Origin of the sequence: Tamlana sedimenti (assembly GCF_038148895.1) — a bacterium.
In the GTDB taxonomy this organism is placed as follows: domain Bacteria; phylum Bacteroidota; class Bacteroidia; order Flavobacteriales; family Flavobacteriaceae; genus Tamlana.
The window spans coordinates 1-57,671 of record NZ_JBBVGQ010000005.1; the positions used below are offsets into that span (position 1 = coordinate 1).

At 35.4% G+C, this 57,671-nt stretch carries 56 protein-coding genes and 2 tRNA genes (1 of these 58 running past the window's edge); 36 read left to right on the forward strand and 22 right to left on the reverse strand.

Features of this window, described 5'->3' with window-relative positions:
- Positions 1 to 427 precede the first annotated feature (427 nt).
- From thrS to WJN01_RS12430, 5 genes are all read left to right on the forward strand, one after another.
- Entirely contained in the window at positions 428 to 2,362 is a 1,935-nt protein-coding gene (thrS, locus tag WJN01_RS12410) for a threonine--tRNA ligase (RefSeq protein ID WP_445197484.1), read from the forward strand.
- Between the two features lie 45 nt (positions 2,363 to 2,407).
- Complete coding sequence (gene infC / locus WJN01_RS12415) at positions 2,408 to 2,947, forward strand: translation initiation factor IF-3 (protein WP_445197720.1); 540 nt, start codon at positions 2,408 to 2,410, stop codon at positions 2,945 to 2,947.
- Positions 2,948 to 3,020: 73 nt separating this feature from the next.
- Complete coding sequence (gene rpmI / locus WJN01_RS12420; RefSeq protein ID WP_370478086.1) at positions 3,021 to 3,218, forward strand: 50S ribosomal protein L35; 198 nt, start codon at positions 3,021 to 3,023, stop codon at positions 3,216 to 3,218.
- Between the two features lie 97 nt (positions 3,219 to 3,315).
- On the forward strand, positions 3,316 to 3,660 hold the full coding sequence (gene rplT / locus WJN01_RS12425) for a 50S ribosomal protein L20 (RefSeq protein WP_109308747.1): 345 nt from the start codon (positions 3,316 to 3,318) through the stop codon (positions 3,658 to 3,660).
- 272 nt (positions 3,661 to 3,932) lie between these two features.
- The gene (locus WJN01_RS12430) at positions 3,933 to 5,069 is read left to right on the forward strand and encodes a hypothetical protein (RefSeq protein ID WP_445197485.1); all 1,137 of its coding nucleotides are present in this window, start codon (positions 3,933 to 3,935) and stop codon (positions 5,067 to 5,069) included.
- Positions 5,070 to 5,121: 52 nt separating this feature from the next.
- Here the strand turns inward: WJN01_RS12430 and WJN01_RS12435 are convergent, their stop codons facing one another.
- Complete coding sequence (locus WJN01_RS12435; RefSeq protein WP_445197486.1) at positions 5,122 to 5,544, reverse strand: secondary thiamine-phosphate synthase enzyme YjbQ; 423 nt, start codon at positions 5,542 to 5,544, stop codon at positions 5,122 to 5,124.
- A gap of 97 nt (positions 5,545 to 5,641) precedes the next feature.
- On the opposite strand from WJN01_RS12435, the gene WJN01_RS12440 reads away from it, so the two are divergent.
- Positions 5,642 to 6,085 (forward strand): hypothetical protein, encoded by a 444-nt coding sequence (locus WJN01_RS12440; RefSeq protein WP_445197487.1) that lies wholly within the window; start codon positions 5,642 to 5,644, stop codon positions 6,083 to 6,085.
- Here the strand turns inward: WJN01_RS12440 and WJN01_RS12445 are convergent.
- The 6 genes from WJN01_RS12445 to tgt form a co-directional block, all read right to left on the reverse strand.
- A complete protein-coding gene (locus WJN01_RS12445) occupies positions 6,082 to 7,266 on the reverse strand; it encodes an asparagine synthetase B (RefSeq protein ID WP_445197721.1) in 1,185 nt (394 codons plus the stop codon). The genes WJN01_RS12440 and WJN01_RS12445 overlap by 4 nt on opposite strands.
- Before the next feature lie 194 nt (positions 7,267 to 7,460).
- On the reverse strand, positions 7,461 to 9,002 hold the full coding sequence (dnaB, locus tag WJN01_RS12450; protein ID WP_445197488.1) for a replicative DNA helicase: 1,542 nt from the start codon (positions 9,000 to 9,002) through the stop codon (positions 7,461 to 7,463).
- A 168-nt stretch (positions 9,003 to 9,170) separates the two neighbouring features.
- Positions 9,171 to 10,124, reverse strand: a complete 954-nt coding sequence (locus tag WJN01_RS12455) for an acetyl-CoA carboxylase carboxyltransferase subunit alpha (protein WP_445197489.1) — start codon at positions 10,122 to 10,124, stop codon at positions 9,171 to 9,173.
- Positions 10,125 to 10,262: 138 nt separating this feature from the next.
- Positions 10,263 to 11,159: a DMT family transporter gene (locus tag WJN01_RS12460; protein ID WP_445197490.1), complete on the reverse strand. Its 897-nt coding sequence runs from the start codon at positions 11,157 to 11,159 to the stop codon at positions 10,263 to 10,265.
- Positions 11,146 to 12,222: an LptF/LptG family permease gene (locus WJN01_RS12465; protein WP_445197491.1), complete on the reverse strand. Its 1,077-nt coding sequence runs from the start codon at positions 12,220 to 12,222 to the stop codon at positions 11,146 to 11,148. Before WJN01_RS12465 ends, WJN01_RS12460 begins: the two co-directional genes overlap by 14 nt.
- Positions 12,222 to 13,352, reverse strand: coding sequence for a tRNA guanosine(34) transglycosylase Tgt (tgt, locus tag WJN01_RS12470; protein WP_445197492.1), 1,131 nt, complete (start codon positions 13,350 to 13,352; stop codon positions 12,222 to 12,224). Before tgt ends, WJN01_RS12465 begins: the two co-directional genes overlap by 1 nt.
- Positions 13,353 to 13,475: 123 nt before the next feature.
- Between tgt and WJN01_RS12475 the strand changes: the two genes are divergently transcribed.
- A complete protein-coding gene (locus tag WJN01_RS12475) occupies positions 13,476 to 14,111 on the forward strand; it encodes an outer membrane beta-barrel protein (RefSeq protein WP_445197493.1) in 636 nt (211 codons plus the stop codon).
- A gap of 64 nt (positions 14,112 to 14,175) precedes the next feature.
- On the opposite strand, the gene WJN01_RS12480 is transcribed toward WJN01_RS12475, so the two are convergent.
- Positions 14,176 to 15,126 (reverse strand): FKBP-type peptidyl-prolyl cis-trans isomerase, encoded by a 951-nt coding sequence (locus tag WJN01_RS12480; protein WP_445197494.1) that lies wholly within the window; start codon positions 15,124 to 15,126, stop codon positions 14,176 to 14,178.
- 169 nt (positions 15,127 to 15,295) lie between these two features.
- On the opposite strand from WJN01_RS12480, the gene WJN01_RS12485 reads away from it, so the two are divergent.
- Positions 15,296 to 15,667 carry an RNA-binding S4 domain-containing protein gene (locus WJN01_RS12485; protein WP_445197495.1) on the forward strand — a complete coding sequence of 124 codons (372 nt, stop codon included), beginning with the start codon at positions 15,296 to 15,298 and terminating at the stop codon, positions 15,665 to 15,667.
- Between the two features lie 29 nt (positions 15,668 to 15,696).
- Positions 15,697 to 16,200 (forward strand): phosphoribosyltransferase domain-containing protein, encoded by a 504-nt coding sequence (locus tag WJN01_RS12490; protein WP_445197496.1) that lies wholly within the window; start codon positions 15,697 to 15,699, stop codon positions 16,198 to 16,200.
- On the opposite strand, the gene WJN01_RS12495 is transcribed toward WJN01_RS12490, so the two are convergent.
- Positions 16,192 to 16,713, reverse strand: a complete 522-nt coding sequence (locus WJN01_RS12495; RefSeq protein WP_445197497.1) for a shikimate kinase — start codon at positions 16,711 to 16,713, stop codon at positions 16,192 to 16,194. The genes WJN01_RS12490 and WJN01_RS12495 overlap by 9 nt on opposite strands.
- A gap of 141 nt (positions 16,714 to 16,854) precedes the next feature.
- On the opposite strand from WJN01_RS12495, the gene WJN01_RS12500 reads away from it, so the two are divergent.
- The 7 genes from WJN01_RS12500 (at position 16,855) to WJN01_RS12530 (ending at position 22,068) form a co-directional block, all read left to right on the forward strand.
- Positions 16,855 to 16,927: transfer RNA gene (locus WJN01_RS12500), tRNA-Lys, on the forward strand.
- A 54-nt stretch (positions 16,928 to 16,981) separates the two neighbouring features.
- Positions 16,982 to 17,066: transfer RNA gene (locus WJN01_RS12505), tRNA-Leu, on the forward strand.
- A gap of 136 nt (positions 17,067 to 17,202) precedes the next feature.
- Positions 17,203 to 18,102 (forward strand): MerR family transcriptional regulator, encoded by a 900-nt coding sequence (locus tag WJN01_RS12510; RefSeq protein WP_445197498.1) that lies wholly within the window; start codon positions 17,203 to 17,205, stop codon positions 18,100 to 18,102.
- A gap of 43 nt (positions 18,103 to 18,145) precedes the next feature.
- Positions 18,146 to 19,618, forward strand: coding sequence for a bifunctional phytoene desaturase/3,4-desaturase (gene crtID, locus WJN01_RS12515; protein ID WP_445197499.1), 1,473 nt, complete (start codon positions 18,146 to 18,148; stop codon positions 19,616 to 19,618).
- Positions 19,615 to 20,454 carry a phytoene/squalene synthase family protein gene (locus WJN01_RS12520; RefSeq protein WP_445197500.1) on the forward strand — a complete coding sequence of 280 codons (840 nt, stop codon included), beginning with the start codon at positions 19,615 to 19,617 and terminating at the stop codon, positions 20,452 to 20,454. The genes crtID and WJN01_RS12520 overlap by 4 nt, the downstream gene beginning before the upstream one ends.
- A 9-nt stretch (positions 20,455 to 20,463) precedes the next feature.
- Positions 20,464 to 20,916 (forward strand): sterol desaturase family protein, encoded by a 453-nt coding sequence (locus tag WJN01_RS12525; protein ID WP_445197501.1) that lies wholly within the window; start codon positions 20,464 to 20,466, stop codon positions 20,914 to 20,916.
- 6 nt (positions 20,917 to 20,922) lie between these two features.
- Positions 20,923 to 22,068: a lycopene cyclase family protein gene (locus tag WJN01_RS12530; RefSeq protein ID WP_445197502.1), complete on the forward strand. Its 1,146-nt coding sequence runs from the start codon at positions 20,923 to 20,925 to the stop codon at positions 22,066 to 22,068.
- Between the two features lie 48 nt (positions 22,069 to 22,116).
- Here the strand turns inward: WJN01_RS12530 and WJN01_RS12535 are convergent, their stop codons facing one another.
- The 4 genes from WJN01_RS12535 to WJN01_RS12550 form a co-directional block, all read right to left on the reverse strand.
- On the reverse strand, positions 22,117 to 22,542 hold the full coding sequence (locus WJN01_RS12535) for a DUF5606 family protein (protein WP_445197503.1): 426 nt from the start codon (positions 22,540 to 22,542) through the stop codon (positions 22,117 to 22,119).
- A gap of 56 nt (positions 22,543 to 22,598) precedes the next feature.
- Positions 22,599 to 23,189 (reverse strand): peptide deformylase, encoded by a 591-nt coding sequence (gene def / locus WJN01_RS12540; protein ID WP_445197504.1) that lies wholly within the window; start codon positions 23,187 to 23,189, stop codon positions 22,599 to 22,601.
- Positions 23,190 to 23,275: 86 nt separating this feature from the next.
- Positions 23,276 to 23,686 (reverse strand): Holliday junction resolvase RuvX, encoded by a 411-nt coding sequence (gene ruvX, locus WJN01_RS12545; protein ID WP_445197505.1) that lies wholly within the window; start codon positions 23,684 to 23,686, stop codon positions 23,276 to 23,278.
- Between the two features lie 120 nt (positions 23,687 to 23,806).
- Positions 23,807 to 24,109, reverse strand: coding sequence for a hypothetical protein (locus tag WJN01_RS12550; protein ID WP_445197506.1), 303 nt, complete (start codon positions 24,107 to 24,109; stop codon positions 23,807 to 23,809).
- Positions 24,110 to 24,414: 305 nt separating this feature from the next.
- Here WJN01_RS12550 and WJN01_RS12555 point away from each other — a divergent pair, with 305 nt between their 5' ends.
- Together WJN01_RS12555 and WJN01_RS12560 are read left to right on the forward strand one after the other, a co-directional pair.
- Complete coding sequence (locus WJN01_RS12555; RefSeq protein WP_445197507.1) at positions 24,415 to 25,230, forward strand: 2,3,4,5-tetrahydropyridine-2,6-dicarboxylate N-succinyltransferase; 816 nt, start codon at positions 24,415 to 24,417, stop codon at positions 25,228 to 25,230.
- Positions 25,231 to 25,321: 91 nt separating this feature from the next.
- Complete coding sequence (locus WJN01_RS12560) at positions 25,322 to 26,377, forward strand: glycosyltransferase family 9 protein (protein WP_445197508.1); 1,056 nt, start codon at positions 25,322 to 25,324, stop codon at positions 26,375 to 26,377.
- Here WJN01_RS12560 and WJN01_RS12565 read toward each other — a convergent pair.
- Positions 26,367 to 27,197, reverse strand: a complete 831-nt coding sequence (locus tag WJN01_RS12565) for a glycosyltransferase family 2 protein (protein WP_445197509.1) — start codon at positions 27,195 to 27,197, stop codon at positions 26,367 to 26,369. The genes WJN01_RS12560 and WJN01_RS12565 overlap by 11 nt on opposite strands.
- Positions 27,198 to 27,239: 42 nt before the next feature.
- On the opposite strand from WJN01_RS12565, the gene WJN01_RS12570 reads away from it, so the two are divergent.
- On the forward strand, positions 27,240 to 27,998 hold the full coding sequence (locus WJN01_RS12570; RefSeq protein WP_445197510.1) for a glycosyltransferase family 2 protein: 759 nt from the start codon (positions 27,240 to 27,242) through the stop codon (positions 27,996 to 27,998).
- On the opposite strand, the gene WJN01_RS12575 is transcribed toward WJN01_RS12570, so the two are convergent.
- From WJN01_RS12575 to WJN01_RS12585, 3 genes are read right to left on the reverse strand one after another with little or no spacing between them, the layout of a single operon-like run.
- Entirely contained in the window at positions 27,995 to 29,008 is a 1,014-nt protein-coding gene (locus tag WJN01_RS12575) for a glycosyltransferase family 4 protein (protein WP_445197511.1), read from the reverse strand. The two genes, WJN01_RS12570 and WJN01_RS12575, sit on opposite strands and share 4 nt — an antisense overlap.
- A gap of 13 nt (positions 29,009 to 29,021) precedes the next feature.
- Positions 29,022 to 29,822 (reverse strand): lipopolysaccharide kinase InaA family protein, encoded by an 801-nt coding sequence (locus tag WJN01_RS12580; protein ID WP_445197512.1) that lies wholly within the window; start codon positions 29,820 to 29,822, stop codon positions 29,022 to 29,024.
- Between the two features lie 5 nt (positions 29,823 to 29,827).
- A complete protein-coding gene (locus WJN01_RS12585) occupies positions 29,828 to 30,481 on the reverse strand; it encodes a class I SAM-dependent methyltransferase (RefSeq protein WP_445197513.1) in 654 nt (217 codons plus the stop codon).
- A gap of 125 nt (positions 30,482 to 30,606) precedes the next feature.
- Here WJN01_RS12585 and WJN01_RS12590 point away from each other — a divergent pair, with 125 nt between their 5' ends.
- From WJN01_RS12590 to WJN01_RS12620, 7 genes are all read left to right on the forward strand, one after another.
- Complete coding sequence (locus WJN01_RS12590) at positions 30,607 to 31,533, forward strand: glycosyltransferase family 2 protein (RefSeq protein ID WP_445197514.1); 927 nt, start codon at positions 30,607 to 30,609, stop codon at positions 31,531 to 31,533.
- A 4-nt stretch (positions 31,534 to 31,537) separates the two neighbouring features.
- Positions 31,538 to 32,647, forward strand: a complete 1,110-nt coding sequence (locus WJN01_RS12595) for a glycosyltransferase family 4 protein (RefSeq protein ID WP_445197515.1) — start codon at positions 31,538 to 31,540, stop codon at positions 32,645 to 32,647.
- Positions 32,640 to 33,209 carry an L-threonylcarbamoyladenylate synthase gene (locus tag WJN01_RS12600; protein ID WP_445197516.1) on the forward strand — a complete coding sequence of 190 codons (570 nt, stop codon included), beginning with the start codon at positions 32,640 to 32,642 and terminating at the stop codon, positions 33,207 to 33,209. The genes WJN01_RS12595 and WJN01_RS12600 overlap by 8 nt, the downstream gene beginning before the upstream one ends.
- 65 nt (positions 33,210 to 33,274) lie before the next feature.
- Positions 33,275 to 34,714: a CCA tRNA nucleotidyltransferase gene (locus tag WJN01_RS12605; RefSeq protein ID WP_445197517.1), complete on the forward strand. Its 1,440-nt coding sequence runs from the start codon at positions 33,275 to 33,277 to the stop codon at positions 34,712 to 34,714.
- A gap of 5 nt (positions 34,715 to 34,719) precedes the next feature.
- Positions 34,720 to 35,082 (forward strand): four helix bundle protein, encoded by a 363-nt coding sequence (locus WJN01_RS12610; protein ID WP_445197518.1) that lies wholly within the window; start codon positions 34,720 to 34,722, stop codon positions 35,080 to 35,082.
- A gap of 50 nt (positions 35,083 to 35,132) precedes the next feature.
- On the forward strand, positions 35,133 to 36,149 hold the full coding sequence (locus WJN01_RS12615; protein ID WP_445197519.1) for a COX15/CtaA family protein: 1,017 nt from the start codon (positions 35,133 to 35,135) through the stop codon (positions 36,147 to 36,149).
- Between the two features lie 39 nt (positions 36,150 to 36,188).
- Entirely contained in the window at positions 36,189 to 36,701 is a 513-nt protein-coding gene (locus WJN01_RS12620) for an IS1096 element passenger TnpR family protein (protein ID WP_445197520.1), read from the forward strand.
- Between the two features lie 3 nt (positions 36,702 to 36,704).
- On the opposite strand, the gene WJN01_RS12625 is transcribed toward WJN01_RS12620, so the two are convergent.
- Positions 36,705 to 37,772: a hypothetical protein gene (locus tag WJN01_RS12625; protein WP_445197521.1), complete on the reverse strand. Its 1,068-nt coding sequence runs from the start codon at positions 37,770 to 37,772 to the stop codon at positions 36,705 to 36,707.
- Positions 37,773 to 37,895: 123 nt separating this feature from the next.
- Here WJN01_RS12625 and WJN01_RS12630 point away from each other — a divergent pair, with 123 nt between their 5' ends.
- From WJN01_RS12630 to uvrB, 5 genes are all read left to right on the forward strand, one after another.
- On the forward strand, positions 37,896 to 38,792 hold the full coding sequence (locus WJN01_RS12630) for an ABC transporter ATP-binding protein (protein WP_445197522.1): 897 nt from the start codon (positions 37,896 to 37,898) through the stop codon (positions 38,790 to 38,792).
- A 20-nt stretch (positions 38,793 to 38,812) separates the two neighbouring features.
- Positions 38,813 to 39,637 carry an ABC transporter permease subunit gene (locus WJN01_RS12635; protein WP_445197523.1) on the forward strand — a complete coding sequence of 275 codons (825 nt, stop codon included), beginning with the start codon at positions 38,813 to 38,815 and terminating at the stop codon, positions 39,635 to 39,637.
- Between the two features lie 29 nt (positions 39,638 to 39,666).
- The gene (locus tag WJN01_RS12640; protein WP_445197524.1) at positions 39,667 to 42,426 is read left to right on the forward strand and encodes a T9SS type B sorting domain-containing protein; all 2,760 of its coding nucleotides are present in this window, start codon (positions 39,667 to 39,669) and stop codon (positions 42,424 to 42,426) included.
- A gap of 149 nt (positions 42,427 to 42,575) precedes the next feature.
- On the forward strand, positions 42,576 to 47,477 hold the full coding sequence (locus WJN01_RS12645; protein ID WP_445197525.1) for an FIDD domain-containing protein: 4,902 nt from the start codon (positions 42,576 to 42,578) through the stop codon (positions 47,475 to 47,477).
- A 27-nt stretch (positions 47,478 to 47,504) separates the two neighbouring features.
- Complete coding sequence (uvrB, locus tag WJN01_RS12650) at positions 47,505 to 49,508, forward strand: excinuclease ABC subunit UvrB (RefSeq protein ID WP_445197526.1); 2,004 nt, start codon at positions 47,505 to 47,507, stop codon at positions 49,506 to 49,508.
- Between the two features lie 92 nt (positions 49,509 to 49,600).
- Here the strand turns inward: uvrB and WJN01_RS12655 are convergent, their stop codons facing one another.
- On the reverse strand, positions 49,601 to 50,020 hold the full coding sequence (locus tag WJN01_RS12655; RefSeq protein WP_445197527.1) for a TerB family tellurite resistance protein: 420 nt from the start codon (positions 50,018 to 50,020) through the stop codon (positions 49,601 to 49,603).
- Between the two features lie 368 nt (positions 50,021 to 50,388).
- Here WJN01_RS12655 and WJN01_RS12660 point away from each other — a divergent pair, with 368 nt between their 5' ends.
- Positions 50,389 to 50,643, forward strand: a complete 255-nt coding sequence (locus tag WJN01_RS12660; protein ID WP_445197528.1) for a DUF1456 family protein — start codon at positions 50,389 to 50,391, stop codon at positions 50,641 to 50,643.
- A 38-nt stretch (positions 50,644 to 50,681) separates the two neighbouring features.
- Here the strand turns inward: WJN01_RS12660 and sucC are convergent, their stop codons facing one another.
- Complete coding sequence (gene sucC, locus WJN01_RS12665) at positions 50,682 to 51,872, reverse strand: ADP-forming succinate--CoA ligase subunit beta (protein ID WP_445197529.1); 1,191 nt, start codon at positions 51,870 to 51,872, stop codon at positions 50,682 to 50,684.
- 199 nt (positions 51,873 to 52,071) lie between these two features.
- On the opposite strand from sucC, the gene lysA reads away from it, so the two are divergent.
- The 4 genes from lysA (at position 52,072) to WJN01_RS12685 (ending at position 56,890) form a co-directional block, all read left to right on the forward strand.
- Positions 52,072 to 53,307 carry a diaminopimelate decarboxylase gene (gene lysA, locus WJN01_RS12670; RefSeq protein ID WP_445197530.1) on the forward strand — a complete coding sequence of 412 codons (1,236 nt, stop codon included), beginning with the start codon at positions 52,072 to 52,074 and terminating at the stop codon, positions 53,305 to 53,307.
- 393 nt (positions 53,308 to 53,700) lie between these two features.
- Positions 53,701 to 54,648: a nuclear transport factor 2 family protein gene (locus WJN01_RS12675; RefSeq protein WP_445197531.1), complete on the forward strand. Its 948-nt coding sequence runs from the start codon at positions 53,701 to 53,703 to the stop codon at positions 54,646 to 54,648.
- A 79-nt stretch (positions 54,649 to 54,727) separates the two neighbouring features.
- Complete coding sequence (locus tag WJN01_RS12680) at positions 54,728 to 55,609, forward strand: ester cyclase (RefSeq protein ID WP_445197532.1); 882 nt, start codon at positions 54,728 to 54,730, stop codon at positions 55,607 to 55,609.
- Positions 55,610 to 55,711: 102 nt separating this feature from the next.
- A complete protein-coding gene (locus WJN01_RS12685) occupies positions 55,712 to 56,890 on the forward strand; it encodes an acetyltransferase domain-containing protein (protein ID WP_445197533.1) in 1,179 nt (392 codons plus the stop codon).
- On the opposite strand, the gene WJN01_RS12690 is transcribed toward WJN01_RS12685, so the two are convergent.
- Entirely contained in the window at positions 56,891 to 57,445 is a 555-nt protein-coding gene (locus tag WJN01_RS12690; protein WP_445197534.1) for a DinB family protein, read from the reverse strand. It lies immediately after the preceding gene.
- A 15-nt stretch (positions 57,446 to 57,460) separates the two neighbouring features.
- Positions 57,461 to 57,671, reverse strand: partial view of a M20/M25/M40 family metallo-hydrolase gene (locus tag WJN01_RS12695; protein WP_445197535.1) — the 3' end only. The gene runs 1,196 nt beyond the window's last position; the window shows 211 of its 1,407 coding nt (coding positions 1,197–1,407); the start codon falls outside the window, past its right edge; its stop codon occupies positions 57,461 to 57,463.

The window sequence follows — 57,671 nt, forward strand, 5'->3', positions numbered from 1 at the left end:
TTTTTTGCGGGTGCAAACATACCACCCTTTTTTAGTTCCGCAATACTTTTTTTGAACTTTTTTTGAACGTTTTTTTTGGGACTATGTAACAAATTGGTTACCAATGTTTTTTGTTTTAAAAAGACACCAACATCAACCAAATCACCCTTCCGCTTTTCATTGCAGAGGGAACGTGTAAGATACAAAAAACTGACAAATATCCAATCCTTAATGCTTAAAAAATTTAACTTGGCCAACATTGCGTTAGGGATTGAAGTGGATAGCCCACAGCGAGGTACGAGCGAGGACTTGCAACGGAAAGCCCGCCCCGTGTGGGAATGCCAAAAAGAAAATTATACTTATTGTATACAAAGAAAATTATACCTATATATATATTGTATGTGTTTGCATATACTATTATCTTTGCAGCCGAATTTCAATTTATAAAATGATACATATAACTTTACCAGATGGGAGTGTTAAAACGTTTGACAACGGCGTTACACCAATGGATGTTGCTAAAAGCATTAGTGAGGGGTTTGCCAGAAATGTGATTTCGGCAAATTATAATGGTACAACTGTGGAAACCGTAACCCCATTGACCACCGATGGTAAATTGATATTATATACATGGCAGGACGATGCAGGCAAAACGGCCTTTTGGCACAGTTCTGCACATGTTTTGGCACAAGCTTTAGAGGAATTGTACCCTGGAGTGAAACTTACTATTGGCCCAGCTATTGAAAATGGTTTTTATTATGATGTAGATTTTGGGGAACATTCTGTTTCTGAAAAGGATTTTAAGACGATTGAAAACAAAATGCTGGAAATTGCCAGAGGAAAGCATGACTTTAAAATGCGCTCAGCAAGTAAAGCTGAAGCTTTGGCGCTTTATGAAAACAATCCTTTTAAAACTGAATTGATTGAAAATTTGGAGGATGGCACCATTACATTTTGCGACCACGCAACTTTTACAGACTTATGCCGTGGGGGACACATTCCCAATACAGGCATAATAAAGGCGGTTAAAATACTTAGTGTAGCTGGCGCCTATTGGCGTGGAGACGAAAACAAACCTCAACTTACTCGCGTTTATGGCATATCGTTCCCAAAGCAAAAAGAGCTTACTGAATATTTAGAATTACTGGAGGAAGCAAAAAAACGCGACCACAGAAAACTAGGTAAAGAGCTTGAACTTTTTACGTTTTCGCAAAAAGTGGGACAAGGTTTACCCCTTTGGTTGCCTAAAGGTGCAGCACTGCGCGAGCGTTTGGAGAACTTTTTAAAAGCAGCCCAAAAAAAAGCAGGATATGAAATGGTGGTTACACCTCATATTGGGCAAAAAGAACTTTATGTTACTTCTGGCCATTATGCCAAATATGGTGAGGATAGTTTTCAACCTATTTGCACACCAAAAGAGGATGAAGAATTTTTGCTGAAACCAATGAACTGCCCACACCATTGCGAAATATACAAAACCAGCCAATGGAGCTATAAAGATTTACCAAAGCGTTTTGCTGAATTCGGTACTGTATATAGATATGAGCAAAGTGGAGAATTACATGGCTTAACACGTGTTAGAGGGTTCACTCAAGATGATGCCCATTTATTTTGTACACCAGAGCAGTTGGACAAAGAGTTTAAAGATGTTATTGATTTGGTTCTATACGTTTTTGGATCGCTTGGTTTTGAAAACTTTACCGCACAGGTCTCTGTAAGGGACCCTGAGAATCCCGACAAATATATTGGTGACCTAAGTAATTGGGAAAAAGCAGAACAAGCTATTATTAATGCGGCTAACGACAAAGGTCTTGATTATGTTATTGAAACTGGTGAAGCGGCATTTTATGGCCCTAAATTGGATTTTATGGTTAAAGATGCTTTGGGCAGACGTTGGCAATTGGGAACAATTCAAGTAGATTACAATTTACCCGAACGTTTCGACCTCACCTATAAAGGCAGTGACAATGAATCGCACAGACCCGTAATGATACACCGCGCGCCGTTTGGAAGCATGGAGCGTTTTGTAGCTTTGTTGCTTGAACACACTGGAGGCAACTTCCCTTTATGGTTAATGCCAACCCAAGCTATTATCCTGTCAATTAGCGAGAAATATGAAAAATACTCACAAAAAGTTTTAAATTTGCTAGAAAATGACGAAATTCGCGCCCTTGTTGACCACAGGAATGAGACTATAGGGAAGAAAATTCGGGAAGCCGAAATGCAAAAATACCCTTATATGATTATTATTGGTGAGCAGGAAGAGCAGGAAAGCAAAATCACTGTGCGTCAGCATGGTGGAGGAGATTTAGGCATGATTTCAATAGAAGAATTCAGCCAAATAATTAACGATGACATTAAAAAAACGTTGAAATCGTTTTAAAAAAAATATAAATTAAGTTTAATTTAAAACAATAACGCCATAGCAATTAGAAGAAGACAAGACCCTAGAAGGGTTTCACAAGAGGATAAGCATAAGATTAACTCTAAAATTACAGCACAAAAACTGCGCCTTGTTGGAGACAATGTTGAAGTTGGTATTTATACCAAAGGAGACGCTATGAGAATAGCCAACGAGTTGGAATTAGATTTAGTAGAGATTTCTCCAAATGCAGACCCTCCTGTTTGTAAAGTTATGGATTATAAAAAGTTTCTTTATGAGCAAAAGAAACGCGATAAAGCTTTAAAGGCAAAAGCCAGTAAAGTAACTATCAAAGAAATTCGTTTTGGACCTCAAACAGATGATCATGATTACGAATTTAAAAAGAAACATGCGGAAAAGTTCTTAAAAGAAGGTGCAAAATTAAAAGCTTTTGTATTCTTTAAAGGGCGTTCCATCATTTTCAAAGAGCAAGGGCAAATCTTGTTATTGAGATTGGCACAAGATCTTGAAGAATTTGGAAAAGTTGAGCAGATGCCTCAATTAGAAGGCAAACGCATGACCATGTTTATTGCTCCGAAAAAATAAAATTATAAGATGCTGAAATAAGTTCAGCACTATAACAATAATTAAGCGATAATTAATAAACTAGGAGAAGAAAATGCCTAAAATGAAAACAAAATCTAGTGCCAAAAAACGTTTTAAGTTAACGGGCACTGGTAAGATTAAAAGAAAGCACGCTTTTAAAAGCCACATCTTGACAAAGAAGTCTAAAAAGCGTAAACTTTCTTTGACTCATGACACCTTAGTGGATAAGTCAGATGAGGACAATGTTAAAACCATGTTACGTTTAAAGTAACAACGTTTTAACCGGTTAAATCAATTTATAAACCCTGGAGTTAGGCTCAATTAAAGTGTCAATTATTGGCCGCCTACTACAAAAAACAATTAAAATTATGCCAAGATCAGTAAATTCTGTAGCAAAAAGAGCCAGAAGAAAAAAGGTTCTTAAACAAGCAAAAGGTTACTTTGGACGTCGTAAAAACGTTTGGACAGTAGCTAAAAATGCGGTTGACAAAGCGATGCAATACTCGTACAGAGACCGCAGAAACAAAAAGAGAACATTCCGTGCTTTATGGATTACGCGTATTAACGCAGGAGCCAGAGAACATGGATTATCTTATTCTCAATTCATGGGAAAACTAAAAGCTAATGACATTGAACTAAACCGTAAGGTTTTAGCAGATTTAGCGATGAACAACCCTGAGGCCTTTAAAGCCGTAATAGAGAAAGTAAAATAAGGCGTATCGCCTATTGTAAAACATATTATTCGCTTAATAAAGAATCCGATTCGAAAGAGTCGGATTTTTTATTTCAATAAATCCCATTTCATTTTCCAATCATCGTTAAAAATAGCATTACATTGACAACCCTATTGTTTAAGTATGAAATGAACGAATATTTTTGCTTCACACCTAACTTTCTAATAGTCAATATTTAAAATAGATAAATTTACCATAGCTATTATCCCTCTAAAATAGATATTAATTTAAAATTTTAAATTCAAATGATTATGGAAAACAAAATTACAAATTATTGCATTCGAATATTTTTCGTTGCAATGCTTTTTGGAAGTGTTGCTTGTGAAACAGAACCATTACTTGATGCTGACCAAAACGGTTTGAACCTTAGTACCTCAGCAATAGACGGCAAAAAAGACAGAAGTTCTGTTGCTTTTGACTTGACACAAGAATGTAATGTATTTGACAAAACAGATTTATATGCTGGACAGCATATACTCGTTGGAGATGTTACCGTGGTGGTCAATGGAGAGAACTACGAAATTACATACAATATAACAAATAATGGGTATTGCATTACCGAAACCCATTTATCCGTTGTAGAATCACCAGATAAATTCCCTATGAGTGGTGGAGGAAATCCAAAAAATGGCCATTTTGAGTATGGTGATGACAACCTTGATTGTGTTTCAAGTATAACTTATGTTGTACCGAGAGATAAAGGCACCTATATTGCTGCCCATGCTGTAGTTAATTGTAAGTCTACTCAAGATTCAGAAAGTTTGGCCAATGTTAAATTACCTGAAGAATTAGTAACAGTATGTATTGCTCCAAAAGGAACAAATACAGGTGATGACAGTTATTTTGATGTTACAATTAATGAGTCATCACTTGCCGGAGAATACGGTGGTTGGTGCGTTGATTACGATATGTCTATTTCAGCTTTATGCTTAGATTTTGAAGCATACTCATCATACGATGAAAACTTGCCAGGTGGCGTAATTGATATACCTGAAAATCTGGGAGCAGTTAACTGGCTATTAAACCAAGGCTTTATTGGAACAGAAAGTGTAGGAGGTTTCGGAAATTATACTTTAGGTGATATCCAATTAACGATTTGGAAATTACTAGAAGATAATTCATCTCCATCTCCTACTACTGAACCTTACAACGCAGACAGGGTTCAAGAATTAACAGATATGGCCTTACAACAAACCGATTTTGTTCCTGGATGTGATGAATTGATGGTTGTTGTACTAATTCCTTCGCCATTAGAGTCTCAGTCTATGATTATCACTATACCAGTTCCTTGTGATGAAGGTGATTGTGAAGAAACTGCTTGGGCAGATGGTTGTGATTTCCCTGGAAATAACTGGGCAACATATTTCCATTTTCTATATGGATCCTAAACAAAAAGACTAATTTTAAGACAGAAAACCGGTTCACAAGAGCCGGTTTTTTTTATACCCCAAAACAGGTAATAACCAATTTTCTTGAACCACCGTAATTTCTGTGCTCACATAAATATATGCCTTGCCAAATTCCTAAATTAAGTTTACCATTAGTTATGGGGATTTGTAACGAAGCGCCGAGCAATGAACTTTTAATATGGGCTGGCATATCGTCCGAACCCTCATAGGTATGTTTGTAATAAGGTGCATTTTCTGGAACCATTTTATTAAAATGATTTTCAAAATCGGTTCTAACTGTATAATCTGTATTTTCATTTATGGTCAAGCTGGCCGAAGTATGCTTGATAAAAATCTGCATTTGTCCGATTTTAATTTTGTTTAATTCTGGCATGGCCTCCTCAATTTCATCTGATATAAGATGAAACCCTCTTGAAAACGACTTTAACTTAATTTCCTTTTGAAAAAATAACATGTTAATTTTTAGTCAAAAATAATCAAAGTTATTTTGTAATTCTATTACGCAACCATTTTCAACTTGCATCATCTGTTATATAAATGCAATAACTACAATGAAACATCATTTTATAAAAATAATGGTCTGCTTTGTTATGCTTTCTAATTGTTCTTTAGATAATGGAAACAACAATGAAAGTGGAACGATAACTATAGTTTTTTGGCACTTAACTAATACAAGCGGTGGCCTCGCAGGTATTGACGACCAATTTGATTTGGACACAGTTATTTGGTCATTTAATGAAGTGAACGGTACTTTAAGCATTCAAAATAACAACACAAACGACACTAAACAAGATGGTTTCCCGTCTGGCACCTATTCATTTTCCGTTTCTGTAAACAGCGGCATCTATTTTATATATATTGACGGGGCTGAATTTGGTTCGTATTCAATTAGTGATACAGAACTAATAATTGACCAAAATATTACCACTAGTGGCTCTGGAGCCGATGGGTTTGTATATTCTTTTGAAAAAGTAACAAAAGAAGTGGAAATTTAGGTCTTTTGCTTTTTCTTTCTTGCAGCGGGAAACAGAACATTGTTCAAAATTAAACGATATCCTGGTGAAGTGGGGTGCAAATCAAGCTCTGTTTTCGCATCACCTACTCTATGTTGGTAATCTTCTGGATCATGCCCTCCATAGAAGGTGAAAAAACCCTTTCCTTTTATGCCATGAATGTATTTTGCTTCACCATTTGATTTTGTTTCACCCATTATCAACACATTAGATTTTATTTCATCTCTGGTGAAAGATGTTGTCTGCCCCATAAACCCTTTGACCAAAGCCGTATGGTTTTGACATAACATGGTTGGAATTGGATCCCATTTTGCCGAAAATTCCATGAGTGAAAAATAATCTGCCGTTCTTGGAATCATACGTTTTCTTGTCATATCAATTGAAGAAAACTCATAAACCATAGGGCTACGTTCCAAAATAAAATTCGTAAAGGCAAAGGTTTTGCTATAATCAATCTTATTTTGGTACGCCGGATCGCTACCGTCACCATCAAACATAGGTTCGCAAATATCCACATTTACTGCAGATAGAGCAATATCAAAACTGTCGGTTGCACTGCACATGGCAAACATAAAACCGCCACCAATTACATAATCACGTATTTTAATTGCAACTGCCAATTTTTCCTCAGAAACCTTACTGTAACCAAGTTTTTGAGCCAACGCTTCAGCTTCATTTTTTTCTTCAATGTACCAAGAAGCTGCCCGGTATTGAGCATAAAATTTACCAAACTGCCCGGTAAAATCCTCATGATGTAAATGAAGCCAATCAAAAACCAAAAGCCCATCATTCAACACTTCTTCATCGTAAATAGTTTCATAGGGTATCTCAGCATATTGCAAAACCATGGTTACCGCATCATCCCACGGTAATTTTCCACTGGGAGTATATACTGCTATCTTTGGCGCTTTTTCCAGCACAACGGCCTCCATATTTTGACTTGGACTGCTAATTTCCTGAAGGATACCCTCGGCCTTATCATTTGAAATTACTTCAAAAGACACTCCCCTAATTTGGCACTCCCGTTGAATAGCTTCAGTATCTGGTAGTAAAAATGAACCACCTCTGTAATTTAGAAGCCATTTTACCTTAAGCTGTTTACTAAGTGTCCAATAGGTTATTCCGTAAGCTTTGAGGTGATTTTTTTGAGTCTCGGCATCCATTGGCAAAAGAATGTAGGACGCAAAGGATTTAAATCCTAATAAAGTAAATAGAAATATGATGAGTATCCTTTTCAATTGAGGCAAATTTATGAAGCCCCTAGTCCTCCCTTGTTTAAAAATGACTAAGCAACTAAATTCAGCGAAAGATACTCAAAAAATAATTTAACTTAATGTGGTTTAACAGGAGTTTAATTTTAGAATGGTACGTCATTATCGTCTTCATCATTGAACGAGCTTCCAAATGCTTGGTCTGGACTGGCCTTAAAATCATCTGACTTAAACGTATCATCGTTTGCCGCTACATTCATTTTAGAATGGAATTCAAAAGGCGAATCAAAATCATCCAAATTATCAAACTTACCTAAATGCCCAATAAATTTCAAACGGATATTATCCAACCCTCCGTTACGGTGCTTAGCAACGATAAACTCAGCTTGACCCTCGGTTGGTGAGCGTTCTTCGTCATCCCACTCATCAATTTTATAGTATTCTGGTCTGTAAATAAAGCTCACAATATCGGCATCTTGTTCAATAGCACCAGATTCACGCAAATCAGATAACAATGGACGTTTACTACCACCGCGAGTTTCTACCGCACGCGACAACTGCGAAAGCGCAATAACAGGAACGTTTAGTTCCTTTGCCAATGCTTTTAAGTTTCTTGAAATCATAGAAATTTCTTGCTCACGATTTCCTCCATGGCTACTGCCACCGGTCATCAATTGCAAGTAATCAATCATAATCAACTTAATACCATGTTGTGACGACAAACGACGCGCTTTTGCTCTTAAATCGAAAATGGAAAGTGACGGCGTATCATCTATAAACAAAGGTGCCCGTTCAAGACCTTTAACTTTTACATTAAGCTGTTCCCATTCATGCTTTTCAAGTTTTCCTGTCCTTAATTTTTCAGAAGACAACCCTGTTTCACTTGAAATCAAACGGGTAATTAATTGTACCGAAGCCATCTCCAAAGAAAAGAAAGCTACCGGTATATTTTGATCTACGGCTATATTTCGTGCCATTGAAAGCGTCAAAGCCGTTTTACCCATACCGGGACGTGCCGCAACAATAATTAAATCGGATGGTTGCCAACCTGAAGTTAATTTATCCAGTTTGTTAAATCCTGTTGGAATACCACTAAGTCCTTCTTTATTTGAGATTTCCTCAATTTTCTTTTTGGCCTGAATTACTAAATCCTGTGCAGTTTCGCTAGACTTTTTTATGTTTCCTTGGGTAACTTCATAGAGCTTAGCCTCTGCTTTGTCTAACAAATCGAAAACATCCTTGGTTTCGTCGTAAGAGTCTTCAATTATTTCATTTGAAATTTTAATCAAACTTCGTTGAATAAATTTTTGAAGAATAATGCGGGCATGAAATTCTATATGCGCTGAAGAAGATACTTTTTGTGTAAGCGAAATAAGGTAAAAATCGCCTCCAACAAGTTCTAATTTGGCATTCTTTTTCAACTGCGCCGAAACGGTTAACAAGTCTACGGGCTCACTATTTTCAAATAATTGGAAAATTGCCTCAAATATATGCTGATGTGCTTCTTTATAGAAAGCATCTGGGCTTAAAATGTCAATTACTTCATCAACACCTTTCTTATCAATCATCATGGCTCCCAACACAACCTCTTCTAAATCAAGAGCTTGTGGCGGCATCTTTCCTTTTTCTAGACTAATTAGGGTACTTTTATCGACTTTATATCCTTGGAGCTGGTTGGGTTGTTTCATAACTACGAAAGTAAATAAAAAGAAACGTTTTTGGAGGTTTCTCGTGGTTTTGATTGTTCACAAACAGTTAACAAATTAACTGTTAATAACTTAAAAATATTGTGAATAGGCATAAAAAATCCGAAGCCTAAAACTTCGGATTTATCAATTGTTATGATTTTCAAAAAATTAGTCTTTAAAAACGCCCATATTCGCATATTTTTCCATGCGTTGGCCTACCAAATCTTTTGGTGATAAGTTTTTAAGTTCCTCATAATTTCTCACAATAGCATCGCTCACTAACTTAAAAGTCTTTTCCCTATCCCTGTGTGCCCCACCAAGCGGCTCTTTTATAATTCCGTCAACCAATTTAAGCTTTTTCATATCAGCTGCGGTTAATTTTAAAGCTTCTGCTGCCTGTTCCTTATATTCCCAACTGCGCCATAAAATTGATGAGCAAGACTCTGGCGAAATTACAGAATACCATGTATTTTCCAACATTAAAACACGATCGCCCACACCAATTCCCAATGCACCTCCAGAAGCGCCTTCGCCTATAACCACGGTAATAATTGGCACTTTCAACCTTGTCATTTCCAAAATATTTCTGGCAATAGCTTCGCCCTGACCTCTTTCTTCTGCCTCTAACCCTGGATATGCACCGGGAGTATCAAGTAGGGTTACGATAGGGATACCAAATTTTTCGGCGGACTTCATTAATCGAAGTGCCTTTCTATACCCTTCTGGATTTGCCATACCAAAATTTCTGTATTGTCTGGTCTTTGTATTGTAACCTTTTTGTTGCCCAATAAACATAAAACTTTGGTCGCCAATTTTACCTAAACCGCCTATCATGGCTTTGTCGTCCTTAAAACTTCTGTCGCCATGCAATTCCAAAAAAGTGTCTCCACAAATGGCCCGAACGTGGTCCATGGTATAAGGCCTATCTGGGTGCCGTGACAATTGTACACGTTGCCATGCAGATAAATTCTTGTAAATATCCTTTTGCGCCGCTGCTAATTTTTTTTCAATCTGTTTACAGGTTTCGGTAACATCTACTTCACTTTCCTCACCAATCACTTTACACTTTTGAAGTTGCTCTTCTAGTTCTTTTATGGGGAGTTCAAATTCTAAATATTCCATAAGAATTTTGTTTTGGCTTTTAAAATTAGTTAGTTCACAAAATTACATATTTTATTTTGTTTTGAAATTAGAAACAATCCTAAATAGAGAATTTATTGCGATACAGTTTCTGAAATAGAAAATACAAATGCTTGTCCTTTAGAAACGATTGGCTTTGAGCCTTGTTCTGTTTTTCAAGTACGCGTTTAACAATACTACACTTAAAATTATAGCTGCCCCATAGTAGAATGTTGTGCTCATTTTTTCTTTTTCCGGGAACAATAAAACAGCCAAAATTATACCGTAAAGTGGCTCTAAATTATAGGTTAGCACAACCGTATACGGACTAATGACTTTCATAATGTAAACCGCAGCAATAAATGCATAGGCCGTACAAACTGAAGCTAAAATGAATAAATATATGAAATCTGACGTAGAAAGTTTAAAATAGTCATGTGAAAATCCTTCGCCATAACATAATATGTAAAGTGAAATGAACCCCACTCCACTTAAAAATTCATAGAATGAAATAACCGTTGCCGAATGTCTTTTTAAAAAACTTCCGTTTAAAACGGCAAACAAGGATGAAAAAAAAGCTGATGAAACTCCTAAAATTATTCCGGTTAAATACTGAACTTCACTTTGGGTAATTATAAAAACACCCAAAATTACAAGAATGCCAAACAGAATTTCGTACCAAACAATCCGCCTTTTAAAAACAACTGGCTCAATGATTGACGCAAAAAAAGCACCTGTTGAAAACATGGCAAGTGTCATAGAAACGTTAGATTCGTCTATAGCCCCAAAAAAAGTAATCCAATGCAACGCTATAATGACGCCGGCAATTGCAAACCTTAAAATAGATTTTGGGCTAATCTTCAATTTAACTTTCGTGACTCTTATGAAAACAAACATCAATATAGAAGCAATGACCATTCTGTACCAGACCAAAGACACGGCCTTGATGGTTATCAACTCACCTAAAATAGCAGTAAAACCAGCTATAAAAACTAAAAAATGAAGGTGTAAATAATTTTTAAACTTAACGCTTGGCATTATAAAGGAGGTAAGCCGCTAAAATACCAAAAATGAAGTTAGGAAACCACACCGCAACTATAGGGGAAAAATCAGATTGCTCTGCCATAACACCAAAAATCTTGTCGAAAAAAACGAAAACCATGGCGATACAAATTCCAACGGCCAGATTTACGCCCATACCCCCTCTTCTTTTTATTGAAGAAACGGCTACTGCAATAATTGTTAGAATGAAAACCGAAACAGGCAAACTCCATTTTCTAAACAAAACCAACTTAAACCGACCAACATTTGAAGAACCTCGAGCTTCTTCCTTGGCGATAAATTGTTTCAAATCTCCATACATTTTGGTTTCTGCTGCATAAATAACCGGGATTAAATCATCTACATCAAATTCAAATAAGGTGTCTTTTTGCCGTATAATTTCCAGTTCATCTTCGTTAGCGCCCACATCTCTTTTTACATAGTTTGTTAGCCTGTACAAAGTATCTTCCTCAATATATTTTATGCTGCTTGCTGATATTTTATACTCGAGTTTGTTTCCGTCAAAATGCTCTAAGGTGAAGTTGCTACCAGTGTTATTTTTTACATCGAACCTGCTGACATAAATAATTTCATTGTCGTTAATTTGCCTGAACACATCGGTATTTTCAGTGGCACTCCTTCCACTCTTAAAGTACTTATATGTGAAATCATTAAAACCCTCACTAGCCTTAGGCGCCAGATATAGACCTAAAACTATGGCTAATATACCCACTATTGAAGCCCCTATCATATAAGGTCTTAAAAACCGCGTAAAGGATACACCAGAGCTCAAAAAGGCTATAACCTCAGTATTATTGGCCAATTTTGAAGTGAACCAAATAACGGATAAAAACAAAAACAATGGAAACAATAAATGAGCAAAATATATTGTAAAATCCAAAAAATAAAGCAGTACTTCATTTATCGGTACTTCATTTTCAAGGATTTTACCAATTTTTTCCGCAAGATGCACTGTAATACCGATAGGAATAAATAGCAGCAACATCATAAAAAATGTAAACAAATAGCGCTTTAGTATGTACCAATCTAAAATTTTCACTATAACCTATTACTCATTTGTTTTACCATTTTTTCTTTCCACGGTTTGAAATCTCCTGCTAATATATGTTTTCTCGCCTCGCGAACCAACCACAAATAAAATCCTAAATTGTGTATGGTGGCTATTTGTGCACCCAAACGTTCATTTACCGTAAATAAATGACGTAAATACGCTTTGGAATAATCAGTATCAACAAAAGTAATGCCCATTTCATCAACTGGTGAAAAATCTTCTGCCCACTTTAAATTTTTAATATTTATGGTACCATTTGCCGTGAACAACATGCCGTTTCTGGCATTTCGGGTTGGCATAACGCAATCAAACATATCTACCCCTAACGCAATATTTTCTAAAATATTTATTGGTGTACCCACTCCCATTAAATATCTGGGCTTATCCTCGGGTAAAATAGAACATACCACATCGGTCATAGCGTACATTTCTTCTGCAGGTTCCCCAACAGACAAACCACCAATAGCATTTCCAGCGGCTCCTGCATTTGCAATATATTCAGCCGATTGAATGCGTAAATCTTTGTAGGTACTGCCCTGAACAATTGGGAAAAAAGCCTGATTGTAATCGTATTTCAACGGTGTTTTTTCTAAGTGATTGATGCACCTATCCAACCAACGGTGCGTCATGTGCATGGAACGCTTGGCATAATTATAATCGCAAGGGTAAGGTGTACATTCATCAAAAGCCATAATGATATCTGCCCCTATGGAACGCTGAATTTCCATGACATTTTCTGGAGTGAATACATGGTAGCTTCCATCTATATGCGATTTAAACTTAACCCCTTCTTCCTTAATTTTTCTGTTTGCCGAAAGTGAGTAAACTTGATATCCGCCAGAATCGGTTAAAATATTTCTATCCCAATTCATGAATTTATGAAGTCCCCCAGCCTTTTCGATAATATCGGTTTGTGGACGCAAATAAAGGTGATACGTATTCCCTAAAATGATATCAGGATTTATATCGTTTTTTAGTTCGCGCTGATGAACTCCCTTAACCGATGCCACAGTACCAACCGGCATAAATATGGGTGTTTCAATAGCACCATGGTCGGTCATTATGGTACCTGCTCTTGCTTCACTTTGGGCGTCTTTTGCGTGTAATTCAAATTTCATATTTCTCACAACTTGGAGGGCAAAGATAAATAACTGAAAAATGATAGCTACTTTAATGAAAAGAAAATAATAAACGTTTGGCAACGTTTTTGATATTATAATCCAAATCTTAAAACGAACATTATGAGAAATTCAAAAAACTTAAATGGCAATGGAAAATCTAAAGTTGTCAAGGTTAAAAATCTATTCTTTTTTTTAGTACTGGTTACATTAATTCCATCAACAATTTCTGCACAAACAGCACAAGGCATTGGCTTTAAAGGCGGCTTAAACTACAATGCTAACGGAGATTATTTTGAATCTATTAGTGCAAATTCAAAAACCCCAGACCGTAACGTTGGGTATCATTTGGGACTTTTCGGAAAAATTGGCAAAGACTTTTATTTAAGACCTGAATTGCTTTATACAAGCACTAAAAGTAATTATGACAACGACACTTTTAAAATGCAAAAATTAGATGCTCCTGTACTTGTTGGAGCTAAGATTTTGGGACCATTAAGTGTTTTTGGAGGGCCTGCTTTTCAATACATATTAGATACAGAGTTTGATGGCATTGCGATTAATGATGTGAAAAACGATTTTACGGTAGGCTTAAATTTCGGTATCGGATTGAACTTCAACAAACTAGGTATCGACTTGAGGTACGAGCGCGGCTTTAATGACAATGAAGCTACTTTCATCAATAGTAATTTAACGGTAAACGACAGATTGGACACTCGACCAGACCAATTAATTTTGAGTTTGTCCATCATCCTTTAAAGAGACATAAAAAGAAAAACCCCGCAGATGCGAGGTTTTTTTGTTTTATAAAAATAGGGTTTGGTTACTTCGAGGCTGTTTCCTCAGGATCTAAATAGTTGGCAATGCCATTTTTGCCAATATCGTTGGTAGGGTCGCCGTCGCCATTAATGTCCTCATCAATAGTTGGTACACCGTCTCCGTCATCATCATCATCTAAATAATTTGGTAAACTATCACCATCCGTATCGTCGTCAGCGGTAGTGAAATCAGCAGAAAGTAATTCTCCATTTTTATTTAAATCTTCTAAATATGAGGGAATACCATCCCCATCATGGTCATTTTGAAAAGTTTGATAAAGCTCAAACTTAAAACAAATAGGCGAATAAGCGGGGATGCCTGTTCTAGATTGATAAAAATAGGCCAGCCCGGAGGGCAAAAACAATACGCCGACGCCTGGATTTACATAATCAACCGTGCCGTCATTTTTAATGATATAGCTTTCGGAAGTATTAAAGAAAGGCATTGCTTTACCCCATCCACTTATCAAACTTTTATTTGGAATGCCAGGAGCCAAATCGGAAACCACTGGCAATAAAGCTGAATCAAAAACAGCATCGTCCAAGGTAAACCCTTCATAAATGAAGCGTATATCATCAGCAAAAGTCGGGGCCGTACCCCCTCCTTGATTTAAGGTTAAAATAAAATATTCATAATCTGTATCTTCATAAACCGTTGTTTTTGGTTGGCCAACGGCATTAATCAATAAAGAATCTGCATCACTGGAAATAACTTCATCGGTAATTTTCGTGATTATTAAATCGGCAATCTTTGGGTTTGAATTTCCAACAAATGCACTTTTATTGTAATAATGGGCCTTTAAATATTTATCCAAAGAATCCATATCGGCAGCTTGCTGTTCGTCCCGATCCCTTACCTCAATTTCAACAACATCAAAACCATCATCCTCTTTTTTACAGCTTACAAAGCCCAGAATCAACCCGATAAAAAGGAGACAAAATTTATTTATTTTCATTTTTAAGCAATTAATTTTCCTCATGTAGATTTTGTTCAAATGCGTTTCAAAATTCTAGAAACACCATTTCATTTTAGGAATCTTTATTATTCCTTATTTTTGAGGTCGCAAGATACAATTTAATTACAATCTTGCGCAAAAACATTAACGTAGTTTTATTAATAATTGTATGCGAATAGACAAGTATTTATGGTGTACCAGATATTACAAAACCAGAAGTATTGCCACCACGGCTTGTATAAAAGGACAGGTTAAAGTAAACAATGATGTTGCAAAACCCAGCAGGGAGGTTTACCCAACCGATGTTATTGAATTGCGAAAAGACCAGATAAATTATAAACTCACGGTAAATGATATTCCAGAAAGCAGAGTTGGGGCGAAGCTTGTTGATATTTATAGAACAGATAACACACCCAAAGAGCAATTTGAAGCTAGAGAACTTTTAAAATATTCTAAGGATTATTACCGAAAAAAAGGCACGGGCAGACCCACCAAAAAAGATAGACGAGATATTGATGATTATACTGAGGAAAATTGGTAATTTTATAACTTAATTTTTACACAAAACACATGACCGTAAGTAACAACGTTATTCTAACACATACAGAAATCAATAACAAAATTAGACGGATTGCTTTCCAGATATACGAGACCAACGTTAATGAAAAAGAAGTAATACTCGCTGGTATTGACAAAAACGGCTATGTATTTGCAAAAAAATTGAAAACAGTGCTTCAAAAAATATCAGATATAAACCCAATACTCTGCAAGGTGAGCATAGACAAAAAAAATCCGTGGCATGATGTAAAAACTTCAATTCCGGAAGAAGACTACAAAAATAAATCTGTGGTGTTGGTTGATGATGTATTGAGTTCGGGGACAACGTTGATTTACGGAGTGAAGCATTTTTTAAACGTGCCTTTAAAACAATTCAAAACAGCCGTTTTAGTGAATAGAAACCACAAAAAATATCCAGTAAAAGCCGATTTTAAAGGTATTTCTTTGTCGACTTCGCTACACGAACATGTTGATGTAATATTAGAAGGAAAAGATTATAAAGCCATTTTAGAATAGCTTCAAAATAATATCTTCAACAACTTCATCTTTCGATTTGTTATCAATGTTTATGTGTATTTGAGCTCTGTTATAAAACTGTATGCGCTCAAATAGATGCTTACCAATAAACTCGGTCATTTCTTCTTCAGTCTCAATATGGGAAATTAGAGGGCGAGTTGCTTTCTTTAACATCAACTTATCAACGAGCGTTTTCAAAGATGCTTTTAGGTATATGCTCTTAACATGCTCGGTATCCAATATTAAATCCATGTTGCCACTGTAACAAGGTGTACCGCCACCAACTGCCAATATGATGTTTTCATTGGATTTTAGCAACTCCTTTAAGTATAAAGCCTCTTGTTTTCTGAAATAAACCTCACCCTTTTTCTTAAAAATTTCACTTACCGTTCCATTTTCCTTTTCTTCAATAAAATGGTCCAAATCAACAAAACGATAATTCAATTTGTTGGCCAACATTTCCCCTATGGTAGACTTACCAGAAGCCATATACCCTATTAGTATAATGATCATTTAATTGTTATAAATTGATTATTAAAAACATACCCATTTACTGGGGCAAAAAAACGAAAATTTATTCAAAAAAAGCCTTGTTTAATTAAAAATAGGTTTTATATTTGCACCCGCTAACGGGAGTACGATAGCACAATTAATGACCTGGTAGCTCAGTTGGTAGAGCATCTCCCTTTTAAGGAGAGGGTCCTGGGTTCGAGCCCCAGCCCGGTCACAAAAAAGTTAAGCAAAATTGCTTAACTTTTTTTATTTTAGAGCACAATTTAAAGCGCACGTGGCGGAATTGGTAGACGCGCTGGCTTGAGGGGCCAGTATCCGTTTAGGATGTGGAAGTTCGAATCTTCTCGTGCGCACTTTACCTCGATTATTTCTACTCCTTTTTTGTTGAAAAACTTCCTGAATAAAGAACCATGAAAATCTTTATTTTTCTAAATTTTATTGATTTTTCGATAATTATATTTATTTTTGTTTAACTTAAATACAATATTGATGAACAATATTAAAGTTAATTTTAGTATCAAAGATTTAGAAAATCTTACTGGAATTAAAGCGCACACCATTCGCATTTGGGAAAAGCGTTATAATCTTCTTGAGCCAAACAGGACAGATACAAACATCCGTAGCTATAATTTAAATAGCTTTCAAAAGCTGTTGAACATATCATATTTAAACAACAATGGGCTCAAAATTTCTAAAATTGCTGATTTAAAAGAAGATGAAATTCCCGTTAAGGTCAGAGAAATTGCCTCTAGAGCCAAAGTTGAAGACCATGCCATAAACGCACTTAAAATGGCTATGATAAATTTCGACCAAGTTTTATTCTATAGCACATATAACAACCTTTTGGAGAATAAAACATTTAGTGAAATTTTCTATTCGGTTTTTCTTCCTTTGCTTAATGAAATTGGCCTTTTATGGCAAACGGGTACGATTACACCGGCCCATGAGCACTTTCTATCAGTTCACATTAAACAAAAAATTCTTCTAAATATAGAGCGGCTTCAGATTTTAGAGCCTAGGCCAGCTTCTAAGACATTCGTGTTGTTTTTACCTGAAAATGAAATACACGACATAGGCCTGTTGTTCATTAATTACCAGTTGCGCAGCAAGGGCTATCATACTATTTTCTTAGGAGAAAGTGTACCTATGCAAAGCTTGACAGATTTACATGAATTTTTTGATGACATCACTTTCATTTCCTATTTTACAGTTTATCCTGAAACAAATGATATCAAAACTTACATTGATGAGTTTAGCGACTTACTGCTTAAAAAGGGCAATACCAACTTTTTGGTTTTAGGAAAAAAACTTGCAGATGTTAACTTCACCGATGCTCCTAAAAATGTGCAAATATTTAATTCCATTGAAAATCTGGTAAAAACACTCTGATTATTTCTTTTTGTTTAACTTTTTATTATATTTGTTAGACATTATGAAAACAACAGTCAATATAATCGGTTCAGGTTTTTCTTCTTTGGCGGCTTCATGCTATTTAGCGCAAGTGGGTTTCGATGTGACCATTTTTGAAAAAAACAAAACCATTGGTGGACGTGCCAGACAGTTAAAAAAAGAAGGCTTTACTTTTGACATTGGCCCAACGTGGTATTGGATGCCAGATGTTTTTGAACGCTTTTTTTCTGACTTTGGAAAAAAACCTTCCGACTACTACACTCTTGAAAAGCTAAATCCAGCCTACAGTGTTTATTTCGGGAAAAATGATTTCATCACCATTGAAGACACTTTAGAAAAAATTGAAAAAGCTTTTGAAAAGGAAGAACCGGGTAGTTCTAAAAAACTGAGAAAATTCATTAATGAAGCCAAGAGCAATTACAACATTGCCATTAAAGATTTGGTCTATAATCCAGGTGTTTCACCTTTAGAACTGATAACACCTGCGACAATAAAGAAAATAAATCAATTTTTTAGCACCATCAAACAGGATGTTCGCAAGACATTCAAAAATGAAAGGTTGATTCAAATATTAGAATTTCCTGTTTTATTTTTAGGTGCAAAACCCAGTGATACACCTTCTTTTTACAGCTTTATGAACTATGCCGACTTTGGTTTAGGAACTTTTCACCCGAAAAAAGGCATGTATCAAGTTATATTGGCTTTAGAAAAATTGGCCAAAGAACTTGGAGTAACCATTAAAACAGGAGCCAACATTGAAAAAATCATGGTTGAAAACGGTGAAGCCAAAGGGTTGGTTTCGAATGGTGAAACGTTTTATTCAGATATCGTAGTTAGTGGTGCCGACTACCACCATACCGAAAGTCTTCTTGAGAAACCCTTCAGGCAATACTCAGAAAGCTATTGGAGAAAAAAAACTTTTGCACCATCGTCGTTGCTATTCTATGTTGGTTTTGATAAAAAACTTAAAAATGTAAATCACCACACTTTATTTTTCGATGTAGATTTTGATGTACATGCCGAAGCGATTTATGACAATCCTAAATGGCCCAAAAACCCCTTATTTTATGCTAGTTTCCCAAGCATGACGGATGATAGTGCAGCACCAAAAGGTAATGAAGCGGGTATTTTTTTAATTCCACTTGCTCCTGGCTTAGAGGACACCAATGAATTGAGGGAAAAGTATTTTGAAAAAATTATAACACGTTTTGAAGACCTAACATCACAAAATGTAAGAGACCATATCATTTTCAAAGAAAGTTTTTGTATCAACGACTTTATTAAAGATTACAACTCCTACCGTGGTAATGCTTACGGCATGGCCAACACGTTGATGCAAACTGCCTTTTTACGCCCGAAGTTGAAAAGCAAAAAAGCTGGAAATTTATTTTTTACAGGACAATTAACGGTACCTGGCCCAGGTGTTCCACCATCCTTAATTTCAGGAAAATTAGTAGCTGATTTAGTAATTAAACATCATCCCATTTTAGTATGAAGGCATTATTCGACACAGTATCATACAACAGTAGTAAGTTGGTGACCAAAACATATAGCACGTCCTTTTCTTTGGCTACAAAAATGCTTTATAAATCCATCAGAAATGATATATACAACATTTATGGCTTTGTACGTTTCGCCGATGAAATTGTAGACTCATTTCACGGCTATGACAAAGAATTCCTATTCAACAGGTTTTCAGATGATTTAGAGTTGGCCTTAAAAAATAAAATAAGCCTCAACCCGATATTGAATGCTTTTCAGCATACATTCCACCAGTATAACATTGACAAATCTTTGGTTGATGCATTTATGGACAGCATGCGATTGGATTTACACAAAACAAAATATCTAAACGAAGAGGAGTTTAAGGCATACATATATGGCTCTGCCGATGTGGTTGGTCTTATGTGCTTGAAAGTGTTTGTGAAAGGGGACATAAAAAAATATAATGAACTTAAAGATACCGCTATGGCTTTGGGTTCCGCTTTCCAAAAAGTGAACTTCCTTCGCGATTTAAAAGCCGATTTTGAAGGATTAGACCGAACATATTTCCCAAATACCGATTTGAAAAACTTAGATGAATCCTCAAAACAAGATATTATAAATGATATTGAGACTGATTTTGAAAAAGGCTTGTGCGGCATAAAAAAACTTCCCATTGAAGCCAAGTTTGGAGTTTTTATGGCCTACAGATATTACAGGCAGCTATTGAAAAAGCTCAAAAAAACCCCTGCCTTAAAGATAAAAGATTCCAGAATACGTGTTTCCAATCCAAAAAAAATAGAGCTTTTAATGCGCAGTTATGTGAAATATCAATTAAATTTAATGTAAATTATAAGCATGCATACTTTATTCTGGATATTAATTTTTTTAGCTACCTATTGCCTTATGGAATTTATGGCATGGTTTACGCACAAATACATTATGCACGGCTTTTTATGGAGCTTGCATAAAGACCACCATAATAAAGACCATGACAGTTGGTTTGAACGTAACGATGCCTTTTTCATCTTTTATGCGGTGGTAAGCATTGTCTTTTTTCTACTTTGGAAATACACCTCATTTTGGGCAGGTTTACCCATAGGATTGGGCATTTTCGCCTATGGTGTTTCTTATTTTATTGTGCATGATATTTTCATCCACCAACGTTTTAAAATGTTCAGAAATGCCAATAATTGGTATGCCAAAGGAGTTAGACGGGCGCACAAAATTCACCACAAACACTTGGGCAAAGAAGATGGCGAGTGCTTTGGAATGCTTTTCGTTCCTTTTAAATATTTCAATAAACAGTAATTTTTAATGGCTAAAAATACCCATTTCGATTATATCATTATTGGAAATGGATTGGCAGGTTTACAATTGGCCTTAAAAATGAGTGAAGATCATTTTTTCAATGACAAACAAATTGCATTAATAGACCCCTCTGAAAAAAAGGAAAACGACAAAACTTGGAGCTTTTGGGAAACAGGGCAATCTCAATGGGATAACTTGGCTTACAAATCATGGGGAAAAGCCTCTGTAATAACCTCAAAAAAGGAAATTTCTCTAGATTTTTATCCATATAGCTACAAAACTCTTCGTGCGATTGATTTTTATTCATATGCCAAAACCCAACTAAGAAAACGTGTGAACTTCCACTTTTTTACAGATAAGGTTAAAGACGTTGAAGAGCTTAAAACAGTTACTATAACTACGCAAAATAACACCTATTCTGCCTCACATGTTTTTGATAGCCGAATAACTGAAAATTATTCACCAAAATCAAAAACCGCCATTTCAATAACCCAACATTTTAAAGGTTGGATTATAAAAACGGAAAATGATTGTTTTGATGATTCGTCTTTCACTATGATGGATTATAGGTTAAAAGATAAAAACCAAACCACGTTTACTTATGTCTTGCCATTTTCAAAAACTGAAGCTTTGGTTGAATTCACCTATTTTACTGAACAAATTGTATCAGATGAAACATATGATTCATTCATAAAAACGTACATTAATGACTTTTTAAAAATTGACAACTATTCAATTATTGAAACTGAAGTTGGCAATATTCCCATGACGAGTTTTCCTTTTGAAAAGTCAAACTCAAAAAACATTACAAAAATTGGCACCGCAGGAGGATGGGTAAAAGGTTCTACAGGGTATTCATTTAAACACACCGAAAAGAAAGTGGCCAAAATTGTAGAAAATTTGAAGTATAACAGGCTACCTTCTAAAGACTTATTTAAAAAGCGTTTTAAATTTTACGACAAAGTTTTTCTAAAAGTTTTAAAGGACGAAAACAATAAAGGCGAATGGCTATTTCAACAGTTTTACAAAAAAAATGCTATACAAAGTATATTTCGATTTTTAGATGAAGAATCTACTTTTATTGAAGAACTAAAAATCATGAAATCTCTATTATCTTGGAGCTTTATAAAGGCCTTTTTTAAAACCTTATAAACTTATACAAAAAAAAAGCTCCCTGTGCAGGAGCTTTTTATATTTATTTTATTCTTCTTCGTCCGCAGGACTCTTGCTGCCTTCCTCAAGAGCATCCAGCATATTATGCTGTTGCAGTAAGTTGTACCATTGCAATACTTTTTTAATATCGCTGGCATAAACCCTATCTTCATCGTATTCCGGTAATACTTCAAAAAAGTATTCTTCCAACTTGTCTTTACTGTCTTTAGGTTTCACACTGGTGGGCTGCCCATTTTCCTTTTCTTTAATTTTTTCCAAAACTTGTCTCAGGGGCACCTCTTCGGTTAAGGTGTAAATAGCAATTTCACTTAAAACACTTACGTTGTTTTGAACGCTTACTGAAATTCGTTTGCCATCAATTAGTGATTCAGCAACAAATCCGCCACGTGTTTGTGTTATTAACTTAAATAAACCAGGTTTTCCTGAAATTGAAATTACTCGATCTAAACTCATAAATATTTTTTTTTGAAAGCGGCAAATATCACCTGTTTCATGGTGTTCTGCAAATATTATCGTTTCTTTTTTTGGGCTGGAAAACGCATTCTGTAGTCCACGCTAATTTTTCCTTTTGAAATATTGCTAAGCCTTCCTTTTATTAGACGTTTTTTAAAACTTGACAATTTATCAGTAAATAATACACCTTCAATATGGTCGTATTCATGTTGAACTACTCTAGCCACTAAACCAGTAAATGTTTCCTTTTGCTGATTAAAATTTTCATCTAGATATTCAATAGTAACTACTGGTTTTCTAAAAACATCCTCTCTAACATCCGGAATACTCAAACAGCCTTCGTTAAACGCCCACTCGTCCCCTTCTTCTTCAACTATTTTAGCATTTATAAAAACCCTTTTAAAATCCTTTAAAGCTTCCTGCACTTCTTTGCTTAAATCTTCATCTTCAGAAAAAGGCGCGGTATCGACCAAAAACAACCTTATTGGCAAACCAATTTGTGGTGCAGCCAAACCAACACCAAAGGCATTGTACATGGTTTCGAACATATTTTCAATAAGTTCATCTAGGTTTGGGTAATCTTTGCTAATATCTTCACCGACCTTTTTTAAAACAGGGTCTCCGTAGGCTACTATGGGTAAAATCATTGTTTATTTCTTAGAAATGCAAAAATACAACTCTTATTATTTATCAATCGTATTTAACAAAAATTTATTCTATCGGAATTGAATTGCTATTTAGCGTACAAGTAGCTTTGCAATATTAGGGTTGCACTAATCTCATCAACAAGCGCCTTGTTTTTGCGTTGGTTCTTTTTCAGTCCGCTATCAATCATGGTCTGAAATGCCATTTTTGATGTAAAACGTTCGTCAACCCGCTTGGTAGGTATATTTGGAAATTCATTTTCCAACTTTAAAATAAAAGATTTTATATAAAGCTCACTTTCTGACGCTGTATTGTCCATTTGTTTCGGCTCTCCAATCAGAAACAACTCAACGGCTTCCTTCCCAATATATTCCTTTAAAAAGCCTAAAAGTTCATTGGTGTTAACCGTTGTTAACCCTGATGCTATTATTTGCAATTCATCGGTTACAGCTATACCTGTTCTTTTTGTACCAAAATCTAATGCTAAAATGCGCGCCATATCTTGTTTTTGCAAAAGTAAGATATATACCAAATAAAAAAAAGCTGTCTTTACGGACAGCCTTCTTTCACAAAAAAATTTAACCTTAAATATTAATATATTTGAATTTGAACTTTGCTTTTAAGCTTTAACAGCTTTATTCATTTTAGGGAATAAAATATCAATATTACCCTCTTTTCTTTTTAAGTTTAAATAGATTCTAATATCACTGTTAGCACGAGCCATTTCTTCTTTCATCTCAGCTGGACTAATCAATAAAGAATCACTTTCTTTAACAGGAGCAACTTCTACATTAACCTTCTCAGTATTGTTAACCGAAATTGTATTAGTAGTTTCAGCAGTAACAGCTTTTTCATTAGTTTGAGCACTAGCAAAAGAAACTGTTAGTAAGAAAGCTAATAATATGTAGAAATTTGTTTTCATCTGTTTATCGTTGTTTGATGATTCAAAGATATATCCAGGTGAAGGCTATCACACAAAAAATTAGTTGTAAGCCTAGTATTTTCGATTATAAGAGAAGCTACTTGTTTTCATCGATGAATAGTTTAAAAACATATTTAATCGACGAAAAACATCTTTTTAAGCATTTCATCCCAATCTCCTCTAGACAAAAAGACAAAATACATCATTCTGCCCCTAAAAAACAGCCTTCAAAAATGGATATTATTATGCCTATTTCATTCCCTTTTTAAATGATACCTATTATATTTGCGAAAAATTAAATATCAATGACAGAATTACAGAAAATTATAGAGAAAGCTTGGGATAATAGAGACCTGCTAAAAGAAGAAACCACAACCACAGCCATAAGAAAAGTAATTGATTTATTGGATAAAGGCGAATTGAGGGTTGCCGAACCTACCAAAGACGGTTGGCAGGTTAACGAATGGGTGAAAAAAGGTGTTGTATTATACTTCCCTATCCAAAAAATGGAAACCATTGAAGCAGGCCCTTTAGAATTCCATGATAAAATTCCTTTAAAAAGAGGATATGCCGAAAAAGGTATTCGTGTGGTTCCACATGCAGTTGCCAGACATGGTGCATACATTTCTCCAGGTACTATTTTAATGCCGAGTTATGTTAATATTGGTGCTTACGTTGATGAAGGAACTATGGTTGATACTTGGGCTACCGTTGGAAGCTGTGCGCAAGTAGGCAAAAATGTACATCTTTCTGGAGGTGTTGGTATTGGTGGGGTTTTAGAGCCTTTGCAGGCTGCTCCTGTAATTATTGAAGACAATTGCTTTATTGGAAGTCGCTGTATTGTAGTTGAAGGTGTACGAGTTGAGACAGAAGCTGTTTTGGGTGCTGGTGTTGTATTGACCATGAGTACAAAAATAATTGATGTAACTGGTGATAAACCTGTAGAATATAGAGGTATAGTTCCTGCGCGTTCAGTGGTTATTCCTGGTAGTTACACCAAAAAATTCGCGGCCGGAGATTATCAAGTGCCATGTGCCTTAATTATTGGTAAACGTAAAGAAAGCACCAATAAAAAAACATCTCTTAACGATGCACTTCGTGAGCATGATGTGGCTGTGTAACGTTATATTTTAGATTCCAAAAAATTAAATTCCAATCTCCAAATATTTACTTTGGAAATTGGATTTTTTTTATTGTAGCTTTAAGAACCTTATGAAGATATTAGTTATACAACAAAAAATGATTGGGGATGTACTTACAAGCAGCATTCTCTTTGAGGCACTTCGCCTAAAATTCCCAAAAGCTCAATTAGATTATTTAATCAATGAGCACACGTTTCCTGTTGTAAAAAACAATCCATTTATTGACAATTTTATCTTTTTCACCAAAGAAGCCGAAGCTAGCAAGAAAAATCTTTTAAAGTTGGCAACATCTATAAAAAAACAAAAATATGATGTTGTCATTGATGTATATTCAAAACTTTCGAGCAATATTTTAACTTATTTCTCGAAGGCAAAAATCAAAATTTCATATCATAAACCTTATTCAACATCATTCTACACCCATAACATAAAAAGGAAAACAGTTACAGATAATTTAAACGGGCTAGCTATAGAGAATAGGTTACAATTATTGAAACCTCTGGGAATTGAAGCTTCAAATTTAAAACCTAAGATTTACCTATCTGACGATGAAATTAAGGGAAGCAAACAATTTTTAATTGATAATGGTTTAAACCTTAAGAAACCCATTTTAATGGTTAGTGTTTTAGGGAGTGGTGAGAACAAAACGTATCCGCTTCCGTTCATGGCTAAAGTTATTGACACCATTTATAACCAAACTAACGGACAGATTTTATTCAATTATATACCCGAGCAGAAAGACCAAGCAACAGAAATATTCAACCTTTGTAACGAAAAAACTAAATCGGCAATTTTCTTAGATGTTTTCGGTAAAAGTTTAAGAGAATTTCTTGCCATTACACACCATTGCAGTGCTGTGATTGGAAATGAAGGCGGAGCTATAAACATGGCTAAAGCACTTAACGTGAAAACTTTTGCTCTTTTTTCACCGTGGATAGATAAAGCCACCTGGAATCTATACGAAGATAAAAACAACACTGGTGTACATTTAAAAGATTACAAACCTGAAATTTATACCAAACCAGAAAAAACATATAAAAAAGAGGCAAAAAAACTATACAATCTTTTTAAACCAGAACTATTTCAAGATAAATTAATTGAATTTTTAAAGGGCTTCAATTTTTAGTTACTTTTTCAATTCCAAAAGGTGTAAAAACCGATTTGTTCCTTTTGGTCTGTTTCCTTATTTCATTATTCAATATGCGAGCCTCCTCATTTTTATAGGGACGTTCGTGATGTAAATGCAAACAAATGGCACTGTATCTAATTTGAATGAACTTGATGCCATAATTCATCAGTCGTTCTCCCAACTCCCTATCCTCTCCTCCGTATTGCATACGCTCATCAAAACCATTAACTGCAATAATATCGGGCTTCCATCCAGAGACATTCATGCCATCAAAAGTTGCTTTGGTGGGGGTAAATGTGTTCAAAAACCAAGCTTTTAAACCGTAAGCCGTTAATTTTTTGGTCTTGAATGTTTTTTTCAATCCATGATTGAGAAGCCAATCTAATTTAAAACATTGTTGATTTTCAATATTTTCCTTTGAAATAATTTTTGAAATACGTTTTGGCAGTTTAAAATATCCACCTGAAAGAATGCAATTTTGCAGGCTTAACTTTAAATGTGTTTCAACAAAATCATTCCTTGGAATACAATCGCCATCTGTAAAAATCAAATACTCAGATTTTGCTCTTTGAATTGCTTTGTTTAAAATTCTTGTCTTTCTAAAACCATCATCCTTTTGCCAAACATGTTCAATTTTCAATGTTGAAGCGGCGATAAACTTATCAATAACAGTTTTAGTGGTTTCTGTGGAGCCATCATCTGCAATTAAAATTTCAAAATTTGTTTCCGTTTGAACACCATAACCCCACAGGACATTTTCTAACCATTCCGGTTGATTATAGGTGCTAATAATTACAGAGGCTTTATATGTATCCATTGAAACAAAAATAGCTATTTTTGCCTAACCCTTAATTGCAATATGATTAAACTATCTGGTGTCATAATTACCTTTAATGAAGAACGAAACATTGAAAAATGCTTAAAATCATTAACTTCTGTTGCTGATGAAATCGTAGTAGTAGATTCATTTTCAACAGATAACACCAAGGCTATATGTAAAAAATATAACGTTAAGTTCGTAGAACAAGAATTCTTGGGCTATGTTGAGCAAAAGAACTTTGCCTTAAAGCAAGCTTCTTACGATTATATTATTTCACTTGACGGAGACGAAGAGCTATCCCATATGCTCCAAAAATCCATAATCAAGTTAAAAAGCAATTGGGAGTTTGATGGCTATTATTGCAACAGATTCAATAATTTTTGTGGCCAATGGATAAAGCATTCCCATTGGTACCCTGATAAAAAATTACGTGTTTTTGATAGACGTAAAGCAAAATGGAAAGGTAAAAAAGTCCACGAAACTGTAAAAACGTTTCAAGGAAACAATGTTGGATTCTTAAAAGGAGATATTTTACATTATTCCTACAAAACCTATTCTGAATTCAACAAACAGAATGAGATTTATTCAACCCTTTCGGCCGAGGCCTATTTTGAGATGGGAAAGAAAGCACCTATTTGGCGGATAATAATTAACCCTACTTGGGCATTCTTTAGGGCTTATTTTTTAAAACTGGGATTTCTTGATGGTTTAAATGGCTTAATAATTTGTATACAAACGGCCAATATTACATTTTTAAAGTACACAAAACTTCGGGAATTATATCGTAACAAAACCTAGCTCAAAAATAACCCATCAATAGTTTTTGCACAGTTTTCCCATGTGTAAGGCATTACCGTTTCCCTAATATTTGCTCTTAATGAAAATGCTTTTTCAATCAGCGGGATAACATTTTCGTAACTGGCATTAACATCGAATAAGAATCCATTTTCACCATGGTTAATCAAATCTGTACAATAACCCGTTTTTGATGCTACGGGAACACAGTTAGACATCATAGCCTCCAAAACAGGCACCGGCCCTCCTTCCAACAAAGATGGCGAAACAAAAACATCAATTTTACTGTACATCTCCGGATAAGACTCATAAGGAATTTCCTTATGATAGATAAAATTTGGCAGGCTTAGTATATCTTGAAATCCATCATAATTATGCCAATTTTGACCAATTAAATGAAATGTTTTATCGGGCATATTTTTTACAATATCATAAATAAGTTTTGGGTTTTTACGAGCATGGTAACTGGAACAGAATCCGACATCGCCTTTTCCTCTTTCATGACTATTAAAGAATTTTGACGATGTACCAATATGTAACACCTTCAACAACTCAGGCTTCACTCCTAAGTTGGTCAAATAGGTTTTAATTTCAGAATTTAAACAAATGATATAATTAGCTTTATTAAGGCACCAAACCACATGGGTTTTAGAGTATTTTTTATCCCAATTTGGATGGGTGAACATAACAATGTTCTTTTTATTTAATATGCTTGGCTTACTTCTTATGCATCTGCAGAAATAATTTTGATAGATGAAAAAATAGCCATCGGCATCGGGTAAATTACGTAGTTTATTGTGATAATGTGTTTTTGCGTTTAATGAAGAATAATGGGAAAGACGACGAACCTTTGCTCCAAAAATCCATTTTTTATCCAGTTCGCGCGCTACAAAAACTACATCATTGACTTCTTTGGAAACTGAAGCCGAAAATTTCGATACCAAAATGGCCCAAAGATATTTCCATTTATGAACCAACAAAAAATAAACGTACTCTCCCAAATTGCCTTTCATTCTAAAATATTTTTCACTGAATTGGCGACTGGCTGGGTCGCGATTTATATTTTTTCTTCCAAAAGAAAATACGCTTTTTTAACCGTATTTTTCTATAAAATTGGTCTTGAAAATCAACTGTGTATTTCCACATGAGATTAAAAATGGCCTGTTCGTTCTCACCTGAACATTTGGCGTATTCATTACTCATAATTTTAATCATTGACTTATGGATAGTCAATTTTGCAAAATTCTTAATTCGGGTTTCAAAATCCATTTTACCAAATTCCATTCGGTTTAGATCTACCAAATAAAAATCGTACCCTTCTTTCAACCTTTTAACAAGCGTATTTCCTGGAGAATGATCCAAAAAATTAATACCATTTTCGTGCAACTTATAAGTAAATCTGGTAAAGGCCCTTAAAATTGCCTCGTGGTCTTCAATTTCAAAATCCGTGGTCAACTCTCTGTAGGTTAAATCACAGGCCACCAACTCGCTAACATAGTAGCTTTTTTTAAATAAAAATGGGGTTGATTTAATTTGGTAGGCAACTGGAAACGGCGTTTTAATGTCTGCATGCAACAGCTTATTGGCATATTCAAAAGACCGTTGTGCCTTAGACTTCCTTAAAAATCTATATACAATTTGATTGACTATGTTAGGCACCTTAAACGACTTTATGGTATGTTTTTCGCCGTCAATGGCAACAATTTTAATAACATTGCGCTCGGCAGCACCCAAGATTTCTTTGTGCAAATCAAAGTTTTTGATTGCTTGTTTTACAGCTTCAACTTGAGATTGATATTTTGAAGATACAATTAATTTTTCTGCCACTGTTTTTATGATTTTTTATCGAATGTGGCTACTGTGGCATATTGAGGATACCTGATATCCAATTGGGAAAAAAGCAACGGGATATTATATAAATATGGCTTAATTGACCTGCTTCTATTGATTCCTTCATGGATAACAACATTATATCCCAAATCCAAGTACATCCTTAAAATACTTTTCTTTGTAAAAAATCGAAGGTGTGTTCTATCCATTACCCCAAAATCCTCATATTTCCAATCTTTTCTCACTAGAAGCCTCATAAAAGTGTTGTGATACCTAACATTGGGTATCGAGCTAATTATTCTACCATTGTCCGAAAGTTTGGATTGAATTTTTTTTAACACCATATAAGGGTCAACCAAATGCTCTAAGACATCATTAAAATAAATAACATCAAAATAATTCTCTGGCAAATCATCAATATAGTCCTCGCACCTACCAGAATATACTTTATGCAATTTTTCTTTTGCCACTGCTGCCTCGTTGGGCATATACTCAATTCCCCAAACTTCTGCACTGGTCTGCTCTTTTAAAACTTCGGCAAAAGCACCATTCCCACATCCAATATCAATTATTGTTTTAGGTTCATCCGGAAGGTATTTTAACATTTCATCCCTAACATTGTCATAATAACCCTCTGGCTTTGTTTCGTAGTCCATTTTCCCGTTTTGCCAAATATATAAATAAAACCTAAATCAGCTTTAATAGCCAGCAAAACAGTTGACATATATATTTGTTTTATCTGATATCAACTTGTATTTTTGGCTGATAACCATCAAGCAACATGAAGGACATTTCGGCGATAATTATAAACTACAATTCTTCTGCCTTTACCGTAAATTGTATTAAATCCATTCTGGAAAAGACGACAAACTCTATTTCATATGAACTAATCATTGTTGATAATGCTTCTGAACATGAAGATTTTAAAAAGTTGAAAGATGCCATAAACAAATTAAACCTACCGAATTTAAAACTTGTGAGGAGTAGATACAATACAGGTTTTGGTGGCGGAAACATGTTTGGCGTACAGTTTGCCAATGCCAAGCAGTATGCGTTTATTAATAACGACACGATTTTACAAAACGATTGTTTAAACATTGTTTTTAATTTTCTGGAAAATAATGCTGAAGCGGCCATTTGTTGTCCACAACAATATAACGAGGTGGGAGAAGTACAAAAATCATTCGACCATTTTTTAAGTTTGAAAAGAGAGCTGTTCGGTCGAAAAATACTTGAAAAAATAAACCCAACAAAATACCCAAAACGTCAAAAAGTGTATGCTCAGCCTTTGAAAGTGCAAAGTGTGCCCGGTTCGTTTTTGGTTGTAAAAGCAGAACAATTTCATAAAGTTGGAGGTTTTGATACCAATATATTTCTGTATTACGAAGAAACCGATTTATGCTACCGTATTGCAAAAAACTCCAAAAAGGGTGATTGCTATTTAGTACCCGAAGGAAAGTTCACCCATTTTAAAGGGCAAAGCACCGAAAAAAGTTTTGCCATAAAAAAGGAACTGAAAATTTCGCTGTTATATGTTTTAAGGAAAAACTCCGGCTATTTCGCCTATCAAATTTTAAGATGGTGGCTAACCGTAAAATTCTTTTTCAAAACATTAATTAAACCAAAAAGTTTTCCGCTTTTTTTGCTCTTTCTAAAAGGTGCCCCAATTAGTGCGTCTTTAAAACAAAAACAAATTATTGCAGACTAGAGGCATGAACATTTTACATCTATCAGCCGTATCAAACTGGGGCGGTGGTGAAAACCACATAGAAAACCTTTGTACCGAACTAGCTTCTAGTAAGCCTGAAATAAACAATATTATATTTTGCGTAAAGAATGGGCCATTTCACGAAAGGTTAAAAAACACAGAAATTGAGCATATTGCCGCTCCTTTGGGCATAAAGGTGGATTTAAGGTTTTCATTTAAATTGGGAAAAGTATGCAAATCCAAAAAAATTGACTTGATACATATTCACGATACCACGGCAATTCAACTTGCTATTATTGCTGATAAAATCTATAATTTACCACCTTTTATTTTCAGCAAAAAAACATCATTTGAAATTAAGCAACGAAAAAAAACGCTGTACAAATACAATTATCCAAAAATCAAAAAAATCCTTTGTGTATCAGAAGAAACTAAAAGAGTTTCAGAAAAATCTATTATTGACCGCAGCAAACTCATTACCATTTATCATGGTACCAATTTAAAAACCAAAAGCGACAAAACACCCTTTTTGTTGCGCGATAAATTATCCATCAGAAAAGAGAAAATCATTATAGGCAACGTTGCCAACCACATTAGGGCAAAACATTTGGATACTTGGGTTAATGTAGCCAATCGAATTATCAATGACGAAAAGAAAACCAATTTCTTTTTTTTTCAAATTGGCACCTTTACAGAACGCACCCAACCTCTTTTAGACCGCGTAAAGGAACTTAATTTATCAGGCCATATGGCATTTTTAGGATATACGCCAAACGCCTCCAATTTTATTCCACAATTCGATATATCGCTAATGACCTCGCAAAGCGAAGGTGTTCCGCAATTTATTTATGAATCGATGTACCATAAAATACCCGTCGTGAGCACTGATGTGGGCGGTATTCCAGAAATCATCGAACACGAAACCAACGGCCTTCTAGCACCAATGCATGATGATAAGAAACTAGCCGAACTGGTTTTAAAACTTTCTGATAATGCAGAAATGAAAAAAAAGTTTGTTAACGATGCCTACAATAGGTTGATAGCCAATTTTACGACAAGTAAAATGGTACAACGCACCGTTGAAGTCTATAAAGAAGTGCTGCAAAATGTCTAGTCAAAATATTGAAATACAAAAAGCCCTTGAAGCATTAAAAAATGGCGGCCTGATACTATACCCTACCGATACCGTTTGGGGCATTGGTTGCGATGCCAACAACCCAGAAGCCATAAAAAAAGTGTATCAATTAAAACAGCGTGAGGACAGTAAGGCCCTGATTTGTTTGGTTGCAGATGATAGAATGCTAAAAAAATACGTGAAGCAAATTCCTTTGGCAGCCCAAAACATTATTGACATTACGGACAAACCAACCACCATAATATATGATGAAGCCCAAAATCTTGCAGAAAACCTTATAGCGGAAGACGGCTCTATAGCCATAAGAATTCCAAATGATGATTTTTGCTATTGGCTATCAAGAAAATTTAATGGCGCCATTGTTTCAACCTCTGCAAATATTAGTGGGCAACCAACCCCAAAATCGTTCAAAGAAATAGCACCAGAGGTTTTAAAAGGTGTAGACTATGTTGTAAATTTGCGTCGCGAAAAAATTTGCAACAAACCATCGTCAATCATTAAGTTGGGAAACAATGGTGTTGTAAAAATAATTAGAGCCTAAAAATTCGAATTTCAAATTCTAAAACCTCAAACTATCTTGGGTTTGGATTTGAATTTTATCTATTTATGAACCATAAAGAAGCTTTAAACCACCCTATTTTCAAGGTAATCTCCAAATCTGCTTCAGAACTCGATTTGGTAAGTTATGCCATTGGTGGTTTTGTTCGCGATTATTTTCTAAACCGAGAAACTGCGAAAGATATTGATATCGTAGCTATTGGTGATGGTATAAAACTAGCCAAACAAGTGGCCAACAATCTGCCCAACAAACCAAAAGTACAGGTGTTTAAAACTTACGGAACAGCCATGCTTCGTTACGAAGACATTGAGGTTGAATTTGTTGGGGCCCGTAAAGAATCGTACACCGAGGACAGCAGAAACCCAGCAGTTGAAAATGGCACACTTCAAGATGACCAAAACCGTCGTGATTTTACCATTAACGCTTTGGCCCTAAACTTAAGTGAAGACAATTTTGGCGATTTGTTAGATCCTTTTAATGGCATAAAGGATTTGGAAAATAAAATCATTAAAACACCATTAAACCCAGATATTACTTACAGCGACGACCCCTTAAGGATGTTACGCGCCATTAGATTTGCAACTCAATTAAATTTTGAAATCGAGGAAAAATCTTTGCAAGCTATTACAAGCAATGCAGATAGAATAAAGATTATAACCAATGAGCGGATTGTTACCGAATTGAATAAAATTTTGGAAAGCAATAAACCATCAAAGGGGTTTTTATTGTTGGAAAAAACAGGCCTTTTAAAATATATTTTACCGGAATTGACCGCGCTTAAAGGTATTGATGAAATTGAAGGGCAACGCCATAAAGACAACTTTTATCACACGCTTGAAGTGGTCGATAATATTTCTGAAAACACAAATAATCTGTGGCTTCGCTGGGCAGCTTTATTGCATGATATTGGTAAAGCCCCAACAAAAAGGTTCAGCAAAAAAGTGGGATGGACGTTTCACGGACACGAATTTGAAGGCTCAAAAATGGTTTATCGTTTGTTCAAGCGACTGAAAATGCCATTGAATGACAAAATGAAATTTGTCCAAAAAATGGTATTGATGAGCTCTAGGCCAATCATACTTGCTCAAGATATTGTGACCGATTCTGCCGTTCGCCGTTTGGTTTTTGATGCCGGCGATTATGTTGACGATTTAATGACCCTTTGCGAGGCAGACATCACCACAAAAAATCCAAAAAAGTTCACTAAATATCATAACAATTTTAAGATTGTTCGTGAAAAAATTATTGAAGTTGAAGAGCGCGACCATATAAGAAATTTTCAGCCACCCATCACCGGGGAAGAAATCATGGAAACTTTTAACCTTCAACCCTCAAAAGAAATTGGCATCATCAAAGAAGCCATCAAAGAGGCTATTCTGGAAGGTGAAATACCCAATGAATATGAGGCGGCGCATAAGCTGATGTTGGAAAAAGGAATTGAGCTAGGCTTATCAATTGAGGATCAAAGCAACAAAGACTCAAAGTAACAAAGGTGAAACATAATCATACTTATCGAAAATTAGCAGTATGGCAAAAATCCATGGATTTTGTCACCAAAATCTATAGCAAAATAAACTTATTTCCTCAAGAAGAACTTTACAGTTTGTCCTCGCAAATAAAACGTTCAGCAATTTCAATTCCGAGTAACATAGCTGAAGGTTACGGAAGAAATGGAACAAAAGACTATTTACGATTTTTGAACATTTCTATAAGTTCATTATTCGAACTTCAAACTCAAATTGAAATAGCATATAATTTGAAGTTTTTAGATAAAGACTCATTTGAAGAATTGTATGATGATTCTAGAGAAATCGAACGAATGCTCTCCAGTTTTATATCAAAAATCAAACAATAACCCTGTATATCTTTGCAACTCTGAAACCTTGAAACTTTGAAACTCAAAAAATGAAAAAAGACAACAAAAAAGTAATTTACTGGCTGCTTACTGGATGCGTACTCATTTTCATTATGGTTGTTGTTGGTGGCATTACCAGATTAACACACTCAGGTTTATCTATTTCCAATTACAAGCTTATTTCGGGAACAATTCCACCCATGAACGAAACAGAATGGCAAGAAGCTTTTGATTTATACAAACAATACCCGGAATACCAGAAACTTAACAATCATTTTAATTTAGAAGATTTTAAAGACATTTATTTTTGGGAATGGTTACACCGGCTTATCGGCAGACTAATTGGCATCGTGTTTTTCATTCCGTTTTTATATTTTTTATTTACCAAGCAGTTCACCAAACCCACCATTCAAAAAGCCATTGTTCTACTTTGCATGGGGGCTTTTCAAGGATTTTTAGGTTGGTATATGGTAAAAAGTGGTTTGGTAGATAATCCAGATGTTAGCCACTACAGATTGGCTGCACACTTAACCACAGCATTTATTACGTTTGCATACACCTTTTGGGTGGCATTGGATTTAATATTTCCAAACAAAAAACAAATTAATAAGAACTTTAGAAATTTAGTCCGTTGGGGACTAGCCATTTTATTGCTTCAAATAATTTATGGGGCATTTGTAGCAGGTTTAGATGCTGGATTTATACACAACCATTGGCCAATGATGAGTGAGGGTAAGTTTATGCATGAAACTGTTTATATTGAGCAAGATCCATTGTACAAAAACTTTATTGAGGGAAAAAGTGGCGTACAATTCGTCCATAGAATTTTAGCCTTTGTTGTGGTCGGTTTTATCTTGGCAATTTATTTTAAGTCAAAAAAAATGACTCTTACAGCATTTCAAAATAATAGCATACAGGTTCTACTTATTATGGTTGGTATTCAATTCCTGCTTGGTGTTTTTACCATCTTATTGCAAGTACCAGTATGGCTAGGTGTTGCCCATCAAGTTGGTGCTTTTTTTCTGCTTAGCGCTATGACTTTTACTTTGCATCGTTTTACGAAATAACATAAAATAAACTACCTTTGTAGCACAATTTTTTCACCAATGATTTACAGATTTAGAGTTATTTTAGATAATGATACTGATGAGGATATCTTCCGCGACCTAGAAATTCGTGAGACTGACACCTTGGAAGATTTGCACAACATCATCACCCAATCTTTTGGTTTTGATGGTACCGAAATGGCTTCATTTTATATTAGCAATGACCATTGGGAACAAGGTGAAGAAATTTCATTGTTTGATTTAAGTGATGAAGATTCTACGCGACTAATGAACGAAACGTCATTGGATAGTGTGGTTCATGAAGCGCAAACAAAGCTTATTTACGTTTACGACTTTTTTTGCATGTGGACCTTTTTCGTTGAACTAGCCGAAATTGTTGAAGAAACCGAAGGTCACGACTACCCTAACCTCATGTTTGTAAAAGGGCAAGTGCCTGATACAGCGCCCCAGAAACTTTTTGAAGCTGATGAAGATGACGACTTTGATGAGTTTGAGGACGGATTGGATATTGATGATTATGACAATTTGGATTTTGAGGAAAACTGGAATTAGCTCCTATTTTTGCTTTAAATTCTCCAAGTTTACATTTTCATAATTGCGCATTAAAAACTCCAGAGAACGTTTTAGAATATCTCCCATATTTTTACATTTTTTGAATTTCACATCTTGGGTATATTCAAATATGGTCATTTTTAATTGCTTGATATTTTCTGGTTTAGAAATAACGCCATCCTCCATACTGTCCAACAATAGGCCTATACGATCATGAAAACTCTTCAACCGTTTTACCAAAATGGAGCGCTCTTCGGTCTTATATTGGTTTATAGATAACTTTTGCATACTCTCCGAAACCAATTCTACCATTTTCAAGTTTTCCTTAAAAAATTGGGGACGATAAATATTGAATTTTCCTTCGTAGGATTGTTGGTCAAAATCTATTGCACGAATTTTATATACCACATGGTCAAAATCGTGGGTTGGAACAATAACGTAATTATATGAACGCATATCGCCAAGAAGCCTAATCATACAGCGTTCATTGAATTTAACAAACTCTTTGGCTATTTGCGACTTTTCAGATTTGTCGCATTTGGGCAAAAAATTCTTGATAAATTCATCACCTGGAATACCCGCAATGTGTTCCTCAATCAAGGTATCTTTATAGACCAAAAAATTTAGGTTATATGGCGAAAGCATATGTTCCAACTCCAAACCATAAACACGCGATGCATCGGCAGTTTTTACGTAAAAATAAATATAGTTGTCGTTTAGAATGTTCCTGACCTTGATTCTAAAAGGCTTAGAGTTTCCAAACGTACAATAATCAATGGCATCAATATTTAAAAATGGCAATATGCTGTCATTGCCATCTGAATGCAAAATGGCATAGACCTTTTTCAAAGACATCTCTATCTCTTCCCTTTCAAAATCGTTGTAATACACCCTTATCCAAAGTGTATCGTTATCATCTTTGTCATAAACAACAATTGAACCTTGAAACCGCAACAAATCGTCATAAAAAATAGGAATCTTAACAGTTCTATTATACTCCGAAAGATAATTGTGCAGCTTTGGCGTTATAGGAAAGGACGGTTTCCTTTTTGAAATCTTTAAATCTTGCATATTTTTAAACTTATTCAAATTTAACGCTTTTATTGATAAGCCTGTAACAAAAATATAAGTGCATCGTCATACTTTTGTAACCAACCAGTGCCACTTTCTTCAGTTGCATTAAAATGATACAATTTGGAACCAATACTAACAATCAACAACCTTACTAAAAAATTTGGCTATTTAACTGCCGTTAAAGATTTATCCTTCACCATTAACAAAGGCAATGTTTATGGTATTTTAGGGCCAAATGGCAGTGGAAAATCCACAACTTTGGGTATTGTTTTGAATGTAGTTAACAAAACCAGCGGTAGTTTTCATTGGTTTGACGGAAACACATCTACCCATGATGCCTTAAAAAAAGTTGGAGCTATTATAGAACGTCCCAATTTTTATCCATACATGACTGCAGTACAAAACTTAAAATTGGTTTGTAAAATTAAAGGTGTTGACTATGCTAAAATTGATGAAAAATTAGAAATAGTTGGCCTTTTAGAGCGGAAAAACAGTAAGTTTAGCACCTATTCCTTGGGAATGAAGCAACGCTTGGCTATTGCCTCGGCCCTTTTAAACGACCCAGAGATTTTAATACTTGATGAACCCACAAATGGATTAGACCCACAAGGTATCCATCAAATTCGTGAAATTATTAAGCAAATTGCTGCACAGGGAACCACCATTTTATTGGCATCACATTTACTGGACGAGGTTGAAAAAGTTTGTACACATGTTGTGGTACTGCGAAAGGGTGAAAAACTATATTCGGGAAGAGTAGATGAAATGATTTCAAGTCACGGCTTTTTTGAACTGAAGGCCAACAAACAAGAGGAGTTAATCAACCTTTTGGAAAACAATAAGGTTTTTGGCAAAATAAAAGTTCAGGACAATTTGGTAACGGCATTTTTAAATGAGCCCATGAGTTCTGAGGACTTTAACAAATACCTTTTCGAGCAAGGCATAGTGCTCACACATTTAGTACAACGAAAAGAAAGCTTGGAAGAACAGTTTTTACAATTAACCGATAACAAATAAAACCACCAATACACATCGAAATGTTTCGACTTTTAAATTTAGAACTACAAAAGCTTTTGCTGAACAGGGTAAGTAAGGTACTTATTTTTATATCGTTTATTTTACCTTTTTTTATCATTCTGCTCTCTTCACTAAAAATTAATGTATTTGGCTTTTTTACCCTAGAATTAGGTGAATTGGGTGTATTTAACTTTCCAATTATTTGGCATTTAACTACTTTCTTTGCGGCCCAGTTCAAATTCTTTTTTGCCATTGTTGTGGTTAGCATGATTGGCAACGAATACAGCAATAAAACCCTAAAACAAAACCTGATTGACGGTTTAAGCAAAAAAGAATTTATTCTTTCTAAATTTTACACCATTGTATTCTTTTCTTTGGTTTCAACAATTTTGATTGGCTTAATTTCACTTTGCATTGGCTTATACTACTCAAGCTATAACGAACCTTCAATCATTTTAATGGAAACAAGCTTTTTATTGGGTTACTTTGCAAAACTTGTTGGTTTTTTCAGTTTGTGTCTCTTTTTTGGCATGTTGGTTAAACGTTCGGCTTTCGCATTGGCATTTTTATTTATTCTATTTCTTCTGGAATGGATAATCTTTGGATTAATAACCTGGAAGTTTGATGTAAAGTTGGCGGAAAAAATCCAAAATTTTTTCCCTTTAAAGTCCATGCATAAATTAATAGATCAGCCATTTCAACGTATTGCAATGTCAAAGTTTCCAGATAATTCAGAATTAGTCTATGACTATGCGTTGCATTGGTATGAAATTGCCATCGTTTTGGGATGGACAGCCCTATTTATCTTTTTATCGTATACATTATTAAAAAAGCGGGATTTATAATATCTTTGATAGCATTGCTATGAAAGAAGATGAAAAAAAGTGCCCTCATTTTAATTTTATTGGTCTTATTTGCCTCTAAATCCTTTGGTCAAGCAGAAGCTTCCAATTGGTATTTTGGGGAAAATGCCGGTATCAGCTTTAACATTTATAATGGGCAAACATCTGCGTTATCAGATGGTCGGCTATACACTCGTGAAGGCTGCGCCTCAATTTCCAATTCGGATGGTGAGTTATTGTTCTACACGGATGGAACCACTGTTTATAACTCCAGTCACCAAATAATGCAGAACGGACAAAATCTATTGGGTGATGAATCCAGCACCCAATCAGCCATAATTGTACCCAAACCCCAAGACCTTAATATTTATTATATTTTTACTGTAGATGATCAAAAAAACCAAAATACCCCTATAAATCTTGGGCTAAACTATTCTGAGGTAGACATGACTTTAGATGGCGGTTTAGGTGCAATTACTTTAAAAAATATAAATTTAGTTCCTGAATGTTCAGAAAAAGTAACAGCTGTAATAAAAGATTGCATCACTAAATCATTTTGGGTAGTTACTTTTGCACCTCAAAGTGGAAGAGGAGAAATTTTTGATACTTTTTATGCCTTCGAAGTAAATAGTAGTGGCATAAACATGAATCCTATTGTCACCACATTCAGTGATTTAAATATTCAAGAAGGTCGTGGTTATTTAAAATTATCTCCCGATGGCACTAAAATGGCATGCGCAAGTACAGACTACGGGATATACTTATATGATTTTGATGCAGCAACAGGAAAAGTAAGTAACCAAAACTTAATTAAAGTATCTGTTCCCAATTTGTTCGAACCCTACGGTGTAGAATTTTCCCCGAACAGCCAATTACTTTATGTAAACTATTCCAATGATTATTTTGGAGAAGGGAGGGAAAACCCCGCCGCTCACCGCTCTACTTTGGCTCAATACAATTTAGCTGTGCCTGACATTGCCAGTTCTGAGATCATTATAGATGACAGACAATTATACAGAGGAGGTTTGCAATTAGGGCCAAACGAAATGATTTACAGAGCTTTGAGCGAAACATTCTTTAGAGGCTTACCTTATTTGTCCGTTATAGAAAACCCCAATATTGTTGGGCTGGGATGCAATTACAGACATAATGCCATAGACCTTGGAACAAATCGTTCCTCTCAAGGTTTGCCTCCATTTATAGCCTCTTTTTTCGACCAAAAAATTGATATTATTAGAAATGGAAATGAGTCGAACTTTTTAGCGCTTTGCGAAGGTGAATCATACACCCTTCTAGCGGACGATATTTTAGGAGCAACTTACAAGTGGACAAAGGACAGCAACCCACTTCCCGAAAATGACCTTGACCTTGAGGTAAACGAACCAGGCATTTACAGAGTAGTTATAGAACCACCCGGCAATGATGTTCTTGTAAATAATTGTGGATTTCCAAAAGGAGAAGCTAGGGTTGAAGTTTTTGAGCATCCAGAAGCTTTTGATGTTTCCTTGTCGCAATGCGATTTGGATTTAACCTCGTTTGGTATAACGATATATAATTTAACTGAGGCTTTTGATGTTATATCCAATAATCCTGAAGAAAACACAATTTCTTTCTATAGGTCTGCCAATAATGCCATTAATGGAGTTAATCCTATTTTGGATATGGAGTCTTATGAGAATTCCGTTCCAAATGAAATTTTACATACTAGGGTAGTTCATAATTTAAGCGGGTGTTACAGTACAGGCACATTGACTTTGGAAATCAGCAACACGCAAGTTCCAATATATAGAGCAACCCCCATTTGCGACGAAGTTGATTCGCCAGATGGCATAAATTTGTTTAATCTTGAACCCTTTGTTGCCGAAATTGCTGCAAATCTCAACATTCAATTAGACCAAATTCATGTGACATTTTATCAAACTTGGAATGATGCCCTGTTGGAAATCAATGAAATTACGGAATATGAAAACAAAATACCTTACAGAGAAATTCTATACTACAGGGTAGACACCAGTAATAATGATTGCTTTGGAATAAATGAAGTCGAATTAACTGTTGAACGATTGCCAAACATTGCAAAAGAAGACACTTCTTTCTACTGCTTAAATGAGTATCCCGATACTACCCCTATTAATGCTGGGCTAATTAATGGCTCACCGGATGATTACACCTATTTATGGTCTACAGGTGAAACCAGTTATGAAATTGGTATTAATGAAATTGGCAATTACAGTGTTACGGTTACAACGCAAGCTGGATGTTCAGATGTTCGGACAATAACCGTGGAGCCTTCAAACATTGCAACTATTGAAAACATTGATGTCACCGATGTTTCAGTAAATAACATAGTTAATATCATGGTTTCGGGTGAAGGTACTTATGAATTTGCCTTAGTAAACTCGCAAAACGAAATGATAAGGCCTTACCAAGAAAGTAATGTTTTTGAAAATGTTCGTCCGGGATTATATTCAGTTTACGTAAAAGACATTAAAAATGATTGTGGCTTTATTGAAGAGCCGATTTCAGTTATTGGGTTTCCTAAGTTTTTCACCCCAAATAACGACGGGTTTAATGACACGTGGCAAGTTTATGGTGTTTCTGAACTTTTTCAACCAAACACCAAAATCTTTATCTATAACCGATATGGCAAACTTATAAAGGAACTTAATCCTCTTGGTGAGGGTTGGAACGGGTCAATCCGAGGCAAAAGACTACCAAATGACGACTATTGGTTTTCGGTAGAACTTCAAGATGGAAGAATATTTAAAAACCACTTTACGTTAAAACAATAAAACTTAAAGAATAAAACCAATGAAATAATACGTTTTATCGATTTATTTTGCATTTCATCCAAAAAACACCTACTTTTCACCTCAAATTCCTCCTAATTAAAGGAATGCTTTTTTGTCCAAATAAAACCAAACAGAATCACCTACTTCATATGAGATTTATTTACCTCATCTTGTTCTTATTAATCCTCGGAAATACAAAGCTATTTTCGCAACAAATCACTGTGGATGATTCTGTAGGTCTGCAATCTTTAATCCAAGATAATTTGGTTGACGGTTGTGTTGATATTTCTAACATCAGCTCATCGGTCAATGGTTCGGCCACTGGTTTGGCAAGTTATGCCTATTTTGAACGTGGCAGTTCAAATTTCCCGTTTGCTAATGGCATTATGCTTTCAACAGGAGCGGCTGCTTCTGGTGGAAATTCGCTGATAACCCCTACCTTAAGTGAAGGAGTAACAACTTGGGGCACGGATCCAGATTTAGAAACCGCTTTGGGTATTACCAATACCGTTAATGCCACTTCAATAGAATTTGACTTTGTTTCAATTTCAAATCAGTTTCAATTTAACTACTTATTGGCTTCTGAAGAATATTTTGGTATCAATCCGTGTCAATTTTCTGATGGATTTGTTTTTTTGATTAGGGAAGCCAGTAGCACAGATCCTTACCAAAACATTGCATTGGTGCCAGGTACCTCAACCCCGGTAAACACTAACACAATTCACGATGAAATTTTTGGGGTTTGTCCAGCTCAAAACAATCAATATTTTGATGGGTACAATATTGGCGATACAAATTACAATGGTAGAACCACAGTTTTAACAGCTTCAGGAACTATACAGCCCAACGTAACTTATCACATTAAACTCATAATAGCTGATCAAACCGATAATACTTTTGATTCTGCCGTTTTTATTGAAGGAGACAGTTTCAGGGTCTTAGAATTGGGGGACGATATTTCAACCTGTGCAAGTTCAACAATCTTAAATGCCGACCTTCAAAACCCATTGGCTTCATACGCTTGGTACAGAGACGGGGCTCTAATTAGCGGAGCTGTTGGCCCAACATATACCGCTATTCAAAATGGAACATACAGGGTGGAAGTTTCTGTTCCGGTAAATGGAGCATCGTGCGTAGAAGATGATGAAATTGTGGTGGTTTTAAATACGGAAGAACCCATTGAACCCGTGTCAGATTATGAACTATGCGATGACGCAAGTGGTAATGGAACTGAAATATTTGACCTGTCAACTAAGGATGCTGAGCTTATTCCAAATATTCCTTTTACAAATTATGACTTTAGTTACCACTATTCTGAAGCTGAAGCAAGAGCGAATATCAACCCAATAACAAACCCAATTTCAAATACGGTCAGCCCTCAGGAAATCTTTATTAGGGTTCAGGATTTAGATAGTCCCTGTTTTTCATATACCAGTTTCAATTTGATTGTAAATAGCTTGCCCAATATTGTTGACCCAACGCCATTGGAAGTCTGTGATGGTGATGATAACCCAGATGGATATGCCATCATCGATTTATCTCAAAAGGATGATGAAATTACTGGAGGCCAAACCAATTATTTTGTAACCTACCATTACAATGCTTTGGATTCGAGTACTGGTAACAATCCTATTCCAACGCCTTACATTAACACCAATACACCAACAGATAATCTTTTTGTCAGAATCGTTGATACCTCAACGGGCTGTGTAAACAATACAACTTTGCAGGTTAATGTTACTGTTAGCCCTATTGTGAACAGAGACACCCAATATTTGGACGCTTGTGATACGGATTTGGACGGAACAGCTAATTTCGATTTAACTGAGGTTATTGCGCCTATTCTAAATGGCTTGACTGGCGTTTCGACAACTTTTCATACAACGTTTGATGATGCACAAATGAATATCAATGCCATTGCCGATGAAACAAATTATCAGTATGCCAATGCTATTGTTGAACCCGGTTCGGCTACAATCTATTTAAGAATTGAAGACGATACTACTGGTTGTGCGACCATAGTGCCTTTTGAAGTACATACCAACTTATTACTTACGGGTACCGATACTGGAGATTTCGCCCTTTGTGACACTAATGACGATACCAATGACACCTTAGAGTTCAATCTATTTACCGTAGAAACTTTTATTGCCAACGATTTACCAAACCCTATAACGGTAACCTTTTATGAAACAGAAACTGATCGTGATAATGGCACTAACGCCCTAACCAAAACAACACCTTATCCAGCAGTAAGCCCGCAAGTGCTTTATATAACCATTGATGATGGCAATTGCACCGAAAGTACAGAAATAACACTTTTGGTTAACCCTATTTTGCTCTTCAACAATGTAACCTTACCCTATTGTGATGACGACGACGACGGTATTGCCAGTATAGATTTGCACTCCCTTGATGATACCATAACCGGAGGTGATCCCAATTTTACGGTAAGCTACTTTGATAATCAAGCAGACGCTGATAACAACAATCAAGCCAATCAGCTTCCTCCTTTCTATAATAACACGAGCCCTGTAGAAACATTATTTGCACGTATTGAAAGTATAAATTCTGGATGTTCAACAGTTAATCCGTTTCAAATTGAGGTACTTACAGCACCATCAACCACACAACCTACAGATGTTATAATTTGTGATAACGACCAAGACGGATTTTCAATAATTAACTTAAATGCTAAAATTCCCGAAGTCGTTCCCAGCACAACTGGTTTAGATATAGATTTCTTTACCTCATTTGAGGATGCCGATGCCAAAACCAATGAAATTCCAGATGGGGAAAGAGACACCTATAATTCAAATACGCAAACTATATTCATCCGTGTAGAGGATATTGTTAGTGGCACAGGTTGTTATGCCATAGAGTCTTTTGAGGCCATTGTTAACACCTTACCTGTTTTCCCTGTAATCAGCAACTTCCAAATATGTGAGGACGACAACGATAGAACTGCAGATTTTTTACTGGCCGATAAAGACGCTGAAATATTAAACGGCCAAACAGGCAAGGAAGTGTTTTATTTTGAAGATGCCGCATACACAATCCCTATTGACAAAAACAGCCTGTATCAAAATATTAGCAGCCCACAAACCATTTATGTTCGTGTTGAAAACATCACAGACCCCTCTTGTTATGGAGAATCGTCCTTTATTATACAGGTTTCACCAGACCCTGTTTACAACCCAATTGTAGATTATTTGATTTGTGATGATGATAGTAACGATGGGAAACATCAATTTGATTTAAGTGCAAAGGCAGATGAAATACGAGCGGGTTCCCCAGATATATTAAATATTTCATTTCACGTTACCAGAGCGTTTGCTGAGAGCAATACCAGTCCTCTACCAGCAACATACACCAATGTTGCCAATCCGCAAAGTATTTATGTTAGGATAGAAAGTGACGATTCATTATGTTATATTGTTGAGGAATTAGGAATTAACATTATTGCCGCTCCAGATGTTTTAGTAGGTGCACCTTCTTTGACGGAATGCTCACCTGATTACAGCGGGCAGGCCACTTTCGATTTAACATTTTACAATATAGATACCCAAACTACAGATTTTGAGATACTGGATAGGGTTAAAAGCAATCTAGCTATTGATTTTTTTGAAAATGAAACTGACATAAACCCTAATGACGGATTGGATAACACTAATGCCATTGTAGATCCAACCAATTTTTTGACGAATGCCCAAACGGTTTATATTAAAATAGCCAATACACTAACGGGATGCTTTACCGTTGTTCCTTTACAACTTAATGTTAATTCTCCCCCGTCTACCAACTCTGTGGGCACCATTGAAATTTGTGATAATGAAACACAAACCTTCGATTTATCATTGATTGACAATTTAGTGGTTGATGACCCCTCGGCAGTGAACCTATCCTATCACGACAATCAGAGTGATGCTGAAAATAACTTGGCACCATTGAATAATATTTATAATTATACAGCTAGCAATCATAATATATTTATAAGAGTATCAGACCCGCAAACAGGGTGTTACATTGTGCCTTCCTTCAACTTGCAAATAAACCAAAACCCAATTGCCAACACACCACCAGATTTAATTGAGTGCGATGACGACTATGACAATCTTTTGGTTTTTAGTTTAGGGCAAAATAATAGTGCCATTTTGGGCTCACAAAACGCTTTAGATTATAACATTACCTTTTATTCGGATATGGTTGATGCTGAAAATGATACAAATCGATTAAATAGATTCCATCGAGCATCAGACGGTGAAACCATTTATGCGCGTCTTGAAAATATAAACACTGGTTGCTTTAGCACAACCCAATTCAATACTAGAATTAATCCGTTACCAATTATTCCAATAAATGATATTGTACCATTATGTAACGACCAACCACTGATAGTTAGTGCTGATACTGGTTTTGTGGAGGACACTTATTTATGGTCAACCGGTGCAACAACCCCTGAAATCATTATTGGTCCAAATGATATTGGCGATTATGATGTTACAGTGACCAGGTCAAATATAATTGGATCAGACTGTTCCTATACACACGATTTTAGTGTTGTGGAATCAGATAGCGCAACCATTAATTTTACCCAAACCGTGGACTTTGCCGATCCCAATAGGATAACCATTGATATTAGCGGTATTGGAGATTATGTATATATTTTGGATGATGGTGAACCACAAACCTCCAATGTTTTTGAAAATGTGTCTTTTGGACCACATCTTATAACAGTCAGAGACTTAAATGGCTGTTTGGATGCCACTCGCGAGGTTATGGTCATAGATATACCAAAATTTTTCACACCAAATAACGATGGCGCCTATGACACTTGGCATATTGTAGGGGTTAACCAATTGCCTGGAACACTAGTTTATATTTACAACAGGCATGGTAAACTTCTGAAAAATTTAGCTCATACCTCTCCAGGTTGGGATGGCACTTTTAATGGCCAAAATATGCCTTCTGATGATTATTGGTTTGTTGCCGAAGTGCTTCAAAATGGTGAAACTTTTGAAATAAAAGGGCACTTTGCACTAAAGCGATAGACCATTTATTTTGCTTAATTTTGCAAAATGAAGTTTAAAATTGTCTCAAATTTTAGTCCTACAGGAGATCAGCCTGAAGCCATTGGGCAACTTGTTGATGGCATCAATTCCAATGAAAAATACCAAACCCTGCTTGGTGTAACTGGTTCTGGGAAAACATTCACTGTAGCCAACGTTATTCAAGAGGTTCAACGACCAACTTTGGTTTTAGCACATAACAAAACCTTGGCTGCCCAATTATATTCTGAGTTCAAACAATTTTTTCCAAACAATGCTGTAGAATATTTTGTTTCCTATTACGACTACTATCAACCCGAAGCTTATATTCCTGTTTCTGGAGTTTATATTGAAAAAGATTTATCAATTAATGAAGAAATAGAAAAAATGCGATTGAGCACAACATCTTCCCTACTTTCTGGAAGGCGAGATGTTTTGGTGGTGGCCTCGGTATCCTGTTTATATGGTATTGGCAACCCAGTGGAATTTCAAAAAAATGTGATTACACTGGAACGTGATCAAGTTATTTCAAGAACCAAACTTCTGCATCAATTGGTGCAGAGTTTATATTCGAGAACCGAAAGCGAATTTAATCACGGAAACTTTAGAATAAAAGGTGATACGGTAGATATATTCCCGAGTTATGCCGATGATGCCTTCCGCATTCATTTCTTTGGTGATGAAATTGAGGATATTGAGTCCTTTAACATTCAAACCAACCAAGTTGTTGAAAAATATGATCGATTGAATATTTACCCTGCGAACATGTTTGTTACCTCACCTGAAATCCTACAAGCTGCTATTAAAGAAATTCAAGATGATTTGGTAAAGCAACATGACTATTTTAAGGAAATAGGTAAGCATCTGGAAGCAAAACGCTTGAAAGAGCGAACCGAGTTTGATTTGGAAATGATTCGTGAATTGGGCTATTGTTCAGGCATAGAAAACTATTCTAGGTACTTGGATGGTAGAAAACCAGGTTCAAGACCCTTTTGCCTTTTAGACTATTTTCCAGATGACTATTTGATGGTAGTTGACGAAAGCCACGTAACCATTTCACAAGTGCATGCCATGTATGGAGGAGATAGAAGCCGAAAGGAAAATTTGGTAGAATATGGTTTTAGATTACCCGCCGCTATGGACAACCGACCGTTAAAATTTGAGGAGTTTGAAGCCCTTCAAAATCAGGTTATTTATGTGAGCGCAACACCAGCCGATTACGAATTGCAGAAAACCGATGGGGTTTATGTGGAGCAAGTTATAAGACCAACCGGATTATTGGATCCTGAAATAGAAGTACGTCCAAGCTTAAACCAAATTGATGATTTAATTGAAGAAATCCAATTACGTGTAGAAAAGGACGAACGCACCTTGGTAACTACCCTAACAAAAAGAATGGCCGAAGAATTGACCAAATATTTAGAAAGAATTCAAGTCCGTTGTCGGTATATTCACAGCGATGTTGATACTTTGGAGCGTGTTGAAATTATGCAAGATTTGCGAAAAGGCTTGTTTGATGTTTTAGTGGGCGTAAACTTGTTAAGGGAAGGTTTAGATTTACCTGAGGTTTCTTTGGTTGCCATCTTGGATGCTGATAAGGAAGGTTTTTTACGTTCTGCGCGCTCATTGACACAAACTGTTGGACGCGCCGCCAGAAATTTAAACGGAAAAGCAATTATGTATGCTGATAAAATCACGAACAGTATGCAAAAAACCATTGACGAAACCAACTACAGACGCGAAAAACAAATAGAGTACAATTCTGCTAACAATATTAAGCCGAAAGCATTAAATAAAAGTTTAGATAACGCATTGGCCAAAAACTCTGTAAGCACCTACAGTTACCAATTGCAAGCTTCCAAGGCAGCAGAGCCTGAAAGTGAATATTTAAGCAAACCTGAACTTGAGAAAAAAATACGCGAGAAACGTAAACTCATGGAAGAAGCGGCCAAAGCACTAGATTTCCTGGTTGCCGCTAAACTGAGGGATGAAATAAAAACTTATCAGAATAAACTAGAAAAACTAAAAGTTTAAACTTTTAGCTTTCTTTTTTACAACTTTTTAATTGTAATCAACACTTATAATTATGTCTCTTAGGATACGGGATACGCCCTAAGAGAAAAAGATTAGTTGTATTGTGTTTTAAAAATATCTATCAAAACATCAGGCGGAACTATTTTGTTTGGGAAACTTTCCATTAAATACAACACTTTTGTTATTGACTCATGGCTAAGCCCCATTCGTAAACCAAAATTGTACAGCTTGGTTACACCTGCTCTATTATTATCGTCTCCTTCTCCATATTGTTGTTCAATATTCATGAGTAGTACTAGCCTATGAAACTGAACAATTCGCTCGCTATGCGATTTTAAATGCGTGTACGAAATAGGGTTCTCTAATAAATATTCAAAATCTTCCCGTGATATATCTAGTTGTTTTGCCACTCCCAGCAAAAAGTTATATTCTATTCTCCGTATGTCTTTGTCATATTTTGCAAAGGCAATCATTTCAGACAAAAGACTTAATTTTTCTACTCTATTAATCATTGTGTCAAGGGATAAATTAATTACATTATAAAGTTACGCAGAAGAGTCAATTAATAATCGTAGATATAGCGTAGCTTATCGAAAAACACTAAGTAGTTAATCGTTGATTTTATTTATTTCATCAATAGTTGATTTTTGTTTGGCTATGAAATTTGCATTTCGTCATTTTCCTACCAAAACTTAATAAAAGATAATTTTATCTTAAAATATTGTTATTCAATTTGTTACAAAACAAAATATGCATTTAAAACAAAAATTTAAAAAACCAATTTTTAAGGTATCTTTACACAAGCATAAAAACGTCAATTCCAAAGATGCTTTAGAGCAAAATCGACGAAATGCATGGTAATGAATTACAACTTAAGAATATGACCAATAATGACATTTTAAAAAAACTTAGGGTTGCCCTTAAACTTAGGGATGATGAAATTGTTAAAATTTTGGAATTGGTAGATTTTCGAATTTCAAAAAGTGAACTCGGAGCGTTTTTTAGAAGAGAAGATCACCCCAAATATATGGAGTGCGGTGACCAAATTTTAAGGAACTTTTTAAATGGTTTGGTTATTCATTTAAGAGGCCCCATGCCAGACAAAAAAGAAAATAAAAAAGGAGCAACTAAATAAACAGTTGCTCCTTTTTTATTTTATAAGTTTTTGAGAAACTAAGACAATACTTCCTGTACTTTATCTGCAGCTTCCTGAAACTCAGTCGCACTCAATACAGCCAATCCAGAATTATCTATCAATTCTTTGGCAATATCCGCATTGGTACCTTGCAAACGCACAATTATAGGCACATTTATGTTACCCATGTTTTTATAAGCATCAATAACACCTTGAGCCACCCTGTCACAACGTACAATGCCCCCAAAAATATTGATTAAAATAGCTTTAACTGCTGGGTCTTTTAAAATAATCTTAAAAGCAGCTTCAACTCGGGCAGCATCAGCAGTACCACCTACATCCAAAAAGTTAGCGGGCTCGCCACCTGCTTGTTTAATCAAATCCATTGTAGCCATAGCCAAACCTGCACCGTTAACCATACAACCCACATTACCATCCAAATCAACATAGTTCAAACCTTTTTCGCCGGCTTCAACTTCAATGGCACTTTCTTCCCTAATATCTCTTAAATCTACGTAATCTTTATGTCTGTAAAGCGCATTGTCATCAATGGTCACCTTGGCATCAACCGCAAGTATTTTATTATCGCTCGTTTTAAGAACCGGATTAATTTCAAATAATGAAGAATCAGACTTTATATAAGCCGTATATAAAGCACTAACAAATTTTGTCATTTCTTTAAATGCAGTTCCTGACAAACCTAAATTAAACGCAATACGACGGGCTTGAAATGGCATTAAGCCTACAGTAGGGTCAATTTCCTCAGTAAAAATCAAATGAGGTGTTTCTTCAGCAACCGTTTCAATATCCATTCCACCTTCTGTAGAATACATAATCATATTTCGCCCAGTGCCCCTGTTCAACAAAACAGACATATAAAATTCACTGGTTTCACTTTCTCCTGGATAATACACATCTTCGGCAACCAAAACTTGATGAACCCTTTTTCCGGCAGCAGAAGTTTGGGGAGTAACCAAATCCATTCCAATAATTTGGCCAGCAAGTTCTTCAACCTCCTTTAAGTTTTTGGCAAGTTTCACGCCACCGCCTTTTCCGCGTCCACCGGCATGAACTTGTGCCTTTATAACGTACCAGCTTGTACCAGTTTCATTAGTCAATTGTTTGGCAGCAGTAACTGCCTCTTTTGCATTTTGGGCAACTATTCCGCGCTGAATGCGCACTCCAAAACTACTTAATATCTCTTTGCCTTGATACTCGTGTAAATTCATAATATGCTTGATAAGTTTAAGAAGGACAAATGTAAATAATAGCGTTAACTTACCCTAATATTTAATCGCTAAAACTTTTAACAATGAGAAAGACGAAGTAATTGTTAAATAATTAACATTTTGTTTAATGTGTATAAATTTTTGATGAATTATTTTTTATACCCATTAATGAAATATCTTTGCCAAAAATTTTGAAGTTATGACAGAAAACCAATTGCTTAAAATTGCACAAGAGTTTGGCAGCCCAGTTTATGTTTATGATGCCCACAAAATTGAGGCACAGTATAAAAGACTGACCAATGCGTTTAAAGACGTAAAGAAGTTGAAGCTCAACTATGCAGTTAAAGCATTGTCCAACATATCCATATTAAAACTTTTTAAAAAGTTAGGCTCAGGTATTGATACGGTTTCCATTCAAGAAGTGCGGTTGGGATTGGCCGCTGGCTTTCAACCTGAAGAAATCATTTTCACGCCGAACGGTGTTTCTTTAAGCGAAATTGAAGAAGCAGCACAACTTGGTGTTAAAATCAATATAGACAACCTATCTATTTTAGAGCAGTTTGGCACAAAACACCCAAATATTCCGGTTTGTATCCGCATAAACCCGCATGTTATGGCTGGTGGAAACGCCAACATTTCTGTTGGGCATATTGATTCTAAATTCGGTATTTCAATACACCAAATACCACACATTCTTCGCATTGTTGAAAATACCAAAATGAACGTTAATGGCATACACATGCATACTGGAAGCGACATTCTGGATATTGAAGTGTTTTTGTATGCCAGCGAAATTTTGTTTGCTACAGCCAAGCAATTTAAAAATTTAGATTTTATAGATTTTGGTTCCGGCTTTAAAGTTCCTTACAAACAAGGTGATATTGAAACCAATATTGAGGAATTGGGCAAAAAATTATCAGCAAGATTTAACGAATTCTGTAAAGATTATGGCAAAGATTTAACCTTGGCGTTTGAACCTGGAAAATTTTTGGTGAGTGAATCTGGCTATTTTTTAACGCATGTTAACGCCGTAAAACAAACTACCTCTACGGTTTTTGCCCAAGTTGACTCAGGTTTCAACCATTTAATTCGACCAATGTTTTATGGTTCGCACCACGATATTATTAACATTTCCAATCCTAAAGGTCGTGAACGTTTTTACACCGTGGTGGGGTATATTTGCGAAACAGATACCTTTGGAAATAATCGTCGCATCAATGAAATAAATGAAGGTGATGTGCTTTGTTTTAAAAACGCAGGAGCTTACTGCTTTTCTATGGCAAGCAACTATAACTCTAGGTTTAGACCTGCGGAGGTTTTATGGTACAACGACAAAGCCCATTTAATTAGAAAACGCGAAACGTTTGAAGATATTCTGCACAACCAAGTTGAAGTTGACCTTACCGATAAGAAAGAGAAACAATTGGTGAAATAAATTCGGTTTAATATTAGTGTTAAAAATGGCTCGGCGTATGCTGAGCCTTTTTTATTTTATCACCATCCTACTGAAAACATTTCAATAAATTTGCTAATATTCAATATTTTCTTTAATATTATACTACATTCCCTGAGTCTTTTTAATTATTTTATGAATAGCATAATAAAAAGGCATCCATGTTAACAACATTTTTAAAGTGTTCTACAAAATTTTCCGCCCCTCCATTTTTGATAAGTAAGTTACAAAACCTAATGGTTTCATTTTTTCTAACAAAATGAAGCTATTATATTCAAATATTTTGATTTCAGTTCTTATTAATATTTCCCTTACTATAATTCACTCAAGATTTTATTCAACAAAAATTAATCACTAACCTTTAAAACCAAAAACATGAAAACAGGAAAACTCTTATTTCTATTGATGTTTGCAAACACTTTAATTCTTTTTGCACAAAAGAAAACAAACGGTACAGTTTACATAGAACACCCAGCAATTGTTACAGTTGAAGCCATGACTCAAGCTTTTGTAAGTGGCGATTCTGCCAAAGTAGCCAGTTATTTGGCTGACGATTTTAAAGCCTATAATGGTGTAGGCACGAAAACCAATGACAAAGGTCAGGACAAAGCATCGTTTACCAAAGGTGTTAATAGATGGAAAAATGCACTAGATTATTTTAGCATTACCCGCAGCAAAGGCGCCTATCCAGATGCCATAGATTACAAAAAAGACAACAAAGACGAGGTAGTTTGGGTTCAAACCTGGGAGGACATTAAAGGTGTTCATAAAAAAACAGGTGTAAAAGTAAACATGCCCGTGCATCGGCTTTATGTTGTAAACAAAGACAACAAGATAAAAACGGTAATAAGCTACACAAATGAAAGCGTTTTTGATGAAATCGGGAAAAGCTTTGTTAACCGAACCAATGGCAAAATATACAATCACCACGACAACATCAATAGCGTGAGAAAACTAACCTATGCATATGAAAATGGGGATTTGGAAAAAACCATGAGCTTTTACAGTGATGATGCGAAATTCTATGACATAAACGAAGAATTTGGAACATCGCTTAATAAATCAGAAATAACAAAAATTTGGCAGAAGTTTTTAGACGATTACGAAATAGTTAGCATTGATATGATTGGATACCCTGATTACCTAGAGTATGAAATGGGTGAAGGACGCGAAGTGTTGTCATGGTGGAACTACCACTTAATTAGAAAATCTGATAAAAAGAAAATATCTGTTCCTTTCCACATCAGCAATAGCTTTGATGCAGATGGTAAAATAACATCAGAAGTGGCCTATTACAGTCGGTCGCTTCTAAGTGCGAAATAAACAGTTAACCTAAAGGCAGCTTTAATTAAAGCTGCCTTTTAATTCTAAAAACAACAAACCTTAAATAATTTTATTTAAAATGAAAAATTCAGTCCAACTTTTACTCGTTATCACCTCTTTCAGTTTAATTTCCTGTGGTAATGGAAAAATTGAAAAAGACATTAAAATGTACACCAGCACATGGGATGAAATTATTAACAATGCCAAAATTGACCTAATAAACAGCGACAATTTTACGGAAGATATTACCTTGGTGGCAAGCCCTGAAAACATAGTAGGCATTGATGGGTTTAAAGCCTATTACCAAAATTTCATTACTGGATTTTCAGATATAAATTTTACCGTGGTTGATGTACTAGGGCAAGATGACAAAATTGTAAAACATTGGACATTTAAAGGCAAGCACACTGGCGACTTCTTTGGAATTCCAGCGACAGGAAATTCGGTTGACGTTGAAGGGGTAACCATTGCAAAAATGAAAGATGGCAAAATCGCGCAAGAACAGGATTTTATGGACAATTTAACTTTTATGTCACAACTCGGTATTGACCCTTTACTAAATCCGAATAATGTTATTATCATAAGAAAATTATACAATGACTTTGCATCGGGCGATATTCCAGCGGTAGGAGCTGCCATGGATGAGAATATGGTATGGAATGAAGCTGAAAATTTCCCTTTTGCTGATGGCAATCCTTACAAAGGTTTTGAAGCCGTTTTAGAGGGTGTATTTTCTAGAATAATTGAAGACTGGGAATATTGGAACCTAACAGATATGTCCTTCAACGAAATGACAAATGATAAAATTTTGGTCACTGGAAGGTACAACGCCAAATACAAAAAAAATGGTGCAACTATGAATTTACAAATGGCTCATTTATGGACTCTTAAAGACGGAAAAATTACTAATTTTCAGCAATTTGCAGACACCAAAGGTATTGCGGACACAATGGCAAAATAAGTCTATTCTGATGAACCAAAAAAACTAACCAGATTGCATTGGATTTGGAAAAATCTTAGCTAATAAAAGAAATAGAAATTCAGAAAACAAACAATTTAACCTATGTTAAAATCTACCCGAATTGAATCCATAGACATTTTAAGAGGAGTTGTAATGGTCATAATGGCCCTAGACCATGTTAGGGACTATTTTTATTACGGCTCCTTTTTTAATGACCCCACAGATTTAGAAACCACAACACCAATTTTATTTTTTACGCGCTTCATTACGCATTACTGTGCTCCGGTTTTTGTTTTTTTGGCGGGCACTTCAGCGTTTTTGTATGGCAGCAAAAAAACCAAGTCCGAACTTTTTAAATTCCTATTTACACGGGGTATTTGGCTTATTATTCTGGAAATCACTGTCAATAACCTTATTTGGAAATTTGACCTGACCTATAGTCGATTAATCCTTCAAGTTATTTGGGCCATTGGGTTAAGCATGATTGCTCTTTCGCTTTTAATTTACTTGTCAAGAAAAGCTTTAATTCTCATAGGTTTTATCATAATTGCTGGCCATAATATGCTTGACCAAATCGTTATGAACGGAAGTAGCTTGAAGTCAAGTATTTGGTATATTTTACATCAAAGCAACTTCATTTATATTTCGGACACACACCGCATAGGTGTTTTTTACCCAGTATTGCCATGGATTGGCATCATGATTTTGGGCTATTGTTTAGGGGCATTGTATAGCAAAAACTATGAGCCCGCATTAAGAAAAAAGTGGTTGCTCATCATAGGAAGCTCAGCCACAGTACTTTTCTTTGTAATTAGAGGTATTAATATTTATGGAGATTTAATGCCATGGGAGGCGCAAGATACAACCGCAAAAACAATTATGTCGTTTTTTAAGGTTACCAAATATCCACCATCATTAGCTTATACTTTAATTACACTTGGGCCTGCTTTGCTTTTTTTATACGGCATCGAATCTGTTAAAAACAAAATAACCGACTTCTTTTTGGTTTTTGGTCGTGTGCCCTTGTTTTATTATTTCCTACATGTACTGGTTATTCACACTTTGGCTTTGTTTGGCATGTTAATATTTGGTGGAAATTGGAAGCACATGATTATTACGGCAGAAGTATTTGACAACGCATTACTTATTAATTATGGATACTCCTTATTTGTGGTTTATTTGGTTTGGATTGGTGTTATAGTCTTCCTATACTTCCCAAGTAAAAAATACATGATTTACAAGGCAAACAACAAGGATAAATGGTGGTTAAGCTATTTATAACTACTCCCTTAATTTACCAGCAAAAAGGCTTACTTTCGAATTAAATGGGTTTCCAGATACCCGCCTCAGCATAACCACCTGTCCGCAATGCCAAATCGCATCGCTAATAGGTCCGTTGATTAAATTCCAAAAGGGAAATTTTTCATTATCAAATTTTGAAATGTCTTCGGTAGTTTTTAAAATATCTGAAACCTCTTTAAAATTTAACAAGGTTTGCCTTCGCTTTTCGTCAAATGATAGTTCTTTAATTTTATCTTCGCTCTTTTCTAATGATATACTATTACGTATGACGTTTGAAAGCCAAAAAATATGATCAATAGTTTCTTCGCAGGAACGGCCTGATTCACTTGGCCTGTAATTTAAGTCTTCTTCCCTTATCCCATCTGTGGCCCAAAAGTACCTAAACCCCAAGCCATCAATCATTCTGGATGCTACTGTGCCTGCCGAGTAATTTTCGGTATATTCTGGTATTTCATGATACGGTAATTTATCTTCTTTTTGTGCCATGACAAATATTGATGATATTAAAGTTACTATTAAAATTAATTTTTTCATGCTTTACAAGATTTATCAGTTCTTTATAGTTTTTTTAGTTGAAATAGGATTAACACCATACTTATCAAATAAATAAACCAAGGCTGTCATAGTTGCGGCTCCTAGCTCCAGCTCTCTTTTATTAATGGCATCAAAAGTATCGTTACTGGCATGGTGATGGTCAAAGTATCGCTGGCTATCGGGTCGTAAACCGGCAAGTACATTAGATTCTGTTTTTAACGGGCCA

What these genes read in the sequence shown, in the direction of transcription:
- thrS (WP_445197484.1), top strand. Translation starts at nt 428, where the DNA reads ATGATACATATAACTTTACCAGATGGGAGTGTTAAAACGTTTGACAAC.
- rpmI (WP_370478086.1), top strand. Translation starts at nt 3,021, where the DNA reads ATGCCTAAAATGAAAACAAAATCTAGTGCCAAAAAACGTTTTAAGTTA.
- rplT (WP_109308747.1), top strand. Translation starts at nt 3,316, where the DNA reads ATGCCAAGATCAGTAAATTCTGTAGCAAAAAGAGCCAGAAGAAAAAAG.
- WJN01_RS12430 (WP_445197485.1), top strand. Translation starts at nt 3,933, where the DNA reads ATGGAAAACAAAATTACAAATTATTGCATTCGAATATTTTTCGTTGCA.
- WJN01_RS12435 (WP_445197486.1), bottom strand. Translation starts at nt 5,544, where the DNA reads ATGTTATTTTTTCAAAAGGAAATTAAGTTAAAGTCGTTTTCAAGAGGG.
- WJN01_RS12440 (WP_445197487.1), top strand. Translation starts at nt 5,642, where the DNA reads ATGAAACATCATTTTATAAAAATAATGGTCTGCTTTGTTATGCTTTCT.
- WJN01_RS12445 (WP_445197721.1), bottom strand. Translation starts at nt 7,266, where the DNA reads ATGGATGCCGAGACTCAAAAAAATCACCTCAAAGCTTACGGAATAACC.
- dnaB (WP_445197488.1), bottom strand. Translation starts at nt 9,002, where the DNA reads ATGAAACAACCCAACCAGCTCCAAGGATATAAAGTCGATAAAAGTACC.
- WJN01_RS12455 (WP_445197489.1), bottom strand. Translation starts at nt 10,124, where the DNA reads ATGGAATATTTAGAATTTGAACTCCCCATAAAAGAACTAGAAGAGCAA.
- WJN01_RS12460 (WP_445197490.1), bottom strand. Translation starts at nt 11,159, where the DNA reads ATGCCAAGCGTTAAGTTTAAAAATTATTTACACCTTCATTTTTTAGTT.
- tgt (WP_445197492.1), bottom strand. Translation starts at nt 13,352, where the DNA reads ATGAAATTTGAATTACACGCAAAAGACGCCCAAAGTGAAGCAAGAGCA.
- WJN01_RS12475 (WP_445197493.1), top strand. Translation starts at nt 13,476, where the DNA reads ATGAGAAATTCAAAAAACTTAAATGGCAATGGAAAATCTAAAGTTGTC.
- WJN01_RS12480 (WP_445197494.1), bottom strand. Translation starts at nt 15,126, where the DNA reads ATGAAAATAAATAAATTTTGTCTCCTTTTTATCGGGTTGATTCTGGGC.
- WJN01_RS12485 (WP_445197495.1), top strand. Translation starts at nt 15,296, where the DNA reads ATGCGAATAGACAAGTATTTATGGTGTACCAGATATTACAAAACCAGA.
- WJN01_RS12490 (WP_445197496.1), top strand. Translation starts at nt 15,697, where the DNA reads ATGACCGTAAGTAACAACGTTATTCTAACACATACAGAAATCAATAAC.
- WJN01_RS12495 (WP_445197497.1), bottom strand. Translation starts at nt 16,713, where the DNA reads ATGATCATTATACTAATAGGGTATATGGCTTCTGGTAAGTCTACCATA.
- WJN01_RS12510 (WP_445197498.1), top strand. Translation starts at nt 17,203, where the DNA reads ATGAACAATATTAAAGTTAATTTTAGTATCAAAGATTTAGAAAATCTT.
- crtID (WP_445197499.1), top strand. Translation starts at nt 18,146, where the DNA reads ATGAAAACAACAGTCAATATAATCGGTTCAGGTTTTTCTTCTTTGGCG.
- WJN01_RS12520 (WP_445197500.1), top strand. Translation starts at nt 19,615, where the DNA reads ATGAAGGCATTATTCGACACAGTATCATACAACAGTAGTAAGTTGGTG.
- WJN01_RS12525 (WP_445197501.1), top strand. Translation starts at nt 20,464, where the DNA reads ATGCATACTTTATTCTGGATATTAATTTTTTTAGCTACCTATTGCCTT.
- WJN01_RS12530 (WP_445197502.1), top strand. Translation starts at nt 20,923, where the DNA reads ATGGCTAAAAATACCCATTTCGATTATATCATTATTGGAAATGGATTG.
- WJN01_RS12535 (WP_445197503.1), bottom strand. Translation starts at nt 22,542, where the DNA reads ATGAGTTTAGATCGAGTAATTTCAATTTCAGGAAAACCTGGTTTATTT.
- def (WP_445197504.1), bottom strand. Translation starts at nt 23,189, where the DNA reads ATGATTTTACCCATAGTAGCCTACGGAGACCCTGTTTTAAAAAAGGTC.
- ruvX (WP_445197505.1), bottom strand. Translation starts at nt 23,686, where the DNA reads ATGGCGCGCATTTTAGCATTAGATTTTGGTACAAAAAGAACAGGTATA.
- WJN01_RS12550 (WP_445197506.1), bottom strand. Translation starts at nt 24,109, where the DNA reads ATGAAAACAAATTTCTACATATTATTAGCTTTCTTACTAACAGTTTCT.
- WJN01_RS12555 (WP_445197507.1), top strand. Translation starts at nt 24,415, where the DNA reads ATGACAGAATTACAGAAAATTATAGAGAAAGCTTGGGATAATAGAGAC.
- WJN01_RS12560 (WP_445197508.1), top strand. Translation starts at nt 25,322, where the DNA reads ATGAAGATATTAGTTATACAACAAAAAATGATTGGGGATGTACTTACA.
- WJN01_RS12565 (WP_445197509.1), bottom strand. Translation starts at nt 27,197, where the DNA reads ATGGATACATATAAAGCCTCTGTAATTATTAGCACCTATAATCAACCG.
- WJN01_RS12570 (WP_445197510.1), top strand. Translation starts at nt 27,240, where the DNA reads ATGATTAAACTATCTGGTGTCATAATTACCTTTAATGAAGAACGAAAC.
- WJN01_RS12575 (WP_445197511.1), bottom strand. Translation starts at nt 29,008, where the DNA reads ATGAAAGGCAATTTGGGAGAGTACGTTTATTTTTTGTTGGTTCATAAA.
- WJN01_RS12585 (WP_445197513.1), bottom strand. Translation starts at nt 30,481, where the DNA reads ATGGACTACGAAACAAAGCCAGAGGGTTATTATGACAATGTTAGGGAT.
- WJN01_RS12590 (WP_445197514.1), top strand. Translation starts at nt 30,607, where the DNA reads ATGAAGGACATTTCGGCGATAATTATAAACTACAATTCTTCTGCCTTT.
- WJN01_RS12595 (WP_445197515.1), top strand. Translation starts at nt 31,538, where the DNA reads ATGAACATTTTACATCTATCAGCCGTATCAAACTGGGGCGGTGGTGAA.
- WJN01_RS12600 (WP_445197516.1), top strand. Translation starts at nt 32,640, where the DNA reads ATGTCTAGTCAAAATATTGAAATACAAAAAGCCCTTGAAGCATTAAAA.
- WJN01_RS12605 (WP_445197517.1), top strand. Translation starts at nt 33,275, where the DNA reads ATGAACCATAAAGAAGCTTTAAACCACCCTATTTTCAAGGTAATCTCC.
- WJN01_RS12615 (WP_445197519.1), top strand. Translation starts at nt 35,133, where the DNA reads ATGAAAAAAGACAACAAAAAAGTAATTTACTGGCTGCTTACTGGATGC.
- WJN01_RS12620 (WP_445197520.1), top strand. Translation starts at nt 36,189, where the DNA reads ATGATTTACAGATTTAGAGTTATTTTAGATAATGATACTGATGAGGAT.
- WJN01_RS12625 (WP_445197521.1), bottom strand. Translation starts at nt 37,772, where the DNA reads ATGCAAGATTTAAAGATTTCAAAAAGGAAACCGTCCTTTCCTATAACG.
- WJN01_RS12635 (WP_445197523.1), top strand. Translation starts at nt 38,813, where the DNA reads ATGTTTCGACTTTTAAATTTAGAACTACAAAAGCTTTTGCTGAACAGG.
- WJN01_RS12640 (WP_445197524.1), top strand. Translation starts at nt 39,667, where the DNA reads ATGAAAAAAAGTGCCCTCATTTTAATTTTATTGGTCTTATTTGCCTCT.
- WJN01_RS12645 (WP_445197525.1), top strand. Translation starts at nt 42,576, where the DNA reads ATGAGATTTATTTACCTCATCTTGTTCTTATTAATCCTCGGAAATACA.
- uvrB (WP_445197526.1), top strand. Translation starts at nt 47,505, where the DNA reads ATGAAGTTTAAAATTGTCTCAAATTTTAGTCCTACAGGAGATCAGCCT.
- WJN01_RS12655 (WP_445197527.1), bottom strand. Translation starts at nt 50,020, where the DNA reads ATGATTAATAGAGTAGAAAAATTAAGTCTTTTGTCTGAAATGATTGCC.
- WJN01_RS12660 (WP_445197528.1), top strand. Translation starts at nt 50,389, where the DNA reads ATGACCAATAATGACATTTTAAAAAAACTTAGGGTTGCCCTTAAACTT.
- sucC (WP_445197529.1), bottom strand. Translation starts at nt 51,872, where the DNA reads ATGAATTTACACGAGTATCAAGGCAAAGAGATATTAAGTAGTTTTGGA.
- lysA (WP_445197530.1), top strand. Translation starts at nt 52,072, where the DNA reads ATGACAGAAAACCAATTGCTTAAAATTGCACAAGAGTTTGGCAGCCCA.
- WJN01_RS12675 (WP_445197531.1), top strand. Translation starts at nt 53,701, where the DNA reads ATGAAAACAGGAAAACTCTTATTTCTATTGATGTTTGCAAACACTTTA.
- WJN01_RS12680 (WP_445197532.1), top strand. Translation starts at nt 54,728, where the DNA reads ATGAAAAATTCAGTCCAACTTTTACTCGTTATCACCTCTTTCAGTTTA.
- WJN01_RS12685 (WP_445197533.1), top strand. Translation starts at nt 55,712, where the DNA reads ATGTTAAAATCTACCCGAATTGAATCCATAGACATTTTAAGAGGAGTT.
- WJN01_RS12690 (WP_445197534.1), bottom strand. Translation starts at nt 57,445, where the DNA reads ATGAAAAAATTAATTTTAATAGTAACTTTAATATCATCAATATTTGTC.